The sequence below is a fragment of the Streptosporangium sp. NPDC050855 genome, assembly GCF_044456585.1.
GTDB classification, from domain to species: Bacteria; Actinomycetota; Actinomycetes; order Streptosporangiales; family Streptosporangiaceae; genus Streptosporangium; species Streptosporangium longisporum.
In genome coordinates this window covers 1-55,089 of the sequence record NZ_JBITFY010000023.1, presented here as the reverse complement: position 1 = coordinate 55,089, position 55,089 = coordinate 1, and the positions used below count along the sequence as shown (strand labels likewise).

Genomic DNA, 55,089 nt, shown 5'->3' with positions numbered 1-55,089 from the left:
CCGCGCGCCACGGCCCGTTCGACGATCTCGGCGAGACCGGCGTGTTCGGCGGCCAGGAAGGTGTCCTGGAACCGGGTGTCCAGTTCAGGGTCGGCGGCGAGCTCGCCTATCAGGGCCGGTGCCACGTGCCTGGCCGCCGGGGTGGCCATGCGGGCGTGAAACGTGCGGGCCAGTGCCAGCAGGTCCCCGTGCAGGGAGCCGGTGTCGGCCGGCGGTGGCGGCTGCTGCCCGTGCACGATGGCGGCGAACGCCATCTCGGCCTTGGAGGCGTAGCGGCGGTAGATCGCCGCCTTGCCCACTCCGGCGCGGGCCGCGACCCGGTCGACCGTCAGGGCCGGGTAGCCCGCCTCGTCGATCAGCTCCCGGGTGGTCTGCAGGATCTTGTGATCCACGCGACCGTCCCGGGGGCGTCCGCCCTGTTGCCTTCTCACTGCCATGCCTGCATGATACGGAACATCGGTACCGAAACCACGGTTCCGTAACTCGCCCGGACCTGGGTGCCGGCCGTCCCATCGCCGATGGAGCCGCACCGCACGGCCTCGCGACACGAACGGAGAACTCAGATGATCAAGTGGGCCGGTTGGATCCTCGCGTTCTGCGGAGCGGCGCACACGCTCGGCGCCCTGACGGTGGAGAAGGCCGCGCGCCACGCCGGGACGTGGTTCGGCGGGGGACTGTGGCACGAGGACCTGGCGCAGATGAGCCCGGCGGGCAGCGCGTACTGGCTGAGCGTGGACAGCTTCGGCCCGCCGCTCGTCGTGATCGGCCTGATCGTGGTGTGGCTGGACCGCCGCGGCATCACACCGCCGGCGTTCATCGCGTGGACGCTGGGGATCTGGACCGTGGTCGACGCCGTGGTCCAGCCGTTCACGCCCTGGCCGCTCGGCGTGCTCGCGATCGTCCTGCTGCTGGCCGGGGCCCGCCGCGCCGCCCGCCATGACGACCCCGCGCCCCAGGCCGGGCCTCCCCGGTGACGCCGGGCCGCGCCGGAGCCACACCCCCATCCTCACGATGAGACTCCCCGACGGTGCGCCGGCCTCTCGCGGGCCAGGGGAGCGGACGGTTCCCGGCTACGCGCCGACGTCCACGGTGAACGCCTCGAAGACCGCGTGCCCGGTGTCCCGCCCCATGGCGTACAGGCCGAGCACCGCCCCGACCCAGCGGCCCAGTGTGGCCTGGAAGGGGGAGCCGATCTCGCGCGGGCCCTCCCCGGTGTCGGCCAGGAACGTGACGAGCGCGCCGTCGCCGTCAGGTAGAAGTCCTCGCCCACCCGGATCACGTCGGGATCGGACCAGTCGGCGTTCAGCACGGGGTTGCGGTAGGTCGTCGTCCCCGCACCGTTCCGGCCGGTGTTCTCGCGGGCCGGTGCCGTACGGGGGCGGGGGCGGTCACGGCGGGGCTCCTCCGGGGGCGTCGCGGGCCGGCGGGAGCGGGGCGCTCCGAGGAGGCCGGTAGCTGGAAAGGGTGCGGCAGCGCGCCCGGAACGTCAACGGCCGGGGAACGCGCCCGAGCCAGCCACCAGGCAGAACGCCGCATCCCGGAAATTTTCGCGGTGGCGTTCTGGCCCCTCACCGGCGCGACGGAGGACAGTTGGACGATGACCGCCGAGGATCCGCCCGCGCGGCCGCCCAAGCTGGCGGTGATCGCCCGCGAGGCGGGGGTCTCGGTGGCGACCGTGTCCAAGGCGCTCAACGGCAGGCCCGGCGTCTCCGCGCGCACCCGGCGGCTGGTCGCCCTGGTGCTGGAGCGGCACGGCTGCGCTCCGCACCGGCCCCGGCCGGCCAGGGGCAGCGTGGTCGACGTCGTGCTCCAGGGGCCGGGCTCGGCCTACGCGCTGGCGGCCCTGCAGGGCATGGAGGACGCGGCCTGGCGAACGGGCGTGGACCTGGTCGTCTCCACCGTGCTCGGCCGCACCGGGAACGGCGGGCCGCCACCGGTCTGGCTGGACCGGGTCAGCATCCGCGACAGCGCGGGCGTGCTGCTGGTGCGCACCCTGCCGACCGGCACCCAGCGGGCCTGGCTGGCCGGCCACGGCATCCCCGTGGTGATCGTCGAACCACCCCGCACGCCGCCGCCCGGCCTGCCCGTGGTCACCTCGGCCGGCCTGGACGGTGCCCGGCCCGCCACCGAGCACCTCATCGGACTGGGACACGAGCGCATCGCCGTCGTGGCCGGCCGGCCCGGCGTCCCGTGCGCCGCCGAGCGGCTGACCGGATACCGCAGGGCCATGGCCGGGGCCGGGCTGCGGGCCGACCCCCCGCTGGGAGGTGCGCGGCCACTTCCGGATGGACGACGCCCTCGTGGCCACCAGGGCGATGCTCGCCGGGCCGGGCGAGCCGCCGACCGCGGTGTTCGCCTGCTCGGACGTCATAGCGCTCGGCGTGTACCGGGCGCTGGCCGAGCACGGGCTGCGCGTGCCGGACGAGGTCAGCGTGGTCGGCTTCGACGACTCGCTGGCGGCCGCGTACGCCACGCCGGGGCTGACGACCGTCCGCCGGTCCTGGCCCGAACCGGGCGAGGCCGCGCTGGACGCTCTGTTCTCCGGCCGTCCGGCGACCAGGACGGAGGTACCGACCGCCCTGGTCGTACGGTCGAGCACCGCTGCGGTGTGAGACGTCCGGCGGCGGTCCCGTGAGGAGAAGCGGTCAGAGCCGGAGGGCCTCCTCCTGGGCGGCGGTGAGATCGCTGGGCCACAGGCGGTACACGTTCAGGCGCGTCTCGTAGTACTTGTCGGTCTCCCCGGCCCACTGCATGCCGATGCGCCTGGCCACCCCGGCGCCGCGCTGGTTGTTCACCCGGACGACCGCGACGAGTTCGTGGGCGCCGATGGAGAACGCCCAGCCCGCCAGGGCGCGGCCGGCCTCGGTGGCGTAGCCGTTCCCCCAGGCGTCGGGGGCGAGCTGCCAGCCGATCTCGATGTCCTCCTCGTCCGGCGGCAGGTATCTGAGGGACAGGCCGCCGACGATGCGCTGGTCGGAGTTGCGGACGACCGCCCAGCGGCCCAGCGGGGGCGTCAGGGCCGGCCTGCTGCTCTCCCACGACTCCAGCGTGGCCCGCATCGCCTCCTCTCCCTCCAGCCGGTTCATCGCCGGAGAGAGCCAGCGGGTCACCTCGGGCTCCCCGTAGATGGCCAGGGCCTCGCCGGCGTCGGCGGGACTCCAGTCACGCACCGTGAGGCGGTCGGTGGTCAATAACGTCATGATCTTCCTCTCCCTGACGAGCAGGCCCGGCCGTACGGCATGAGAGAACATGGAGCAGAAGAAGGATCATTCCTTGCCTGAAATGTCCGATGTGTTGCCCTTGTGAGGGTACGCCTATCGAACCGTCGCCGACCAGGGCGGGGTCAGCCCTCCAGGGCGTACTGCATGACCCTCAGTTTCGCCTGGGCCTCGGCGAGTTCGGAGGCCGGGTCGGAGTCGCCCATGATCCCGCAGCCGGCGAACAACCGGGCACGGGCACCCTGGATCTGCGCGCAGCGCAGCGCGATCCCCCACTCACCGTCACCCCGGGCGTCGATCCAGCCGACCGGACCGGCGTACCCGGCGCGGTCCATGCCCTCCAGGTCGCGGATGACGTCCAGCGCCCGCCCGGTCGGGGTGCCGCCCACGGCGGCGGTCGGGTGCATGGCCTCCACCACGTCCAGCACCGAGGTCCCGGCCGGCAGCCGCCCGGTCACCGGGCTGGCCAGGTGCTGGACGTTCGCGAGCACCAGCAGCTCGGGCGCCTCGGGGATCTTCAGCTCGGCGCAGAGCGGGTCCAGCGCCTGGCGTACCGACGCCACCGCGCAGGCGTGCTCGTGGCGGTTCTTCTCCGAGGCGAACAGGGCCGCGCCGCGCGCCACGTCGTCGGCCTGGCCGCTGCCCCGGGCGATCGTGCCGGCCAGCACCAGCGACTCCAGCGTCTCCCCGGTCCGCCGGACCAGCAGCTCGGGGGTGGCGCCGACCAGCCCGGCGCAGGAGAACGTGTAGCACTCGGGGTAGCGGGCGGCCAGCCGGGCGAGCAGCAGGCGGACGTCGATCGCCCGCTCGGCGACCGCGTTCAGGTCCCGGGCCAGCACGGTCTTCTCCAGCAGGCCCGACCGGATCCGCCGGATCGCGCGGGCCACGGCGTGCTGCCACTCCGGCGCGGTCAGGCTGCCGTCGCCGTACCGGATCCTGCCCGGGTCGCGGAGCGGCGTGACGGCGTCGAGCCGCCGCTCGCCGACGGTGGTCAGCCAGGCGCGGCCGTCACGGCGGGCCAGGATCGTCTCGGGCACGACCAGGAGCGAGCCGTGGGCGTCCGGGTCGAAGGTGAACGAGCCGAAGGCGACCGGGCCCGAGCCGGGGGCCGTCACGTCGTCGTCGACGTGCGCCTCGCCGAAGATCTCCGCGAGGCGGTCGCGGGCCCAGTCGAAACGCCCGGGGCCGGGGGGCACGTCCAGGCGCACCGCCTCGCCCCACGCGACGAGTCCCTCTCCGCGCCTGACCCAGGCGTAGGGGGCGGCGTCGGGGAGCCGGGAGAAAAGGTCGCCGGGGTCCTCGACGGGGGTGGTTCTCACCACGAGAGGACGAATCGATCCGAGCGCTACACTCACCTCCGCCACTCTATGCGTAAAACTGAACGTGTTCGACTGTCGTTCACGCCCCAGCACACCCGCCACGACGTGTCAAGAAAACCAAGGCACTCGGTCAACGAAGCCTGCCGCTCCGACCTGCGGTGATACATCCGAAGCAGACGAGATCTCGCAGCGGGGGTGTCATGCTTCGCAGGACTGTGACGGCATTCACAGGGCTGGCCGCCCTCACGATCGCCCAGGCCGCCCCGGCCTGGGCCGCCCGGACGGCCCCGACGGCTCCCGCGGCCCAGGCGGCCCAGGCGGCCGGAGTGTCCGGGGTGGCCCGGACTGCCGAGCCCTGGCGGCCGAGGGTGATGGCCGCGCTCGGCGACTCCATCAGCGCCGGGTTCAACGCCTGCGGCTGGTACGTCCCCTGCGCCTCGCGCTCCTGGTCGACCGGGGATCACCCGAGCGTCCGGAGCCACCGCCTGAGGATGGGCGATCTCGGCCTCGCCCCGCGCACCGTGAACCTCGCCGTCCCCGGCTCCACCAGCGCGGGTCTCGCCGCCCAGGTGGCGCGGGCCGTCGAGCGCCGGGCCGACTACGTCACGATCCTGGTCGGCGCCCAGGACGCCTGCGTGTCCTCCGAGCGGCTGATGACCCCGGTGGACCTCTACGAGAGCCGCATCGCCCAGGCCCTGGCGACCTTCCAGGCCGGCCGGCCCGGCGGCCGGGTGTTCGTGGCGAGCGTCCCCGACGTCGGCCGGCTCTGGCGGATCGGCAAGGACAGCCCGGTGGCGCGCGGCTTCTGGGCGGTGGGCCGGATCTGCCCCACCATGCTGGCGCGCCCCACCTCGGCGTCGGAGGCCGACCGGGCGCGCCGCGAGCGCGTGCGCGCCCGCATCGCCGGGTACAACGCCGCGCTCGCCCGGGTCTGCGTGGCCTACGGCCCCGGCTGCCGCCACGACGGCGGCCAGGTGTTCGCGCAGCCGTTCACGCTCGGCCACGTCAGCAAGTGGGACTTCTTCCACCCGAACGCGGCCGGTCAGCGGCTGATCGCGGAGAAGACCTTCCGGATGATGCGCGACTGGCTCGCCGAACCGGTGGTGGAGCCCCTGCCCGCTCCCTGACCCTCGCCGTTCAGAGCCAGCCGTTGTGCCGGGCGGTACGGGCGGCCTCGATGCGGTTGCGGGTGCCGGTCTTGCCGATCGCGGCGGACAGGTAGTTGCGCACCGTGCTCTCCGACAGGTGCAGCCGGTCCGCGATGTCGGCGACCGTCGAGCCGTCGGCCGCCGCGGACAGCACGTCCCGCTCGCGCTCGGTCAGCGGGCTGGTGCCGGTGCTCAGCGCCGCGGCGGCCAGCGCGGGATCGATCACCTTCCCGCCCGCCAGGACCCGCCGGATCGCCGCGGCCAGCTCCTCCACGGGACCGTCCTTGACCAGGAACCCCGAGGCGCCCGCCTCCATCGCCCGGCGCAGGTACCCGGGCCTGCCGAAGGTCGTCAGGATCAGCACCCGGCACTCCGGCAGCCGGTCCCGCAGCTCGGCGGCGGCGTCCAGGCCGCTGATCCCGGGCATCTCGATGTCCAGCAGCGCCACGTCCGGCCGCGCGCCGAGCGCGGCCGCGACGACCTCGTCGCCCCTGCCGACGGTGGCGACCACCTCGATGTCGTCCTCCAGGTCCAGGAGCGTGGCCAGCGCGCCGCGCATCATGCCCTGGTCCTCGGCCAGCAACACTCTGATCATCGGAACGTCCTCCGGTACGGGAGCCGGCCGGTCATGGCAGCGTCACCTTCAGCAGGAAACCGCCCCCCGGCGCCGGGCCGGCCTCCAGCGTCCCGCCGAGCGCCGCGGCCCGCTCGGACAGGCCGCGCAGGCCGTTGCCGAAGACCCCCTCCCCGGCGCCCCGGCCGTCGTCGCGGATCTCCAGCACCGTGCCCCGCAGGGAGATCGAGCAGGTACGGGCGGAGCCGTGGCGGACGACGTTCGTCACGCCCTCGCGCACGGCCCAGCCCAGCAGCGCGTCGGCCTCCGGCGTGGGCGCGTCCCCGGTGACGGTCACCGTGGCGGTGACGCCCGCGTCGGCCAGGACCGTGCGCGCGCCGTCCAGCTCGGCGGCCAGACCGCGTCCCCGGTAGCCGGTGATCGCGGCCCGCACCTCGTGCAGCGCCTCCCGTCCGAGGGCCTCGATGTCGGCCGCCTGGGAGGCCGCCGCCTCGGCGTCACGGGAGGCCAGCCTCCGTACGACCTCCGCCTTGACCACCATCACCGAGAGCGTGTGCCCGAGCAGGTCGTGCAGGTCACGGGAGAAGCGCAACCGCTCCTCGGCCACCGCGACGCGGGCCAGTTCCTCGCGGGTGTCGTGCAGCTCGCCGATCACCGAGAACAGCCTCAGCACGATGCTGACCACCAGGCCGCCGGTGGTCGTCCCCCAGCTGACCAGCGAGATCTGCTCCGTGCTCGCCCCCGACCGCCACATCACCACGACCAGCGAGAGGGTCAGCACGACCAGCAGGACGTAGACCGGCCTGCCGCGCAGCACGACCCCGCAGGCGATCGTCATCAGCGGGGCGAGGAAGAACCAGTCGTGGGCGAGCCCGGCCAGCAGCAGGAAGGTCACCCCCAGCAGCCCGGCCAGCACCACGGCCGCCGCGCGCCGCCGGTCGGTGAAGGACAACCGGACGCACAGCACGTACAGGACGACGAAGGCCGCCAGGCCCAGCGCCGCCGGGAGCACCGGCCGCACGTCTCCCTCCACCACGTCGACGAGCGGGGGATAGGCGATCAGCAGCCAGGGGTAGAAGGCCAGCTGTCCCGGCCCTCCGCGTCCCGGCCCCTCGCGCTTCCTCACCGCAGGCCCTCCGCTCACCTGGAGACTCCTATCATGCGGTCCACATGGGGCGCCTGGCCCGGCGGCGGGTGTGCACCGCTCACGTGAGGCGCCCGGCCCGGCGGTAGGCGTACACGGCGAGGGCGCCGAAGGCGACCAGCCAGCCGGCGAGGATCAGCGCCGTGCCCGCGTCGGGCGCCTGTCCGAACGCCACCCGGCGCGGCAGGTCGGCGTAGCCGAAGCTCGGCGTCCACCCCGACAGGGTCCTCATCCAGCCGGGGAAGCCCTCGACCGGCATCCAGAGCCCCCCGACGACCGCCAGCCCCAGGTTGGCGGCGATGTTGAGCACGGTGGCGGTCTGCCCGCTGAACAGGTAGCCGAAGGACAGGGCGAGCAGGATGAAGGGCAGCGAGCCGACCCAGAGCAGCGGCACGATCGAGGCCCACTGCCAGGCCTGCAGGCGCACCCCGTTCAGCAGCGCTCCGGCCAGGGACACCCCGCAGATCGCGGGCAGCACCACGAGCATGCCGGTGATCGCCTTGCCCGTGACCACCCGCGCCGGGGTCAGCGGGGTGGTGCGCAGCAACCGCAACCAGCCCGCCGTACGGTCCTCGGCGATGCCGGTGCCGTTGTTGAAGGCCGAGCCGATCGCCCCGAAGGCGGCCATGCTGACCATCACGTACACGGCGGCCGAGACGCGGTCGGCGCCCGTGACGCCGAGGTTGGTGAACAGGAGGTACATCGCCACCGGCATCACGAAGCCCATGATCACGTACCCCGGGTCACGGAGGACCCTGACGACCTCCAGGCGTATGTAGGCGAGCATCAGGCGTCCACCTCCGTCAGCGCGATGAAGGCGTCCTCGAGCGCGGCGGGCGCCACCTCGATGTCCCGTACGGCTCCCATCCCGGCCAGTGCCATCACCGTGGCGTCGGCGTCGCGGGTACGCAGGTGCACGCGGCCGTCGCGGGCCCCCGCGGAGGTGACCCCGGGCAGGCGTTCCAGGTCTGCGGCCCGCCGGGTGCCGGCGGTGACGCTCACCGTGGTCAGCGAGACCAGGCGCTTGATCTCCCGGCTGGTGCCGTCGGCCGCGACCCGGCCCTTGTCGATCACGACCACCCGGTCGGCGTACTCGTCGGCCTCCTCCAGGTAGTGGGTGGAGAACAGCACGGTCCTGCCGCGCGCGGCGAAGGCGCGCATGCTCTCCCAGAACTCCCGCCTGGCGCGGACGTCCAGTGCCGCGGTCGGCTCGTCCAGCAGGATCAGCTCGGGGTCCCCGGCCAGCGCCAGCGCGAAGCGCAATCGCTGGGACTGGCCACCGGACAGCCGCTCCACCCGCCGGCCGGCCAGCTCCTCCAGCCCGGCGGCGGCCAGCACCTCCGGCACCGGGATCGGCGTCCGGTAGGTCGTGGAGACGAAACCGACCAGCTCGCGGACGGTGGTCCGGGGGACCAGGCCGCCCTCCTGGGGCATCGCCGCCAGCCGCCCGGCGCGGATCGCGGCCTCGGGCGTCCCCCCGAAGATCCGGACGCCGCCCGAGGTCGGGGCCAGCAACCCGAGCATCAGCCCGATGGCCGTGGACTTCCCCGCGCCGTTGCGCCCGAGCAGGGCCACGGTCTGCCCGACGGGGATGTCCAGGCTGAGTCCGTCCACGGCCCGTACCGTCCCGAAGTGCTTGGTCAGGTCACCGAGCGACACCGCGTCGCCCGTCGTGCTCGTCGTGCTCGTCGTCACTGTCGTGCTCGTCATGGGGGGAACGCTACGGAGGGACCGAAGACGCAGGTAGATCCATCGATCCGGACCCGGCCGGGACAAATGTCACCGTCCGCGGACGCGGTGCCCCCCGGACATCTCCGCCCCGGTCCTGTCCCGTCCCGTCCCGGACCGCGAGCGCGTTCCCGTTCCGTGGTGGCGTGTCCCGGGGACGGGCCCCCGCGTCTCGTGGGGACCCCCGGGGTCAGGCCGACAGCGCGGCGAGCGCGGCCGCGGTCTTCTCCGGCTCGGAGAACATCGGCCAGTGGCCGGTGGGCACCGCCGCGAAGCTCCACTCGGGCCCGGAGAGCGCCGCGAAGTACGGGTGACCGGAGGCGATCATGGCATGCACCTGCTCCAGCGGGAACGAGCACGTCACCAGCGTCTTGGGCAGCGCGTCCGCGCCTCCGCCGAGCCTCAGCGGGCGGGTCAGCGTCCCGTACGGCTGCGGGACCGCGCGGGAGGCGAACCACGCGCGCTCCGCCTCGCCCAGTCCCTCCAGGCTGACCCCGGCCCGCTCGTGCTCCTCCCAGGACGGGGGCGGGTAGCCCACGCCGCCGCCCTCCTCGGCGACCCTCCTCTCGACGAGCTCCCGCTCCTCGGGCTCCCTGATGTCCAGCTGGGTCATGCCGTCGGCCATCGGCCCGCTGTCGAGGTAGACGATCCGGGCGACGCGCTCGGGGATCCGGTCGGCCGCCCCGGTGACCGGTGCCCCGGCCCCGCTGTGGGCGACGAGGATCACCCCGGTCAGGTCCGCGAAGACGATCGTGTTGACGATGTCCTGGACGTGGGTCTCCAGGTCGACGCCGGGACCCGCCAGGTGGACCCGGTCGCCGACCCCGGTGAGCGTGACCGGGTGGACGTCGTGCCCGGCCTCGCGCAACGGCCGGGCGACCTTCTCCCAGGCCCATCCGCCGATCCAGAAGCCAGGAACCAGGACGTACGTGCTCATGTCTTTCTCCTTCGTTCGCCTGGTCTCACCGTAGGATCGAATCCGGACAGTACCGGTCCGGATATGTGAGGGATCTTGCCGTGACGGCCGCCCGGGTTCTCGCGCTGCTGGAGCTGTTGCAGGCCGCACCCGGCCTGACCGGCCCCGAACTCGCCGCCAGGCTGGAGGTGGACGAGCGCACGGTGCGCCGCTACGCGGTGCGGCTGTCGGACCTCGGGGTCCCGGTCCAGGCCGAGCGGGGCCGCTACGGCGGCTACCGGCTGCTGCCCGGCTACAAGCTGCCCCCGCTGATGCTCACCGACGACGAGGCCACCGCCGTGGTGCTGGGCCTGCTGGCCGGGCGGCGCACCGGGCTGGCGGTGGGGGAGGCGGCGACCGAGAGCGCACTGGCCAAGATCCAGCGCGTGCTCCCCGGCCCGCTGCGCGAGCGCGTCGACGCGGTGTCGCAGACGCTCGACCACACCGGACGCGCGGCGCCGAGGACACCCGCCCCGAGGGCCGCCCCGCTGCTCGCCCTCGCCGGTGCCGCCCGGCACCTGGTCACCGTACGGCTGGCCTACCGCTCCTGGCGCGGCGACGCCTCGACCCGCGAGCTCGACCCGTACGGCATCGTCTTCCACTCCGGCCGCTGGTACGTCGCGGGGTTCGACCACGCCAGCGGGGAGGTCAGGACCTTCCGGGTCGACCGGGTGGTGGACGTCACGCGCACCGGGCGCGCGTTCTCCGTCCCCGAGGGCTTCGACCCGGTCGCGCACGTGGTCGGGTCGCTGGCGGCGGTGCCGTACCGGCACGAGGTCAGGGTGGTGCTGGAGACCACCCTGGAGGAGGCCGCGGCGCGGATCCCCGCCACCACGGCGACCCTGAGCGAGACCCCCGGAGGGGTGCTGCTCGCCACCCGCGCCGAGCGGCTGGACGGGATGGCGCAGATGCTCGCCGGTCTCGGCGTGCCGTTCACCGTCCTCACCCCGGACGGGCTGCGCGACGAGGTCAGGTCCCTGGCCGCCCGCCTGCTGGCCTTCGCCGGCCGGGACCGGGTGGGGTGACCGGCGCCGGGGGACCGGGCCGGAGGAGCCTCAGCGGCCCGCGGCGAATGCGACCTTTCCGGTGGATCGTGATGCGGTGCGACCCACCGGTGTGAACCGGCCGGCGAGGAGCGGGAGAAGCCGCAGGTGCCTCTCCCGCCGACCGGACGGGCCGTCCCTGCGACGATGACCGCGCCGGTGTCGCCTACGCGACGTCGGGTCGTGTCATCAGCGGTGACCGCAGATGCAACCTCAGGTCGGGGCCGGTCAGCGGCACGGTGTTCCACGTCGCCACCGCCGTGCCCGCGCCGGCGTCGAGCTCCAGCCGGACCCGGTGCGGGGTGGTGATGACGTACAGCTCGGCGACGAACGTGTCGCCCCGCCAGGCGCCGGTCGCCACGACCGGACGCCCGAGCGGTGCGCTCTCGCGCCACGCGCCGTGGCCGACCTCGACCTCGACCCCGGACGGCGACCCGAAGCGCACCAGCCATCCCCCCTGCACCGGATCGACGACCACCGTGGTCCCGCCGGGCAGGGCCGAGTCCTCGGCGGAGGCGTCGAGGACGGCCTCGGCCGAACGCTCCGGGCCGGCCGATCCCGGCACCGGCGCGAACGACAACCGCCGCAGCCGATCGGCGAGCACCTCGTCGTCCCGGGGGCTCGCCGCCTGGTCCAGGCCGGGCAGCAGGCACTCCCACAGGGGGCCGAGGATCGACTCACCCTGCGTTATGGCGGCGGTCACGGCCACCACGAGTTCGTGCTCCGGGACGACCACGCACAGCTGGCCGAAGGCGCCGTCGCCACGGTAGCCGTGACGCGACATCCAGAACTGGTAGCCGTACCCGCAGAGCGTGTCGGGGTTCTCCGACCAGCCCTCGATCTGCCGGGTGTCGACGTGCCGTCCGGTCGCGAGCCGCACCCACTCGCGCGGGACGAGCCGCCGCTCGCCCCACCGGCCTTCGCGCAGCAGCAGCTCCCCGAAGGCGGCCACGGCCTCGGTCGTCAGGTGCAGCCCGTGAAATCCGAAGGAGGCACCGCCGGCCACCCGGTCCCACTCGGCGTGCTCGATGCCCATCGGCCCGAACAGGCGCTCCTGCAGCAGTTCGGGCAGGACGTGTCCGGTGACGCGTTCCACCATCCGGGCCAGCACGAACGTGGTCGCGTTGTCGTAGGCGTGCCGCGTTCCCTCGGGGTCGGGAAACGGCACGCGCAGGAAACCCTTCACCAGGTCGCCCGGCTCCAGCCGCCAGGCCTCGTCCAGGCTGTCGTCGCGATGTCCGGTCGTCATCGACAGCAGGTGGTGGACGTTCAGCCGCCGCGCCCGCGGTGAGATGTCGGCCGGGACGTGCTCGGGCAGCACGTCCACCACCCGATCCTCCAGCGAGAGCACCCCGTCGGTGATCGCGAGCCCGGTGGCGATCGCGGTGAAGGACTTGGTCAGCGAGTACAACAGGTGCGGGCGTCCGGCCGAGTACGGCGCCCACCAGCCCTCGGCGACGACGTGACCGCGGCGCACGATCATGATGGAGTGACACTCGGCCGACTGTGCCTCGATCCGGTCCAGCAGCGCGGAGATCGAACGAGACGACACCCCCGAGGCGGCCGGCGTCGAGCGCGGCAGCAGGGCACGCTGGGAAGACATCCGCCCACCGTAACGAAGCCGCCGCGTCCGTTCGATCGATTTACGAGGCACACCCCCTGAAGGAAGAAGCGCGAGCAGGCGATGAACGCACATCCGAACGAAGACGATGATGTGATCATGATCACCGTAAGGCGGCCGACCGAGGAGGAGATGGAGTCGTACCGGTTCGACGATGAGCTGGCCCTGTCCGGTGTACGGGTGGAGGACGCGGATTTCTCGTCCCGGAAAATCGACAACGTCTCCATCGGCAATGGCAGCACCCTCGTGCGCTGCACCTTCCGGGATGCCCGGATAGCAGGCGGATGTCTCGGTACCGGTGTGCGGGTGAGCACCTACGTCGAATGCGACTTCGACGGCTCCTCCATTCGGAACGTGCAGTCCGGGCGAGCCAGGTTCGTTTCCTGCTCCTTCCGGGATGTGGAGATCAAGGACTCCTTCTTCCTCGAGACGGCCTTCGTGGAATGCGTCTTCAGCGGGACCGTCGAGGACTCCGTCTTCGACGCCGACACATGGTCCCGGGAGAGGAAGTGGTTCCGCAGGAAGAAGGAGCCTGAGGTGCACGAGTACAGGGGGAACGACTTCTCCGGGGTCCGGTTCAGGAACGTGGCCTTCCGGGGCGGCGTGGATCTTCGCCTGCAGACGTTCCCCGAGAACGGGGAGCACTTCGTCGTGAGGGATGCCCTCGGGGTCCTGGACGAGGCCGAGGCCGAGGTTCGATCCTGGCCGCAGGGAGAGCACCGCTCGAACGCCGAGGTCCTGCTCCTCACTCTGCGCGAGACCGCGGAACGCAGGCAGAAGGACCTGTTCGTCGAGAGGAGCCGGGTGACGAACGGGCTTCCGAAGGATCTCGCGGATCGAATCGAGCGGATCCTGAGACGACACTGATCGTTGCGGGCCGCGAGGCACCCGGCCACCTCGGACGGTCAGGGGTCACTCCGGGGGCACGGGTCAGCCGCAGTTGCCGAAGGTCCTGCGGCCGCCGGTCGCCTCGGTGAAGTCCCGGCGGGTGTCGCGGATGCTGCCCCAGTACGAGACGCACCTGCGGCCGGCCTTCAGCTTCACGGGCCCGGCGTAGTACTTGAACCTGCCCGTGTCGGTCTTGGGCCTGCCGCCCTGCACCGTCAGCGTGGCGGTGGTGTGGGTGGCGGTACGCCGGAAGGCGGTCTTGATGGTGACCACGCAGTTGTAGCCGGTGCGGCGGTTGTACAGGAGGTGCACGTACCCGAAGGTGTCGCTCCCGGCCCTGACGGGACGGACGCCGTCCTTCACCCGCTTGAACCCCGCCCCGCAGACACGCTCGGGCGTGTGGACAGCCGAGGTCGCGTACGCCGCGTACGCCGGGTCGGCCGCGAGAACCCCTGCGGCCAGGGCGGTCACGGCGACGGCCTTCACAGCGGACCGGATCAACTGTCTCCCCTTCGACGAGTGGGGCGCGACGCACGCCCCTGCGAACGAACCCATCGATTCTGGCCCATCCCTCTCCTTCCAGGCAACGAGTCCGGAATAAGGCCGGACCGAAAACCTCGCGGGGACGGGGCGGCTCGTGTTCCGGTCCGGCGCCCGCGGGTCCGGGAGCCTGATGACGGGTGGACCGTGCCGGACATGACGATCCCGCCCGTCCCCGCGGGCCCTGGAGCCTGACGCGCCTTCGGTCCCGCGGGCGGGGCGATGCTCAGGGGGTGAGGACGAGGCGGCCGCGGAGGCCGCCGTCGGCGAGCCGGTGGTGGGCCGCGGAGACCCGGTCGAGGGGCATGGTCCCGGCGACGCGCAGGGTGAGCGCGCCCGCCTCCACCAGGGCGACGAGGTCCGACAGGCGCGCCCCGTCGGCGCGGATCCAGTGGTTGAACACCCGGATGCCGCGCAGCGGCGCCGGTGCCCCTCCCGCGACCAGCGCGGCGAACGTCCCGCCGGAGCGGACCGCGTCCAGCGCGGCCGCCCCGACCACGGCGGCGTCCAGTGCCGCGTCCACGCCGCCAGGGACGAGGGCGCGCACCGCCTCGCCCAGCCGTGCCGTACGCGGCACGAACAGCCCGGCTCCGAGCTCGCGCACCAGCGGCTCGTCGCCGGCCCCGGCGACCGCGACCACCCGGATCCCGCGTGCCGCGGCCAGCTGGACCGCGAAGCCGCCGACGGCACCGGCCGCACCGGTCACCAGCAGTGTCCGCCCGGGCTCCAGGCCGAGGCCGTCGAGCGCCTGGAGGGCGGTGAGCCCGTTCAGGGGCAGGGTCGCGGCCTGTACGGGGGTCACGCCCGCCGGGGCGGCCGTGACCGCGTCCGCGTCCAGCACGACCTGTTCGGCCTGGGCGCCCAGCGGCACGTCCAGCCGGTCGGACAGGCCGATCACCCGTGCCCCGCGCTCGATCCCGGTGACCCCCGGGCCCGTCTCCTCGACGACGCCTGCCACGTCCCAGCCGATGCCGATCACGTCCCGTACCGGGAGCAGGCCCGCCTCGGTGAGCGCGCCGGAGCGGGTGGCCAGGTCGACGGGGTTGACCGTCGCGGCCTCGACCCGGATGCGCACCTGCCCCTCTCCGGCGACCGGCACCGGCACCTCCGCGATCCGCAGGACCTCGGGCCCGCCGAAGGCGCGGACGACGACTGCACGCATGTGTTCTCCCCGTTGTTCCGAAAGGCCATCTGTTCCGAAGGCCATCTGTTCCGAAAGGCCGTCATGGACGTGGGGACAACCGTATGGAGAGCTACTCTCTATCAGGAAGTACGCACTCCGAGGTGCGTACCGAACCCACAGGAGCGTCATGACCACCCGTACCGCCGCGCGACGGCGCGAGGAGGCGCGTGTCGCCTACGACGCCTACCTCGCGGCCTGCCCGGCCCGCCGGCTTCTCGATCGCATCAGCGACAAGTGGGTGAGCCTGCTCCTCAACGCGCTCGCCGACGGCCCGCGGCGCTACAGCGACCTGTCCCGCACCGTCGCCGGTGTCAGCCAGAAGATGCTCACCCAGACCCTGCGCGGCCTGGAACGCGACGGGCTGGTGTCCCGCTCGGTCACCCCGTCGGTCCCGGTACGGGTCGACTACGCCCTCACCCCGCTGGGCGTCAGCCTGCTCCCGGTGATGCGGGCCATCAAGGACTGGGCCGAGACGCACATCGAGCAGGTCACCGCCGCCCGCGACGCCTACGACGGGCGCACGTCACCGCAGGAGCATCACCGGGATCTCCCCGGCGGTGGCCCGGTGACGGCGGGCGCCCACGGGACCGCACCCTCAGGGGCGCCCTGAGAACACGGCGTCCTGAGCACGAGGGCCGGCCGGTGGACGCCGGCCGGAGCGCCGGGCCCCGCGCGCGCACGACGACGAGCGGGTCACGGCATGCGTCCCCCGGTCTGGCGGGGCGGCAGGCGCGGCACCGCCAGCCGGGGCCTGGCCGCCGGGTTGGGCGTGTGCGGCGGCTGCAGGACCAGGCGCTCCAGGGCCACGTCGATGGCCCGCTCCAGCTGGGTGTCCACCCCGGCCGCGTAGTCCTGCGGGGTGATGTCCACCTCGATGTCGGGGTCGGTGCCGTAGTTCTCCACCCGCCAGCCCACGTCGTCGAAGGCGAAGGAGAACTCGGGCTGGGTGGTGATCGTCCCGTCGGCCAGCCGGTGCCGGGGCCAGATGCCGATCACCCCGCCCCAGGTGCGCTTGCCGATCAGCGGTCCCAGGCCCAGCAGCTTGAAGGTGTGGCTGAAGATGTCACCGTCGGAGCCCGCCCACTCGTTGGTGATCGCCACCATCGGGCCGCGCGGCGACTCGTCGGGGTAGGGGTCGGGCACCCCCCAGCGGGGGAAGTCGTACCCCAGGCGGCGCCGGGCCAGCTTCTCCAGCAGCAGCGCCGAGACGTGACCGCCCCCGTTGAAGCGGACGTCCACCACCAGGGCCTCGCGGTCGTACTCGACCAGGAAACCGCGGTGGAACTCGGCGTACCCCTCCGGGCCCATGTCCGGGATGTGCAGGTAGCCGATCCGGCCGCCCCCGCGCTCGTGGCAGCGGGCCCGGTTGGCCTCCACCCAGTCGCGGTAGCGGCCCGGCTGCTCGTCGCCGATCGCCCTGACGGTCACGGTCCACCTGTCGTCCCCGCGCCCCAGGGTGAGCTGCACCTCCTGGTCGGCCTGGTTGACCAGCAGCTCGTCCGGGCACACGTCCCGGCCCACCCGCTGGCCGTTGACGGCCAGCACCGCGTCACCGGGCCGTACGTCCACGCCGAGACGGTTGAGCGGCGAGGTCGTCTCGGGATCCCACCGGTCGCCGCCGACGATCCCGGCGATCCGGTGCGCCCCGTCCTCGAAGGCCCAGTCGACGCCGAGCTTGCCCTGCCGGTAGTGCGGCCGGGGCCGGTAGGCGCCGCCGCTCTCGTAGGCGTGCGAGGTGCCCAGCTCGCCCAGCAGCTCCCACAGCAGGTCGGAGAACTCCCCCCGGGTGGTGACCCGGTCCACCAGCGGCAGGTACCGCAGGTAGACCCCGTCCCAGTCGAGCCCGGCCATGTCCTCGGTCCAGAAGTTCTCCCGCTGCAGCCGCCAGGCCTCCCGGAACATCTGCCGCCACTCCGCCTCGGGCCGGATGGAGACCTTCACCCGCGACAGGTCCACCCACCCGCTGGTACGGCCCGGCGTGTCGTCGTCCTCCGGCTCCTGCCCGGCCCTGATCATCCGCAGCCGCGCGCCGGACCGGTAGAGCAGCGTGTCGCCGTCGCGGCCCAGCCGGAACTCCGACACGTCCCCGACCAGGGTCTCCTGCTTCTGCTTGGCGAAGTCGTAGACGTGCAGGGTGCCGTCGGAGGAGTCGGCGTAGTCGTCGCCGACGCTCCCCTCGACCGGGAAGGTCAGGTAGACCGCCTTGCCCTCGATCGCGGCGACGCCCTCGTAGCGGCCCTCGGGCACGGGGAAGACGACGACCCGGTCCTCGATGCCGTCGAGGTCGATGACCACCTCGGGCACCCCGTCGTCGCCGTCGTCGTCACCGTCCCCGTGCTCCCCGTGCTCCCCGTTCTCGTGACCGGTGCCGCCGGTGCCGGCGTCGTCGTCGTCGTCCCTGAGCGGCCGGGGCGCGGGGACGAAGGGGGAGGGCACGTCGGCCCGGAGCGCGATCGCGTACGGGCGCGAGCCCAGCGGGAAGCCGAGGTCGAACTGCAGCTCGTCGTAGACGGGGTTGAAGACGCGCCGGCCGATGAAGTACAGGTAGTCGCCACCGGGGTCGAAGGCCGGACGGCCGTCCCAGAGCAGCGGCCGGGTGGCGGGGAACGTCTCGCCCGTCTCGGCCCGGCACAGTTTCACCGCGGTGGTCTGCGCGGTGTCCTGGCAGGCGTACGCCAGCCAGCGGCCGTCGGGGGACCAGGCCAGGTCCTCGATCGCGCCGAACCTGCTGGAGTCCACCACCCGGGCGCGAGCCCGGCCGTCCCCGTCCCGGCCGGTGCCCCTCGCGGAGCCGGCACGGCGGCCGGTCGCCGGCGCCCTGCCGGTAGCGCCGGTAGCACGGTCACGGCCGTCACGGCCGTCGCGGCCGTCCGTCCCGCCGGTCCCGTCCGGTGCGAGGTCCACCAGGATCAGCTCGTTGCGGTGGTTGGCCACCGCCAGGACGTCCGCCGTGGGGGAGACCTCCAGGGCGACGGCGCGGCCGGTGTCGAGGTGGTCGAGCCGGACGGGGTCGGCGCACCCGTCGGCGGACAGGATCACCAGCACCTCACGGTCGCCCTCGTCGCTGGCCGCCGCCACCAGCCGCTCCCCGTCGCCGAGCCAGTTCAGCAACCGGTAGCGGACCCCGTACAGCGACCCGTGCTGGCGCACCGGCCCCTCCCAGGCGGCGAAGGAGAACGCCTTGCCGCGGGTGACGACGGCCAGGCCGCTGCCGTCGGGGCTGAGCGTGGCGCCGTCCAGGAAGTCCTCGGCCGGGGCGAACCGGCGGTTGCGCTGGGTACGGGAACTGCGCAGCCGCACCTCGATCGGGCGCGACTCCCCGTCCTCCACCAGGTACAGCTCGGCCCCGGCGTGGTAGACCAGCCTGCGGCCGTCGCCGGAGAGGTTGCGGGCGTAGTAGTCGGCGTGGTCGGAGTGCCTGCGCAGGTCACCGCCCTCGGCGTCGCAGGAGTAGACGTTGCCGACGCCCTCGTGGTCGGAGATGAAGTACACCCGGTCCCCGGCCCAGCAGGGCGAGGCCAGGTTGCCGGGCAGCGAGGTGAGCCGCCGGAACCGCCCGCCACCGGTCTCGATCCACAGGTCGCCCACGGTGCCGCCGCGGTAGCGCTTCCACCGGGCAGGGTCGGCGGTGTTGCGGCCGAGCACGATCCGCGGGCCGTAGGAGATGGTGTTGGCCGGGCCGTAGGGCAGGCGCTCGGGCATCCCGTCCGGTTCCACCCGGTGCAGCCACCTGCGGCCGTCGAAGGGCTGCCCCTGGTCGCTGGCGTAGACGATGCCGCCGGTCGGGTCCCAGCCGGTGACGGTGGAGCGGGCCCCGTGGTAGGTCACCCGCCGGGCGGCGCCACCGTCGGCGGGCATCACGTAGACCTCCTCCGGCCCCTCCTCGCGGCCGACGAAGGCGAGGCGGTCGCCGCCGGGGGAGAAGCGGGGATAGCCCGCCTCGGCCACCCCGGCGGTCAGCCGGAAGGCCCGCCCGCCCTCGGCGGTGACCATCCACAGGTCGTCCTCTGCGGCGAAGACGACCACGTCACCGAAGATCGTCGGAAAGCGAAGGTAGGCGGGCATCGTGTCACTCCATGATCGGGCGACGGGAGGTCACCTCGGTCGCCCGATCATGATTTCACGCCCCCGGAGGCTGGACGGCCCGTCCCTGAAGGTGGGCCGGTCCCGTCTCCGGCATCCTGGTGTCGGACCCGCCCGACTGCTTCTTGGCCTGCTTGGCCGACCGCGACGCCTTCATGGCCGCCTTCTTGCTCTTTCCGGAGACCTTCGCGGCCTTGCCGGAGTCCTTGGAATCCCTGCTGTCCGTCATCGTTTCCCCCGTGATGCTCGACGGATGATGCCCATGACCAGGCATACAGAGCCTTAGATACCCCTTCCGGACATCGGCCACCCGCGACCCGCCGGTCGCCGGTCGCCGGTCCGCCGTCGGGTCCGCCGTCGGGTCCGCGGCCGGTGCGCCGTCCGTGACCGTCGTGCGGGACCGCCGTCCGGGGCCGCCGGCCGGGGCCGCCGGCCGGGGTCGCCGGAAATCCGGTTGCCGTCGTACGCGGACATGTCCCAGCATGAAGGCATGTTCCGGCACGCCATTCTCGCGACGCCCGCCACCGCGGGCGCGTCCGGGCGTGCCCTGACTCCCGCCGCCAGGCGGCTCGACGGCGCGGAGCGCCGACCCTTTCCCGTTCGTCCCAGGTGACCCGGCGGGGAGGGGTCGGCCGAGCACGGGTCGCCGTCACGGACGAGCGTCGGGAAAGACAACGATCATGGCCAAGCAGGCCTACGTGCGGACCAAGCCGCACCTGAACATCGGCACGATGGGACACGTCGACCACGGCAAGACCACGCTGACCGCCGCGATCACCAAGGTGCTCAGCGAGCGGGGCGGGGCGGCCTACGTCCCGTTCGACCGCATCGACCGGGCCCCCGAGGAGGCGGCCCGGGGCATCACCATCAACATCTCGCACGTCGAGTACGAGACGGCCACGCGCCACTACGCGCACGTGGACATGCCCGGCCACGCCGACTACGTGAAGAACATGATCACGGGGGCGGCGCAGCTCGACGGGGCGATCCTGGTGGTCTCCGCGCTGGACGGGATCATGCCCCAGACCCGCGAGCACGTGCTGCTCGCGCGCCGGGTCGGCGTCGAGCACGTCGTGGTCGCGCTCAACAAGGCCGACGGGGCCGACCCGGAGCTGGCCGACCTCGTCGAGCTGGAACTGCGCGACCTGCTCGACGAGCACGGCTACCCGGACGTGCCCGTGGTCCGGGTCTCCGGGCTGCGGGCGCTGGCGGGCGACCCGGAGTGGACGGCCTCGATCGAGGCGCTGCTCCAGGCGGTCGACGACCACGTCCCGGTGCCGGTCCGCTACACCGACGCCCCGTTCCTGCTGCCGGTGGAGAACGTGCTCACCGTCACCGGCCGCGGCACGGTCGTCACCGGGGCGATCGAGCGCGGCACCGTCGGGGTCGGCGACACCGTGCAGGCCGTCGGGCTCGGCGAGGGGTTCACCGCGGTCGTCACCGGGGTCGAGACCTTCGGCAAGACCATGGAGCGGGGCGAGGCCGGGGACAACGCGGCGCTGCTGCTGCGCGGGATCCGCCGCGAGCAGGTCCGGCGCGGCCAGGTGCTGGCCGCGCCGGGCAGCCAGAGCGCCCACCGGCTCTTCACCGCCACCGTCCGCCTGCTGACGGCCGCGGAGGGCGGGCGGAGCACCGCCGTCACGACCGGGTACCGCCCGCAGTTCTACCTGCGGACGACCGACGTGCCGGGCCGGATGGACCTGGGCGGCACGGGCCCGGCGCTGCCCGGCGAGACGGTGCAGGTCACGGTCGAGCTGGGCGGGCCGGTGGCGCTGGAGGCCGGGCTGGGCTTCGCGATCCGCGAGGGCGGCAGGACCGTCGGCGCGGGCACGGTGACGGCCCCGCTCGACTGAACGGCCGTCCTCCCCGGCGCCGGGTCGCCTCCCCGGCGCCGTGCCGTCTCCGCGGTGCCGTGCCGTCTCCCCGTGCCGGGTCGTACCGGCTCGGGGGGACGGCACGGTTCACGACGGCACGGTTCACGACGGCGGCGAGGGGAGGCGGGCGGGCCCGTCCGGATCTACCGGCCCGTTGGAATGTCGAGATCGTACCGAAGGCTGGGAATCGCCCGAACCACGGTCACGAGACCCTTCCGGCTCCCGGAGCGGGCATGATCCCGTGTTCTGATCGCCTCCAGGAAAAGAAGGGGTAAATCAAGGCCCTCGGAACGGATAACGATCTTCACGATTGGGCAGAACGTCCGCACACGGCTTGCGTTCCGGGGAGGTGCCGCATGGCCTGGTCGCAAGACGAAGAGCGCATGCTGCTGCAGATCGAGCGCTACCTCGTCGATGAGGATCCGCGGCTCGCGGCTCGCCTGGAGTCGTTCAACGAGCGCGTCCAGCGCAACGAGCGCGGCGGACGCAGGCGTGCCCCCAGGAAGCGGCGCGGACGCCCGTCGGCGCGCCTGCGCCGGTCCACCGTCATCATCATGTTCAGCTGGCTGCTGATCGCCACCCTGATCGCCACGCTTCTGATCATGGTCCTGCGTCACGAGGCCGCCGCGGCCCTTCCGTTCTGACCGCCCTCTCCCGCCCCGGCGGGACCGGAGCACGGCGGGACCGGAGCACGACGGACACCGCGTACGACAGGGCCCTCGGCTCAGCCCAGGGCACGCAGGAAGTCGGCCGCCACCGGAGCGGCGACCGCGCCACCGCCCGACCCCTCCTCCACGATCACCGCGAAGGCCAGGTCCCCGCGGAAGCCGATGAACCAGGCGTGGGTCTTCAGATCGTCCTGGGGCCCGTACTCGGCGGTCCCGGTCTTGCCGCGGGTGCCCCGGGGCAGGCCCGCGTCCTCGGCGGTGCCCTTGGTGACCACGGCGGACATCATGCGGTGCATGTCGGGCAGCACCCCCTCGGGGAGCGCCCGCGGCTCCACCGGCTGCTTCAGCGAGGGCACCAGGGTCGGCGGGCGCCAGGTGCCGTCGGCCAGCGCGGCGGCGACCGAGGCCATCAGCAGCGGGCTGGCCGTGATGCGGCCCTGCCCGAAGGACTCGGCGGCCAGCTCCGCGTCGCTCTCGGCCCTGGGGAAGCTGCCCTTGGCGGCGGGGACGCCGATGTCGAGCGGCGTGTTGAAGCCGAACAGCTCCGCGGTGTCCACCAGCCTGTCGGCGTCCAGCCGTTCCTTGGTCAGGGGGGCGAAGGTGGTGTTGCAGGAGTGGGCGAAGGCGTCCGACAGCGACACCGAGCCGTAGGCGGCGTGGTTGGAGTTGCGGATCGGCAGCCCGCCGACCTTGACGTCCTTGGGACAGGTGACCCGGTCGCCGGGCTTCATCCCCTCGCCCAGCAGCGCCACCGCGGTGACCGCCTTGAAGGTCGAGCCGGGAGGGTAGTTGCCGTCCAGCGCCCGGTTGAAGCCGCCCACGTTGTTCACCACCGCGAGGATCTCACCCGACGAGGGCCTGATCGCGACCAGCGACGTGGTCTTCTTCAGGTCGCGGACCGCCTCGACCGCGGCCCGCTGGACCCGCATGTCCAGGCTGGTCGCCAGCGCCTCGCCCGCCTCGCCGTCGATCTCGCCCACGGTCTTGACGGTCTTGCCGTCCGCGCCGACCAGCTCGATCCCGGTGTCCGGGGTGCCGGCCAGGCGCTTCTGGAACCTCTGCTGCAGCCCGCTCGCGCCGACCGCGTCGCCCACCCGGTACGGAGCCCCCAGCTTGGCGACGTGCTTGGCCGTGGCCTTCTCCAGGTACCCGGCGAGCTGCTGCACCGAGCCGCCCACGTCGGCGCCGTCGATGCGGTCGCCGTCCGCGGAGGTGATCGCGGCCCGCTCCGGCCACTTCGTCCTCAGCGCGAAGGCGGTCGTCCCGGTCAGGTCGGGATGGACCGCGCGCGGCGACCACTTCACCCGCCAGTGCCGGTCGACGACCGCCAGGTCCACGGCGCCGGAGTAGCTCCACTCGCCGACGTCCTTGAGCTTCAGCGTGGCGGTGTACGCGGCCTGGCCGACGCCGTCCCCGGTCTCGCGCACCCCGTCCAGCCGCACCACGGTGCCCTGCACGCCGAGCGCCTTGCGCATTTTCTCGTACGTCGTGTCGAACGCCGGGTCCGGCGTCCCCAGCTGGGCGCGCATGCCCGCCAGGTCGCCCTTCTGCCAGGCCCGGACGAAGAGCTCCGCGGTCTCCTGGGGGGTGCCCCTGGTGTGCAGGTACCACCATGCGCCGCCCCCCGCGGCCCCCGCCACCAGCACGACGGCCGCCGACGTGATCGCGATCGTTCTGCCCCGCGCCACCTGATCCCCCCGTTCGTCGCGCTTCGGTTCTCCGAAGGGGGCAGCCTAGCGTGACGGTGTGACATCCGCCGTTAGATGATCATTTGCCCTGTGCGCGACTCGGTGCGTAACTCGGCACGTACTCCTGGCCGGAGAGCTCCTGGATCGCCGCCATGATCTCGTCCGTGACGGCGCGCCGGTCGCGCGCGCTCCGCTCGGAGCCGCTGAAGGTCATCGGCTTGCCGATGCGGACGTTCACCCTGCCGAGCCTGGGCCTCGTGGCGCCGATGGGCAGCACCTTGTCCGTGCCCTCCATGGCCACCGGGATCACCGGCGCGCCGGTGGCCAGGGCCAGCCAGGAGACGCCGACCTTGCCCCGGTAGAGGCGGCCGTCGGGGGAGCGGGTGCCCTCCGGGTAGATGCCGAACAGCTCGCCCTTGCCGAGCACCGCCGCCGCCGCGTCCAGCATGTCCTGGGCCGAGGTGGGGCTCTGCCGGTCGATGCTGATCTGACCGGTGGCGCGCATCCACAGGGCGGTGACGGGGTTGCCGGTGAAGTACTCGGCCTTGGCGACGAAGCGCACCTGACGCTTGAGCACCAGCGGCAGGAAGGTCGAGTCGAGGACCGAGAGGTGGTTGGAGGCCATGATGGCCGGGCCCGTGACGGGAACGTGCTCGTGCCCGGTGACCGTGGTCGGCCAGAGCAGGTGCAGGACCGGAGCGCTGACGGTCTTGGTCAGGCGATAGAGCACAGGCTCTCCTCATGGGACGGGTTCACAACCCTAAGCGGTGGTCCCGCGGGGGACGGTTGTGCGTACCCGCACAAGCGGAGCTCCCGGCTTTGTGGCCATCCTCCAACGCCCAGGCCCTTACCTGGGCGAGCAGGGCGAAACCTCCCGTCGGCCGGAACCCCCTGGGAGCCGGCTGGAACCCCGCGGCCCCCACCCGGGCACCAAAGAAATCCCGTAGGCCCTCCAGGGGCGTCCAGGAGCCCCTCAGGGGCCGGAGAACGGCCTCGGGACGGCCCGGAGCGAGCCGGGCAAGAGCGGTCGGGGGCCCGAGGGAGGGAGCCGGGAAAAAGAAACGCCCCGCGAGCCTGTACGAGCGCTCGCGGGGCGTGACGTTTAGTGCCGATGTGGCGGTCGCCTCCTCGGCGAGAGGCACAACACGGCTCCAGCCGAACGGTATTCCGTGAAGGCGGTAATTTGCGGCCCGGGGGACACAAACCACATCGGCACGCTTACTCTAACCGACCCTCACCGCCGGTTATTCCGCTTCGGGGTCATCGGCGTGTCCAGTGCGGCTGCGCGACCCCGGCCACCCGCAGGTCACGGCCCTTGAGGGCCACCTCCGCGAACTGCCAGAGAATCGCTCCGGTGGGCGCGTGGATCACGATCGAGGGCCCCAGGGGCATCTGCAGCAGGCTCCGTCCCTCCTCGTCGATCCGCCAGCGGGGCACCCCCGGGGCCAGGAACCGCTCCAGCGGCACCCGGTGCACCGAGGCCACCTCGTACGGATCCCCGCGGGGCCGCTGCCGCCCCCCGAAGGCGACCACCGGAGTGATCACGAACCCCGAGTCGGTGACGAAGTCGTCCAGCACCCCGGCCACCTCCACCCCCCGTACCGAGACCTCCTCCTCCAGCTCCCGCTCGGCCGCCGCCAGGGCGTCCTCACCGTCGTCGAGTCGCCCGCCGGGCAGCGCCCACTGCCCGGCGTTGCGGCCGTGCGCGGAGCGCCTGATCACGATCGTGTACGGCCGCCCCGCCCCGTCCTGGAGCACGCAGACGGTGACCGCGGCGTGCCGCAGCCCCTCGGTCAGCGGCAGGGCGCTCCGCCGCCGGAACGCCGACAGGTTGGCGGCGATGCGCGGACGGAGCTCGTCGTAGCCGGGAAGAGCCATGGGCGCCACGATGACACACCTTGACACACCTTCCCGGGCCGGGCCGGGCCGATCGGGGCGGGCGCCGGGACGGGGGCCGGGACGGGACGCTCAGCCCGTGGACTCGCGGACGACCAGCTCGGGCTGGAACATGATCTGCCGATGGGCGTGCCCGGCGGGGTCGGCGCACTCGTCCAGCAGCAGCTCGGTGGCGATCTGCCCCAGCCGGTAGGTGGGCTGCCGGATCGAGCTGAGCGAGACCGCCGAGGCGGCGGCGAAGTCGATGTCGTCGTAGCCGATCAGGGCCACGTCGCCGGGCACGTCCACCCCCGCCTGGAGCAGGCCGCGCAGCACGCCGAGGGCGAGCATGTCGTTGGCACAGAAGATCGCCTCCGGTGGCCGGCCCTCGCGGAGCAGCGCCGCCGCCACCTCCTGCCCCGCCCGCGCGGTCATCGCGGCGGCCCGTACCGTGCGCAGGGCGGACCGCGGGTCCAGGCCCGCGTCGGTCAGGGCCAGCCGGGCACCCCGTTCCCGGTCCCGGCACTGGCGGACGTCCGGCGGGCCGGTGACGTGGCAGATCCGCCGCGCGCCGCGGCCGAGCAGGTGCCCGGCGGCCAGCCGTCCCCCGGCCACGTCGTCGACGCTCACCGAACACTGGCCGGGCCGGTGGGCGGGATGGTCGAGGAGCACCACGCCGATGCCGTGCTCGCGCAGCCCGTCGAGCCCGCGGGTGTCCCCGCCGGAGGGGGTGATCAGCACCCCGCGTACCCGGTGCTCGGCGAACACCCGCAGGGTGCGCTCCTCCTTGGCGGCACCGCCCGCCGAGTTGCCCAGGATCACCGCGTAGCCGAGCGCGCCGGCGGCGTCCTCGGCCCCGGCCGCCACGTCGGTGAAGAACGGGTTCCCGATGTCCATCACCGACAGGCCGATGGTCCTGCTGTGCCCGGCGCGCAGCGTCGAGGCCGAGCCGTGGCGGACGAAACCGAGCTCGCGGATCGCGCGGGTGACGCGTTCCCGGGTCGGCGCCGCCACCCGCTCGGGCCGGTTCAGCACGTTCGAGACCGTGCCCGGAGAGACCCCCGCGGCCAGGGCGACCTGCTTGATGCCGACGTCGCCCACCCGTCCTCCCGGCTCCGGCAGATATTAAAACGTGTCATCCCGTCGGGCGAGACCCTACCCAATCGTGCTCGCGGGCCCCTGACCTGCCCTGCCCGCGCTACCGGCGTCACCCCTCGGAAACGAGCACGTCACCCCCATTGACAGCCCTCGGCGTACGGGATTAGCGTCCGCTCATTACTCTAAAACGTTTTTAACGCGGAGGAGGTGGGTGCGGTGGCCGCACCGGGCGAGGGGGAGGCCGCCCCCGGACCGCCTTCCGCGGAGCCGTCCCCCGGACCACCTGCCATGTCCTCCCCGGCGGTTCCCCCGGTGCTGGCGCTGGCCGGGGTGAGCAAGGCGTTCGGCGCCGTACGGGCGCTGCACGAGGTCTCGCTCGACCTGTGCGCCGGTGAGGTGCACGCGCTGGCCGGGGAGAACGGTGCCGGGAAGTCGACGCTGGTCAAGATCCTGGCGGGGGTGCACCGCCCGGACGGCGGGCAGGTCCTGCTGGACGGCGAGCCGGTGGAGTTCTCCGGCCCGGCCGACGCCCAGCGGGCGGGCGTGGCGGTGATCTACCAGGAGCCCACGATGTTCCCGGACCTGTCGGTCGCCGAGAACATCTTCATCGGCCGCCACCCCAGGGGCAGGTTCGGCCGGATCGACCGGGCGGCCATGCGCGCCCGGTCCGCGGAGCTGTTCGCCCGGCTCGGCGTGGCCCTGGGCCCCGAGCAGCCGGCCCGCGGCCTGTCCATCGCCGACCAGCAGCTCGTGGAGATCGCCAAGGCCCTGTCGCGGGACGCGCGGGTGCTCGTCATGGACGAGCCGACCGCGGCGCTGTCCGGCAACGAGGTGGCTCGGCTGTTCGGCGTGGTCGAGGCGCTGCGCGAGCAGGGATGCGCGGTGCTGTTCATCTCGCACCGGCTGGACGAGATCTTCGAGCTCTGCGGGCGGGTCACCACGCTGCGCGACGGCACCTGGATCGCGAGTGAGCCGGTCGCCGGGCTGACCCACGACGAGCTGGTCCGCCGGATGGTCGGCCGCGACCTCGGCACCCTCTATCCCAAGCAGGAGGCCCGGGTCGGCGAGGTGGCGCTGAGGGTCGACAGGCTCACCCGTGAGGGCGTGTTCACCGACGTCTCCTTCGAGGTGCGGCGGGGCGAGATCGTCGCCCTGGCCGGGCTGATCGGGGCGGGCCGGAGCGAGGTCGCCCGCGCGATCTTCGGGGTGGACCGCCGGGACGTCGGGACCGTCGAGGTGAACGGCAGGAGGCTGCCCGCCGCGTCCCCGACCGCCGCGATGTCCGCCGGTCTGGCCCTGGTCCCCGAGGACCGGCGCCGGCAGGGCCTGGTGATGGGCCACTCCATCGAGCGCAACATCGGGATCACCGGCCTGAAGCGCCTGCGCCGGGGCCCGCTGGTCTCCCGCGCCGCCGAGCGCGACCGGGCCCGCGACTGGGCGATCAGGCTCCACCTCGGGTTCGGCCGGCTGTCGGACGCGGTCGACGTGCTCTCCGGCGGCAACCAGCAGAAGGTCGTGCTGGGCAAGTGGCTCGCCACCGACCCCGAGGTTCTCATCGTCGACGAGCCCACCCGGGGCATCGACGTGGGCACCAAGGCCGAGGTGCACCGCCTGCTGTCCCGGCTCGCCTCCGAGGGGCTCGCCGTCCTGATGATCTCCTCCGACCTGCCCGAGGTGCTCGGCATGGCCGACCGGGTCCTGGTCATGCAGGAGGGACGGCTCGTCGCCGAGATCCCGCGGGAGCGGGCCACGGAGGAGAACGTCATGTCGGCGGCGACCGGGAGGGCCTCGTGAACGACCGCGGCGGGGACGTACGGCCGACGGGGACGACCTCGTGAACCGCGACGGGCCGCAGGCGCGGCCGGCCGGGGAGCACGCCGCGGACGACGGCGGGCCCGCGGGGAAGGACCTCGCGAACCGCGCCGACCGGGACGCGCCACCGGCGGGGGAGGACGGATGAGCGCCGTCACCGCGCAGCGGAGCGCCCGCGGCCTGGTCGACCTGGTGCTCCGGGCCCGGGAGCTGAGCATCGTGGCGGCGCTGGCCGTCCTGGTGGCGGTGACCGCGAGCACCAACGCCGGCTTCCTGTCCGGGCAGGGCCTGACGGACATCTTCCTCAACGCCTCGATCCTGGTGCTGCTCGCCGTCGGCCAGTCCGTCGTCGTCATCACCCGCAACATCGACCTGTCGGTCGGCTCGGTCGTCGGCCTGGTGGCCTTCACCGTCGGTGACCTGCTCTCCGCCGGTCACGGCGGGGGCGTCACCTTCGCGGTGGTCGCGGGCGTGGCGATCGGCGCGCTCTGCGGCCTGGTCAACGGCCTGCTGGTCAGCTTCGGCCGCGTACCGGCCCTGGTGGTGACCCTGGGCACGCTGTACGTGATCCAGGGCGTCTGCCACTACGTCGCCCACGGGCGGCAGATCAACGCCGTCGACCTGCCGCGCTCGCTGCTCTCGCTGGGCAACGGCTCGGTGCTCGGGGTCCCGTACCTGCCGGTGATCGCCGTGGCGGTGATGCTGGCCGTCGGCCACCACCTGCGCTCCTACGCCTCGGGACGTGACCTCTACGCCATCGGCTCCAGCCCCGAGGCCGCGAGCCTGGCGGGGGTGCCGGTGCGGCGACGGGTGATGGGGGCCTACCTGTTCAGCGGCGCGCTGGCGGGACTGGCCGGGGTGCTCTGGCTGTCGCGGTTCGGCACGGTGGTCGCCGACGCCGCGGGCGGCTGGGAGCTTCAGGTGGTCGGCGCCGTCGTGGTCGGCGGGGTGGCGATCACCGGCGGGGCCGGCACCGTGTACGGCGCGGCGCTCGGCGCGCTGCTGCTCACCACCATCACCGGCGCGCTGGTCGTGCTCAAGGTCAACCCGTTCTGGCAGCAGGCGATCACCGGGGCGCTGCTGCTCCTGGCGATCAGCGTCGACCGGCTGCTCGCGCTGCGCGTCGCGCGGGTTCTGCGGAGGAGGAACGCCCGGCATGGCTCCTGAGGTGAGCACCGCACGCTCCGGTCCCGACGGTCCCGACGGTCCCGACGGTCCCGGGGACTCCCGGGACGCCGGGGACTCCCGGGACGCCGGGGACTCCCGGGACACCCGGGACGGCGCCGGCCGGCTCTCCACCGCGCGGGCGGACCGCGGCCCGTCCGGGCGCCTGCTGCGCTGGGACGTGTTCGTCGGGCTGTTGCTGGTGCTCGTCCTCCTGGCGGGCTCGGCCGGGTCGCCCGGTTTCGCGAGCGCTGGCAACCTGTCGTTCGCGCTGGGCGACCTGGGGGAGATCGCGCTGATCGCGCTCGCCATGACCATGCTGGTGGTGGCCGCGGAGGTGGACCTCTCGGTGGCCTCGGTGCTGGGCCTGTCCAGCGCCCTGCTGGGAGCCCTCTGGGACGCCGGCTGGGCGATCGAGACGATCATCCCGCTGGTGGTCGTCGTCGGGGCGGTCTGCGGGCTGGTCAACGGCCTGCTGGTGACGCGGCTCGGGCTGCCCTCGCTGGCCGTCACCATCGGCACGCTGGCGCTCTACCGGGGCCTGGCGTACGTGGTGCTGGGGGACCGGGCCGTCGCCGAGTTCCCGCGGGGCTACACGGAACTCGTGGTGGGCGACGTGCCCGGCACGCCGATCCCGTACCCGGTGGCGCTGTTCGTCCTGCTGGCCGCCGTGACCGGCGTGGTGCTGCACGCGACGGGTTTCGGCCGCTCGCTGTTCGCGATCGGCGCCCAGGAGGAGGCCGCGCGGTTCGCCGGGATCCGGGTCAAGCGGATCAAGCTGATCCTGTTCGTGGTCTCGGGCACCGTCGCCGCCTTCGCCGGGGTGATCTTCACCCTGCGGTACGGCAGCGCCCGGGCCGACAACGGGGCCGGGCTGGAGCTGGCGGTGATCGCCGCGGTACTGCTCGGGGGCGTCGACTTCGACGGGGGCAGGGGGACCCTCGGCGGGGTGATCGCCGGGGTGCTGCTCATCGGCCTCCTCCGTAACCTGCTCATGCTCAACGACGTGGCGACCGAGATCCAGTCGATCGTCACCGGCCTGCTGCTGATCGTCTCGGTGATCACCCCTCGTCTCCTGGCGGTGTTCGCCCGGCGCAGGCGGGCGCCCGCACCACCCGCCCCCTTGTGAGGGCCCGAGGGCCTCGGCAGGGCCCGAGGGCCTCGGCGGCCTGACGCCCGGGTGCAGGCTCAGGAGCGGCCGCTCAGGGCCCTCGCGCCCGGCGTGTCCTCCCGGGGAGCCGCGGACGGGGCCGGGGCCGGGGACACCGCGGGCTGCGCCCCCCGGCCCTCCGTCGACATGGACGTCGACGTCGACGCCGCCGTCCGCGCCGCGGCCTCCGTCGTCACCTGCGAAAGGGGCTGCGCCTGTGGTACGGGCTGCGCGTGCGGGACGGGCTGCGCGGGCGAACCGGGCCACGTGTCCGGGACGGGCTGCTCCTGTGAGACGAGGGCGGGGGCGGCGGAGGTGCCGGGGCCGACGCGGACGGCCGACTCCGGGGTGCGCTCGCGCACGTCCTCGCTGCGGATCGCCATCACGGCGGGCGGGCTGCCCAGGTCGCCGTACCGGGCGGTGACGGCGGCGGTGATGGCCCGGCCCGCGTCGGCCACCGTCTCCCTGGCCGAGCCCGGAGGGTGGGCGGCCGACAGGTGACCCAGCAGCGCCGCGAACCGCAGCTCCTCGGTCGCCACGACGGCGAGCCCGTCGTCGGACGGCGGCAGCGGCCGATCCAGCCAGAACACCCCGCCGCGCAGCAGCGCGGGGTAGGTCACCTCGCCCCGCTGCAGCGTGCGCACCGAATCGACCAGCAACTCCCCGAACTCCGTCAGGTCGGTGTCGGGCGGCAGATCGGTAGTGACCAGCAGCGAAACCCTGAGCGCGTCCACCATGAGCGGCTATCCCTCCTCGAGATGGCTCATGGTAAAGGTCGCCACCGACAGTTACGGCGTACCCGGCGGACCATGGTGAGATCCGGGGCCGATCCGGAACCGGCCCGGGGTCGTTCCCGGAGGCGGGACGGGACCGATCCGGGCCGGGACACGGGCGTGCGGCGGCGCTCAGAGCGGCTTGGGAGCGGGCAGGGTGATCCTGTCGACCGCCTCGCGGCGGCGGCGTTCGGGGCGCCGGTCGTAACGGGCCGTGGTCGCGGGGGAGGAGTGGCCGACGAGGGCCTGCGCGGTCGCCAGGTCCACCCCGGCGTCGAGCAGCTCGCCGATGAAGGTCCGCCGGAAGTCGTGCGGGGTACGGGCCGCGGCCCCGGCCTGGGCCAGGCGCCTGGCCAGGATGTCGGCCACGGCCTGCCCGGTCATCGGCGCGGGACCGCCGTCCCGGGTCCGCAGCCGGCCGAGCCTGCTGATCGGGCAGAACAGGGCGCCCGCGGGACGGCCCCGTACGGCCAGCCAGCGTTCCATCCTGGCCACGGCCTCGGTGGTGAGGTAGACCAGCCGCTCCTTGTCGCGCTTGCCGCGTACCCGCAGCGACCGCGACCCCGGGTCGTAGTCGCCCAGCGCGAGCCCGGCGATCTCGGCGCGACGGCAGCCGGTGGAGTACAGCGCCGCCAGCAGGGCCGCGTCCCGGGCCCCGGCCGGGGAGTCGTCCCGGTCGCACGCGGCGAGCGCGGCTCCCACCACCTCCGGCGGGACGTGCTGGCCGGTGGGCAGCCGGGTGTGCTCGACGGTCGGCAGGTCGGCCGCGCGCTGGTACTCCTCGGCGGTCATCAGGCCCAGCCGCCAGGCCTCGCGCAGCACCCTGCGCAGCGCGACCAGGTGCTTGTTGACGTACGAGGGGGACCAGCCGCGCTCGGTCATCAGGGCGCGCAGGCGCACGGTGTGCTCGTAGCGCAGCAGGTGCCAGGGCCGTCCCGCGCCGGAGGAGACCTCTCCGCCGGAGACGAGGGCCGCGAGCCTGTCGAGGCAGCCGCGCATGGTGCGGCGGGACTCCACGCTGGTCAGCGAGTCCAGGTACACCCGGTAGGGGTCACGGGCGGGTTCGAGGACGGGGCTCGGCGAGGCGGGGACGGCTGGCACGCTCACCGGGCCGACCCTACCGCGCCCGGTGAATCTACATCGTAAAGGGGGTGGCATGTGAAAGGACGGGCCACCGAGGGGTTCTCCGAGGCGGGGCGGCCGGGCAGGATCGCATCATGACGAACGGAGAAGTGACGGCGGTCAGCCGCAGCGCCACCCACACCTTCGGCAAGGCCGTCGAGCCCGCGATCCGGCTGCTGGCGGGGCTGGGCGTGGAGGGGGACGCGCACCTGGGGGTCACGGTGAAGCACCGCTTCCGCGTGGCGCAGGACCCCACCCGGCCCAACCTCCGCCAGGTCCACCTGATCCCCGCCGAGCTCCACGACGAGCTGCGGCGGGAGGGGTTCTCCGTGGGTGCCGGAGAGCTGGGGGAGAACATCACCACCCGGGGCGTCGACCTGCTGGAGCTGCCGGCCGGGACGCTGCTGAGGCTGGGGGAGGAGGCCGTGGTGGAGGTGACCGGCCTGCGCACCCCGTGCAGGCAGATCGAGCGTTTCCGGACGGGCATGCTCAAGCGGATGACGGCGCGGACCGCCGAGGGCGCCCGGGTCGGCTGGGCCGGGGTGATGGGCGTGGTGACATCGGGGGGCGAGGTGCGTCCCGGTGACCGGATCGAGGTGGAGCCGCCGCCTCCCCCGCACCGCCGGTTGAAGGGGGTCTGACGCCGTTCCCGCCGGGCTCCGTTCTCGTGCGCCCCCGGACCTCGGACGGGCCGGGCGTGGACCGAGGTGGGCCGGGTGGGCCGGGGACGGCGGAACGCCATGTCGGAGGCGGTGAGTCTGTGGTTGGCTGTCCGTAATGGACAACTCATCGCGGGCCTCCGCCTACCTACGGGCATATCACGACCAGCTCCGTGGACGGCCGATGCCGGGTCGCACCGCCGAGCGATTCGGGCCGCTGCTGCGGACCGTGTCGACCGGCCACGGCCAGGGTCTGCTGTCCTACCGAGACCTGGGCGGGCTCGACGGTGCCGAGCTGGACGGGGTCATCGCCCGCCAGCGGGACTTCTTCACCCGGGTGGGCCGGGAGGTGGAGTGGCAGTACCACGCCTACGACCTGCCCGCCGACCTGCCCGAACGGCTCGAAGCCGCGGGGTTCGAGCCGCTGGAGCGCGAGACGCTGTTCGTCGGGCAGGCCGCCGAGCCGGCCGGCGCCCACCCCCCGCCCGCCGGGGTACGGCTGCGGGAGGCGACCGGGCGCGAGGACCTGGAGCGCATCCGCGAGCTGGAGGAGACGGTCTGGAACGCCGACCACGGCTGGTTGCCCGGCATGCTGGAGCGCGAGATCGCCGGTCCCGGGGACCCCTGCACGGTGGTGGTCGCCGAGGCGGACGGGCGGGTGGTGTGCGCGGCGTGGGTGCGGTTCCACGAGGGCACGGACTTCGTCTCGCTGTGGGGCGGCTCGACCCTCAAGGAGTGGCGGGGCCGGGGCGTCTACCGGGCGATGGTGTCGTACCGGGCGGGCCTGGCGGTCGCGCGGGGTTTCCGCTTCGTGCGGGTGGACGCCTCCGGCGCCAGCGGCCCGATCCTGTCCAGGCTGGGCCTGGAGGCGATCACCACGATGACACCGTACGTGTGGGTGCCACCGACCCTCTGAGGCCCGCCTCCGCGATCCCCGTACCCTGCCCGCCGCCCTGCCCGCCGCCCTGCCCGCCGACCTGCCCGTGCGGGGCGCGGGTGCGCGGCCACGAGCGCGACCGGGACGCGGCGCGGCAGACGGCACGACGGCGTCACACGACGGCGTCACACGACGGCGTCAGAGGACATGTGAGGACACGCGATGAAAGGAGAGGAATGCCCGAGGTACTCGGCCGGCGCGCGCTGAACAGGGCCACGCTGGAGAGACAGCTGCTGTCGGCCCGCGCCGAGCTGTCCGCGCTGGAGGCGGTGGAGCACCTGTACGGCATGCAGGCACAGGCCCCCGACCCTCCCTACATCGGGCTGTGGAGCAGGCTGGCGGGGTTCGTCCCCGACGACCTCGCCCGGCTGATCAACGATCGCCTGGTGGTGCGGCTGGTGCTGATGCGCTCCACCATCCACCTGGTCACCGCCGACGACTGCCTGGTCCTGCGGCCGCTGATGCGGCCGGTGCTGGAGCGGGCCCTGCGCGGCAGGGTCCCGGCCGGGGTGGACCTGGACGAGGTGACCGCGACCGGTCGGAAGCTGGTGGAGGAGCGCCCGCTGACCTTCCGCGAGCTGGGGGAGCTGCTGCGGGAGCGGTGGCCGCAGGTTCCCGCCGCGGATCTGGTCGCCGTGGTGCGCAACACGCTGGCGCTGGTCCAGGTCCCGCCCCGGGGGATCTGGGGGGTGGGCGGGCAGGCCGCCCACACCACCGCCGAGGCATGGCTGGGCCGGCCCCTGGCGGAGCGGCCCGGCGCCGAGGAGGCGATCCGCCGCTACCTCGCCGCCTACGGACCCGCCACGGTGATGGACCTCCAGCAGTGGTCGGGCCTGACCCGGCTGGGAGAGGTCGTCCGCGAGATGGACCTGCGGGTCTTCGCGGCCGAGGACGGCGCGAAGCTGTTCGACCTGCCCGAGGCGGAGCGTCCCGACCCGGACACCCCGGTCCCGGTCCGCTACCTGTCGGAGTTCGACAACATGCTGATCTCGTTCGACCGGCGGACCAGGACCCGCATCTGCGACGAGGAGTACCGGGGGCGGATCTTCACGATCAACGGCATCGTCAAGGCGACGGTGCTCGTCGACGGTTTCGTGCGGGGCATCTGGAAGGTGACGCGCGGGCGGCGGGAGGCGACGCTGGAGGTGGAGCTGTTCGCCCCGGTGAGCGAGCGGGAACGGGCGGACCTGGAGGCGGAGGGGGCACGCCTGCTCGACGTCCTCGCCCCGGCGTCGCCCTCCCGCGAGGTGCGCCTGCACGACGCCTGACCGGTCCTCGGGGCCGCGAGAACGGGGTCGTCGCTCTTCTCTTCCCCGTGCCGGTGCACGGGGGCCGGTAAGGGACGGGGACGGAGTCCGGCCGGTCCCGTCCCGCCTCCGGCGCGGGCCCCGATCCCGGTCTCAGCTCCGGTCCGGGGCCCGGTCCCGCCGGTCGATGAGGTCCAGCAGCTCGGGGACGGGCATGCTCCCCGGCGCCCGGCGTTCGCGGGCGAACGCGTTCGCCACCCGCTGGAGGGTCTCGTTGACCGGTGCCGCCGTCCCGTGCAGCCGCGCCAGCAGGGTGATCTCCCCGTTGAGGTGGTCGGCCTCGATCGACCCCGTGCCCCGGGCCAGGCTCTGCCACGACGATCCGCCGCCCCGTTCGGTGCCCTCGACCTCGAGCAGCCGGATCCTGTCGCCCCGCACGCGCTTCTCCTCCTCCTCGCCGGTGTAGGCGATCCCGGCCGCGTCGAGCACCGCCCTGCCCTCCGCCACCGTGCGCCGGTACAGGCCGAGCAGGTCGTCCCCGTCGACCGGGCCGCAGACCGCCTCCAGGGAGTTGGCCAGGTTGGCCAGGAGCTTGGCGTACTTCCAGCGCATGACGTCGGGGACGACCGGCGCGAGGAACGCCGACGTCTCCAGGTCCGCCGAGATCCGCTCCGCGGTCCGGTCGGTTCCCGAGGGGTAGCGGCCGACGTGCAGGATCCCGGTCAGCGGCGACCCGAAGGCCGCGACCTTTCCCGGCTCCAGGTGCGTGGCCGGCAGCCAGACGCACATCCCGTACACGTGCCGGAACCGCCGCAGGGCCAGCCGCTCGTTCTCCACCGCGTTCTGCGCGCAGACCAGCGGGAGCTCCTCGCAGGCGGTGCCGCCACCGGCCACCGGCCGACCGGCCCAGCTCTCCAGCACGCCGGTGGTGTCCTGGGTCTTCACCGCCATGACGAGGACGTCACCGGGACGCAGTTCGAGGGCCTCCGGCCGGTCGACGGCCGGGATCGGCAGTGTGAGGGAGCCGTCGGGGACCGTGAGCCGCAGCCCGCCGTCGCGCAGGGCCGCGTGGTGGGCACCGCGTGCCACCAGCACGACCTCGTGCCCGGCGGCGAAGAGCCGCCCGCCGATCGCACCGCCGACGGCCCCCGCTCCGATGATGATGTATCGCATCGGCCGACCCTCGCACAGCCGGTGCCGCGGATCCAACCGGGCCCCCCGGGGGACGTCCGCGTCCTCGGGTGTCGTCCCCGGGCCGTCACGCCGGTCGTTCGGCGCGGGCGTCCGAGGCCGGTGTCCCGTGGGCCGGGCGGTCTCACCCGTGCCGTTCCCGGCCTCGTCATGGACATGCCGGAAGACCTCCGCTCTCAGTCCTGTCGTGGACGTGCCGGAAGATCTCCGTTCCCGGCCTCGTCATGGACGTGCCGGAAGAGATCCGCGAAACGTCAGCTCATGTCCCACAGCAGGCGGTAGTAGGCGATGCGCTCCGGGTCCGGGGCGATCCCGTACGCGTCGTACACGACGCCGTCGTACCCGGGGCCGTAGTTCCACTCCGTGCTCCATGCCGCGACCGCGAGGTCGGCCCACCGGTCGGCCACCCCGAGCGAACCGAGGTCGACGTGCGCGGCGAACGTGCCGTCGTCGTGCAGCAGCGTGTTGGGGACGCAGGCGTCACCGTGGCAGACGACCGGGCCGTCGATCGCGGGCGGCCGGCCGAGGCGCTCCCGTGCCTCGGCCGGGCCGAGGTGCCGGTGCTCGGGCGACAGGCCGGCCGCGCCCTCGCCGCCGGCGATGCGCCGGTCGGCGCGTGCGAGCCGCCGCTCGACGCTCCAGTCGTACGGGCACCCCTGCGCGGGCAGCGTGTCGTGGAGCAGGCGCAGCCCCCGGCCGATCGCCGCGGCCGCGGCCGCCGGGGCGGCGAGCCACCGCGGGTCCACCGCCGGGCGGCCGGGGACCGCTTCGGTGACCAGCCACGTGCCGTCCGCGTCCCGGCCGTGCTCGATGACGGGCGGGACGGTCACCCAGCGCCGCGCCCAGGTCAGGCGCTCGGCCTCGGCGGCGAGGTCGATCTCCGGGGTGCCGGTGGCGACCCATTTGGCGTACCTGGTGCGGCCGTGCCCGTCGTCGAGGCGGAACGTCAGCCCGCCGAGCTCGTTGCGCCACACCGGGGTGACGGTGTCGTCGCCGGCGAGCGCGAGGACGGCGGCGGGGACGGTCACGGGGCCGGTCGGGATCTCGGGGATGACGGGGAGGGCGGGATCGCTCACGCGTACATGATCCCCCCGGTGGGCCGGACGGGCGACAGGTTTCCCCGCCACGGGGGACGGCCTCCCCGTGGCGGGGCGCCGGTCCTCGCCGCGAAGGACCGCCGACCGATTTCAGGCCCCGCGCGACCCGGCCGTCGCCCGGTCGCGCCAGGCACCCCGGGCGGCGGCCTCGGCGGCGTACGCCCGGAAGCTCTTCGGGGCGCGCCCGGTCACCCGGCGCACCACCTCGCCGGGCTCGGCGTCGCCCAGGTTCCGCAGCGCGGCGTACGCCTCGATCTCGCCCAGCACCTCGGCAGGGGAACGGCCGATCGCCTCCTGCGCGTCCAGATACGCCTCCCGCGTTCCCAGGAAGCGCACCGGGTGCCCGGCGGCCCGGCCGACGATCGCCGTCGCCTCGGCGAACGACAGGGCGGCGGGACCGGTCAGCTCGTACCTCCGCCCGGCGTGGCCGGTCACGGTCAGGGCCTTCACCGCGACCGCGGCGACGTCGTCCGCGTCGACGAACGCCTGGCGCAGGTCACCCACCGGGAGCGCGAGCTCACCGGCCATGACGTCCTGGCGGAAGAGGCCCTCGTCGAAGTTCTGGGCGAACCAGGTCGGCCGCAGGATGGTCCAGGCCGTGCCGCAGGCGCGCACCGTCCGCTCGGCGGCCATCAGGCGCTCGTCGCCCATCGCCTCGATCGCCGCGGCGGACAGCAGCACGATGCGCCTGACGCCCCGCTCCACCGCCTGCGCGACGAAGGCCGGGTCGACCGCCACCCCGCTGGGCGCCATGAGGTACATCTTCGACACACCGTCCAGGACGGGCCCCCAGGTCTCCGGCAGGGTCCAGTCGAAGCGCACCCCACCTTCACGGGAGGCGGCGCGCACCGGATGCCCGGCGGCGCGCAGCAGGGCCGCCACCCGGCGGCCGGTGGAGCCGGTGGCCCCCAGAACGAGGACGGGTCGCTCAGTCATGCCCGCCACCCAACCAGTCGCCACCGACAAAAACCCGGCTCGTCACGCCGATCCGCCAGTCACGCCGATCCGCCAGTCACACCGGCCCGGCCGTCACATCGTCAGGCCGTCACATCGTCAGGCCGTCACATCGTCAGGCCGTCCCGCCGGAAGCGGTCCCTGCCCGATGATCCGCTCGCCGAGCCTGGCGAACAGCTGCGCGCGTACCTGGGGCGGCAGGGCGCAGCCGTGCGCGACGAGCGTGTCCAGCGCGGGCAGGTCCAGCAGAACGGTCCAGTCCCGGACGTCCTCGCAGTAGGAGACGTCCAGGTGGCGCAGGTCCTTCAGCGACTGCAACGGTGCCAGCGACCGCACCGGGGTGTTCCTGATCGACAGGTGCTCCAGGGTGCGCAGGCCCCCGATGCCGTCCAGGCCGGTCAGCGGTGTCTGCTCCAGGTCCAGCCGGGTCAGCGCGGTGAGGGCCGAGATGTCCTCGGGGACGCGGTGCAGGCGGCTGCCGGACAGGTCCAGCTCGGTCACCGCGGCGGGCGCGGCCAGGGCGGAGAGCAGCAGCGCCGGGGGCGGGAACACCACAGGCCGGGGCTGGGCGAGCACCGGTGAGCGTCCCACCGCCGCCTCCTGCAGGACGCGCCACCTGTCCACCGGGGTGCCCGGTACGCCGAGGCGGACGTAGCCCGAGGGCAGCCACGGCGCCAGCCGCTCGGCCACCACGTCGGCCCGGTCCCCGGCGCCGACGACCCCGGCCCGGAGCTTGCCGTAGTGCGCGTAGGCGTGCTCGGAGGGGACGAACAGGTCCGCCATGATGTCCCCGCCGGTGACCAGGACGCCGTCGCTGCCCGTGCAGAAGACGACCTCCGCCGAGAGGGTGCCCAGCACCAGGTGGTCCGCGGCGCTGTGGATCGCGCGGGCCCGCACGTCACCGGCCACCGCGAGGTAGCTCTCGGAGGCGTCGCCGTCGTCGAGCAGTCCCTCCACCGACAGGTGGCCGATCACGATGAGCGGTGCCTTGAGGTCGAGCCATCCGGGGACGTGGGTGTCGCCGAACCAGACGGTGGCCCGGTGCACGGTCCAGCCGGCCTCGGTCCGCTCCGCGCCGTCGGGGAAGGCCGGGGGCGTCAGGTCGGGGAACGCCAGCTCCCACGCCTGGGCGAACAGCAGGCCGTAGACGGGGGGCATGATGTGCTGCGGCCACTCCCGGACCTGAGCCGGGCGCCGTAACCAGGATCCGATGGAGTGCAGTTCCCGCGCGATGTCGCCGAAGTAGCCGAGCGCCTCCGCGCCCGCCCCTGCCTGTTTCTGGAGCACCGCCAGCGCGTCACCGAGACGCTCCGACGCCCCGAAGAAATGCTCTTCCGTCAGATCCATTCACATACCGTACTCATCGCGGCGAATCCACAGGACCGATCGGCCGACGCCCCGGACGGCGGGCGTGTCGGGAGGTACAGGAGGCGACCGTTCCGCGACGGAGGGCGAAGTGGATCTTCACGGGCGCCTCGGGTACCGTGCCCGGGGTTCCGGAGCACTCCGGCGCGGCCCCTCGGGCACGACCGTCACGACGGCCAAACACCGCCGCGACAGCGAAGGAAGGACAGACATGGAGGCCGGACATCACCGGACCCTGCGGTTGCTCGTCACCGGAGGCGGGACCGGTGGTCACACCTATCCCGCGCTGACCACCGTCACGGCCCTGCGGGACCACGCCGCCGCGCGCGGCCTGGACCTGGACGTGCTCTGGGTCGGTACGGCGACCGGCCTGGAGGCCCGTGTCGCGGCCGAGCACGGCATCGCGTTCCGGGCCATCAAGGCGGGCAAGCTCAGGCGCTCGCCCAACCCGCGCGAGCTGCTCACCAACCTGGCGGACATGTTCCGCATCCCGGTGGGCGTGTTCCAGGCCTTCGGCATCGCCGCCCGCTACCGCCCCGACGTGGTGCTGTCGACCGGCGGGTACGTCTGCGTGCCGCTGGGGGTGGCCTCGCGGGTGCTGGGCCGCCCGCTGGTGATGCACGAGCAGATCACCTCCCTGGGCCTGGCCAACCGCATCCTGTCGCGCTTCGCCCGGCGGATCGCGCTGACCCACCCCTCCTCGATCGAGCACCTGCCCGCCGGGGTGCGCGACCGGGCCGTCGTCACCGGCAACCCGGTCCGCCCCCAGCTGCTGCGCGGCAACGTCGACGCGGCGCGGCGTCACTTCGGGCTCACGCCCGACCTGCCGGTGGTGTACGTGACCGGCGGCGCCCAGGGGAGCCGGCAGATCAACACCATGATCGAGAAGATCCTGCCCGACCTGCTCGGCCGGGCGCAGGTGCTCCACCAGTGCGGACCCGGCTGGATCGACCAGCTCACCCGTACCGCGGACGCCCTGCCCGGGTGGCTGCGCGAGCGCTACCGCCCGGTGCCCTACGTCGGCGCGGAGCTGGCCGACGTGTTCGCGGTCGCCGACGTCGTGGTCTCGCGCAGCGGCGCGGGGACGGTGGCCGAGCTGACCGCGGTGGGCAAGGCGTCCGTCCTCGTCCCGCTGGTGCCCTCGGCCGCCGACGAGCAGCGCCAGAACGCCCGCTACCTGGCCGAGGCGGGCGCTGCCCGGGCCCTGCTGGAGAACGGTCCCACGGCCGAGCACCTGATGGCCGAGCTCGACGCGCTGCTGAGGGACCCGCGGGCCCGTGCCGCCATGGCCGGCGCCGCCGGTTCCCTCGGCCGCGTCGACGCGGCCGACACGCTGGCGCGGGTGCTCCTGGAGGAGGCGGGGGCCGGCGCCGGGGTCCGGTGAGGCGCCGGTGACGTCCCGGTCCGCGCGCGGACGTCCCCGCGCCCGGCCGACGCGGGGACGTGCCCCGCCGGGGAGACCTGGGGTGCTCTGACCCGCCCTATCCCGTGAACGAAGATTTACCGAACATGCCCCGGCTGCGCCGTGGCTCCCGGTGTGCACGCTGAGTAATCTGGCGACCGCGCCACGTGCGACGCGGTGACGCCGGGAACGTGGTACGGCGGGCACCCGTCCCGTGATCCTTCATGGAGGGTCACGGGCGGGAGCGCGCGGCCCCGCCCGGTCGCGATCGGCGGCCGGGTGGCCGGGTGAGGCCGGGAGGGCGTGCCTCTCGCCGTGCCCTCCCGTCACGGAATCTCATGCGGACCGCCCCGGAGAGGCAGGCTGAGCTGACTATGACCCGGCAGGAGAGACCCTCGCCCGAGGGGACCGGCGAGACCCACGACCGCTTCGCCGGCGCCCACGACAACGGGCCCGACGCGCTGGACGCGCCCGACGTGACCGGGGTGTGGGCCGGCACGTCGGGTTCCTGGGCCGAGACGGCCGACTCCCGTGACGACGCGTCCGACGTGTGGGCCGAGACGGTCGGTTCCCGCGACGACGTGACCGGGGTGTGGGCCGAGACGTCCGACGTCCGCGACGACATGCCGGGCGTGACGGGCGTGTGGTCCGGTACGTCCGGCGCCCATGACAGCGTGTCCGGCTTCTGGGCGGACACGTCCGGGTCCTGGGCCGGTGCCACGAGCCCTCGGACGGGGGAGCCGGACGTCCCGGCCGACCCGTTCGGCGGGAACCTGCACGCCGGTTACTGGACCGACGAGTACGACGAGGCGTCCGCGGGCGAGGCGACGGACCGTCTCACCGACCTGGTGGCCGAGCGGCTGGAGGTCCTTCCCGGGGACCATGTCCTGGACGTGGGCTCGGGGACTGGCAGGCCCGCGGTACGCATCGCCACGGCCCGCGACGTGCAGGTCACCGGGGTCACGCTCAGCGAGTACCAGGTGCGGCTCTCGCGGTCGCGTCCGGAGGCGGGCGAGGGCGTGGGCCAGGCCGACTTCCAGCTCGCCGACGCGATGTGGCTGCCCTTCGAGGACGACTCCTTCGACGCGGCGTACGCCATCGAGTCGCTGGCCCACCTGGAGAACCCGTCGGCGGCCCTGGACGAGATCGCCAGGGTGCTGCGGCCGGGAGGGCGGTTCGTGGTGGGGGAGTGGTACCTGCTGGAGCCGCTCCCGGGTGAGGAGATCGAACGCTTCGCGCGGAGCTTCGGCGTCCGGTTCCTGCCCACGGCCGACGACCTCTACCGGCGGATGGACCAGGCCGGACTGAAGATCGAGATTTTTCATGACATATGGGCGAACATCAGCCGGTCGTTCGGCCAGGTGGAGGAGGTCCTCCCCATGGCGGCCACCGGCCCGGCCGGTGAGGCCGCCGAGCGCCCGACCGCCCGCAGAGAGATGTACCGGCGTTTCGGCCAGATCCCGCAGATCAGCTACGCCCTGTTCACGGCCGTCCGCCACTGAGGGCGCCGGACCGCCGGTCCCGGGCCGCCCGGGACCGGGGCCGGTCGCGCCCGCAGGGCTCCATCGGGCTCCGCAGGGCGGTCCGGCCGGCTCGTGGACCGGCCGGGCCGACGGCCGAGGACCCGTCCTCGGCGTCCTCCGGAAGAGCGCGGGTCCCTCCCGGAGACCGGACGCTCTTCACGCGGACGCCGCGGTCAGATCTCCTCGGAGGGCTTGGTCGGGTCGAGCTGGCGGGGTTGTTCCTCCACCTTGGGGTGGTGCAGGTCGAAGGCGGGACGCTCGGAGCGGATGCGGGGGATCGAGGTGAAGTTGTGCCGTGGTGGCGGGCAGGAGGTGGCCCACTCCAGCGAGTTGCCGTACCCCCAGGGGTCGTCGACGGTCACCCGCTCGCCGTGCCGGGCGGTGTACCACAGGTTGTAGATGAACGGCAGGGTCGAGGCGCCCAGCAGCAGCGCGCCGGCCGAGGAGACCATGTTCAGGCCGGTGAAGCCGTCCAGGGGGCTGTAGTCGGCGTAGCGGCGCGGCATGCCGAGGGAGCCCAGCAGGTGCTGGACCAGGAAGGTGGCGTGGAAGCCGACGAACAGCGTCCAGAAGTGCCACTTGCCGAGCTTCTCGTTGAGCATCTTGCCGGTCATCTTGGGCCACCAGAAGTAGAAGCCCGCGAACATGGCGAACACCACGGTGCCGAAGACCACGTAGTGGAAGTGGGCGACCACGAAGTAGGAGTCGTGCACGTGGAAGTCCAGCGGCGGGGAGGCCAGGATGACGCCGGTCAGGCCGCCGAGCAGGAAGGTGACCAGGAAGCCGATGGCGAACAGCATGGGGGTGTGCAGCGCGATGTGGCCGCGCCACATGGTGCCGATCCAGTTGAAGAACTTCACCCCCGTCGGGACGGCGATGAGGAAGGACATGAAGGAGAAGAAGGGCAGCAGGACCTGGCCGGTGGGGAACATGTGGTGGGCCCAGACGGTCATCGACAGGCCGGTGATGGTGATGGTGGCGCCGACCAGGCCGATGTAGCCGAAGATGGGCTTGCGGCTGAAGACCGGGATGACCTCGGTGATGATGCCGAAGAACGGCAGCGCGATGACGTAGACCTCGGGGTGGCCGAAGAACCAGAACAGGTGCTGCCACAGCAGGGGTCCACCGGACGCGGGGTCGAAGATGTGCGCGCCGTACCTGCGGTCGGCCTCGAGGGCGAGGAGCGCTGCGGCCAGCACGGGGAAGGCCATCAGCACCAGCACGCCGGTCAGCAGCGTGTTCCAGGTGAAGATCGGCATCCGGAACATCGTCATGCCGGGGGCCCGCATGCAGATGATCGTGGTGATGAAGTTGACCGAACCCAGGATCGTGCCCAGACCGGACATCACCAGGCCCATGATCCACAGGTCCCCGCCGTACTGCGGGGAGAAGGTGGCGGTCGACAGCGGCGGGTAGCCGGTCCAGCCGAAGTCGGCCGCGCCGCCGTTGGTGAAGAATCCCGAGACCGCGATGAGCCCGCCGAACAGGAACAGCCAGAAGCTGACCATGTTGAGCCGGGGGAAGGCGACGTCGGGGGCGCCGATCTGCAGGGGCATGATGACGTTGGCGAACCCGGCGAACAGCGGGGTGGCGAACAGCAGCAGCATCAGCGTGCCGTGCATGGTGAACAGCTGGTTGTACTGCTCCTGGCTGACCAGCTGGATCCCGGGCTGGGCGAGCTCGGCCCGGATGATCAGGGCCATCACCCCGCCGATCACGAAGAAGCCGAACGAGCTGATCAGGTACATGTACCCGATCACCTTGTGGTCGGTGCTGGAGAGCCATCTGGCGAGGATCGAGCCCGGCGCGCTGTTGCGCGGCGCCAGTGGGGAGGTCGCCGGTTCGCCGGCGGACCGCTCCTGGATGGTGGTCATGAACTGATCTCTCCCTGGGCCGGGCAGGAGGTCGTGGAACCGCTCGTGCCCGACACCCGGTCGGAGGGGGGAAGCGGCACGGCGGGAAGGGGGAGCCGCCGTGCCGACGCACCGGATGCGGGGCGCGTGACGGCGGCGAGGATCTCCACGGGCTTTCAGGCCCCGAAGAACTGCGGGACGTGCATCATCCGGCTCACGTACCCGTGTCGATCCGCCCAAACAGACACGAGGTCGGTAATTTTTTGGTCACGGCGCCCGTGGAGAGGGCCACGGAGATCGACGAGCCGTCCTTTCGCCGGGTACGGCAGGTGGATCGAGGTGTCCTGACGGCCGGGCACGACGGCCGTGACCGGGCCGCGCTCTGGAACGTGCCTCCGGAGGGGGGGGAAGGGCCTGCCCGTTCGAACCGGCAGGTTTGAGATGCGACGCCCGGGTACGGGAGCGGCTCGGCAGGAGAGCGGCACGCGCCTCTCTGACGACGTACTCGAAAGGGATCGTGAATTGAGATCGTGTCCAGGCGCCGGCGGTCACGTCGCCGTGGCGCGCGGTGAGGCCCGCCTCGCCGCCGTCATCGGCCCCGGTGACCTCCCCGTCGCGGCCACGGGACGGCGTGCCTCTCGACCGGCCGGGCCCGGCGTGATCCTCGTGGACTCCATAGAGGTCATGACCGCCCCCCATACGCGCCCGCTTCCCGGACTGCGGTCCGGGCCGGGACGCCGCCACGCCGTACCCAAGGAGAGATCATGAACGCCACCACACGTAACAAGACCCGCCTCCAGACGGCCGCGATGGCCGTCGGAGTGGTTTTCCTGCTGGTGGGAGTACTGGGATTCATTCCGGGGATAACCACCAACTACGACAGCATGGAGTTCGCCGGGCACGAGTCCGAGGCCATGCTCCTGGGCATCTTCCAGGTGTCCATCCTGCACAACATCGTCCACCTGCTCTTTGGCATCGCCGGTATCGTCCTCTCCCGCACCTGGGGAGGCGCCCGTAACTACCTCATCGGCGGTGGCGTCGTCTACCTGCTGCTGTGGGTGTACGGCATGCTCGTCGGTCACGACAGCGACGCCAACTTCGTGCCGCTCAACAGCGCCGACAACTGGCTGCACCTGCTCCTGGGCATCGGCATGATCGCCCTGGGCGTGCTGCTCTCCCGCCGTAACACCGTCTCCCACCACTAGGAGACGAACCCCCGGCCCGGTCGGGGGCACGGCGGTGATGGGGGACGTTCCCGGACGGGAGCGTCCCCCGCCCCGTCCGGGGGCGAAGGCCCGCCCGGCCGCCGGGTCTCCCGCGCGGAGACCGGGCGTCCTCACACGAAGGGAATCTGACATGACCTCGGTCATCAAGAGCGTGGCCGCGGCGTCGGCGGGTCTGGCGGCCGCTGCGATCGGCCGGCGCCTGCTGTCCCGCAGGGCCACGCCGAACCCCGCCGAGTGGTACGCGCTCACCATCGAGTGCTCCCCGGAGGTCCTCACCGGGCCCGACCGCCCCGGAGAACTGGCGAGGCTGGTCGAGGAGCACGACGTGCGCTTCAGCGAGGCCCCGGGCGGCCGCGGGACCGAGGTGGCGGTTCGCACCTCGGAAGGCGCCCCCAGGGAACGGCTGCGCGCGGTCAAGCAGCTCATCGAGACCGGAGAGGTGCTCCGCGTCGAGGGCCAGACGGAAGGCCGCAGGACCCTGGCCGGGCGGACCGTGCTGCCGGGGGCCAAGCGGCTGATGAGGAGGGGGATCCGATGAAGGCCGTGTGCTGGACCGGTATCAACGAGGTGTCGGTGGAGGACGTCCCGGAGCCGGGGCTGCTCAACCGCCGCGACGCCATCGTCAAGATCATCGCAAGCGCCACCTGCGGCTCCGACCTGCACCTGATCGACGGGTACGTGCCGACCATGATGGCGGGCGACATCCTCGGCCACGAGTTCCTCGGCGAGATCGTCGAGGTCGGGCCGGACGTGCGCGACCGCCGGGTCGGCGAGCGCGTCGTGGTCTGCTCCATCATCGGCTGCGGCGGCTGCCACTACTGCCGCCAGGAGATGTACTCGCTGTGTGACAACAGCAATCCCAACCCCGGCTTCCTGGAGACGCTGATCGGTCACGCGACCGCGGGCATCTTCGCCTACTCCCACGCCCTCGGCGGGTACGCCGGCAGCCACGCCGAGTACGTGCGGGTGCCGTTCGTGGACGTCAACGCCTTCCCGGTGCCGGAGGGGGTGAGCGACTCCAACGCGGTGTTCGCCTCCGACGCCGTTCCCACCGGCTGGATGGGCGCCGACATCGGAGGCGTCGGCCCCGGTGACGTGGTCGCGGTGTGGGGGTGCGGCGGGGTGGGCCAGATGGCCATGCTCGCCGCCAAGCTGATGGGCGCCGAGCGGGTCATCGGCATCGACCGCTTCCCCGAGCGCCTGGCCATGACCGAGAAGCGGATCGGCGCCGAGACGATCGACTACGAGAAGACCGACCTGCTCGGCACGCTCAAGGAGATGACCGGCGGACGCGGCCCGGACGTGTGCATCGAGGCGGTCGGCATGGAGGGCCACGGCACCGGCGCGCAGTACGCCTTCGACCGGACCAAGCAGGCCCTGCAGCTGCAGACCGACCGCGGCCTGCCGCTGCGCCAGGCCGTCCACGCCTGCCGCAAGGGCGGGACGGTCTCGGTGATGGGCGTCTACCTCGGGTTCGTCGACAAGTTCCCCATGGGCGCGGTGATGAACAAGGGCCTCACCCTGCGCAGCGGCCAGCAGCACGGCCAGCGGTACATCCCGATGCTGCTCGACCGGATGGCCAAGGGCGAGATCGACGCGAGTCACCTGGAGACGCATCCGATGGGCCTCGACGGCGGTCCCCGCGGGTACGAGATGTTCAAGCGCAAGGAGGACGGCTGCGTGCGGGCCGTCTTCTACCCGGACCGGTAGGACGTGCAAGGGCCGGTCCGCCGCCGAGGGGGACCGGCCCTTCGCCGTGCACGGGGGTCCGGCACCCGCCGTCCCTCCCATGGCCCCGCCGTCCCGCGGTCCCCGCAGTCCTGCGGCCCCATCGGGCGAGAACGACCGGCCCGCCGGACGAGGAAACGGCCCGTCCCTCCCACGTTCAGGAGGGGCGGGCCGTTCGCCGTGCGCGGACGTTCAGCCCGTCTTGCCCATGGCCTGGCGGATCACGTCGCGGGCCCGATCCATCATCGCGACCGGGGTCCCCACCAGCAGGTTCTTGGTCGCCGACTCCACCCCGGCGTGCGGGTGGGTCGGCGCGATCGCCTCGGCCGCCTTCACCCCGACGGCCATGGCCCGGCGCTCGGCCTCGCTGGTCTGGGCGCGCAGCTGGGTGAACTCGTAGCGCTCCTCGCTGCGGGCGTGGGCCATGACCGCGGCCCGGAGCACCGCGAGGTTCGTCAGGAACTCCGGGTCGTCGGCACCGGCCTTGTCCATCGTCATGAGCAGCTGCTTGGCCTCGTTCTCCTCGGCCAGGCGGTCGTCCACCACCGCGTCACCGCCCTCGATCTTGCGGCGGGCGTAGGGGTGGACGATCTCCTCTTCGGCGGTCTCGTGCACCGCCAGCAGCCGCACCAGGCGCTGGAACGCCTCTGGCCTGTCCTCGGCGGAGGCCGTCTCGACCTCGTCGAACAGGTCCCGGATCAGCGAGTGCTGGGCGAGCAGCAGCTCCACCACGTCTTTCTCGTCCATCAGTTCAGGTGCCGTCTGACGGTCGGTCATCTGCTCCCTCTCCTTCGAGTACGGTCTGGCCGGTCCCGCGGGGCACGGAGACCCGTGCCGGAAGGAGACCGGATGTGATCGTGCCGTCCCGCACGGGGCGCCGTACGCGGGAGTCTCAGCCCTGCCCGCTCTCCTCCTTGCCGTAGCCGAGGGTCTCGGCCACGTCCGCGATGTTGGTGAAGGTCCGATCGGGCAGGGACCGCAGGGTGCCGAGCACCGTGTCGGGCGCGCCCTGCTCCTGGGCACGGCCGATCAGGGTGTCACGGTCGGTGGGGAAGACCCCGGCGCCGCTGACCCAGCGGGCCAGCTCGCTGCGGGCCTCCACACCGGCCGGGTCGATGCCGTGCGGGGTGCCCGGCTCGTGACCGGGGGCGTGCGATATCGGTGCCATGTCGCTCTCCTTCGATGTGATCACGGAGCCTTCCGCGCTTCAGCCGGGAAACGCTCAAGGCGGGTGTACAAGCTCAGCTTTTTTGTTTTCCTGTCATGTGTCCGGTGATTCCGTCCCGGTGGTCCTCGTTCCGGCGGACGGAATCTCCCCGTCGTGCGAACAGCCCCTTACCCTCTTCACGATGAGCAAACATCGCTGTCAGCGGCGGTCCCTGCGGGCTCATCCGGACGTGTCCTCGTCCCCGGAGGCGAGGTCCACCTTCTCCAGCGGGGTCACCGCGGGCCCCTGCAGGACGGCGCCGTCCACGCCGAAGCGCGAGCCGTGGCACGGGCACTCCCAGGAGCGTTCGGCCTCGTTGAAGCCCACCACGCAGCCCATGTGGGTGCAGATGGCGGACACCGCGTGCAGGGTCCCGGTCTCGTCACGGTAGACGGCGCAGCGCTTGCCGCCGTTCTTGACCACGGTCCCCTCTCCGGGGAGCAGATCGATCGCGTCCTGGGCGCCGGTGCCGGCGGTGGACAGGCGGTCGCCGACGAAGTGCTTGGCGACGGTGGCCTGTAGTTTGAGCGCGGGCCCGGCCTCGCGTACCGGGCGCAGCCGCCGCGGGTCGTACAACCCCGCCCACGGTGACCCGCCGCCGGTGATCAGCGTGCTCAGCAGCAGCCCCGACATGACGCCGTTGCTCATGCCCCAGCCGCCGAACCCGGTGGCGACGTAGGCGTGCTTGGCGCCGGGGTGCAGCGGGCCGACGAAGGGCACGCCGTCGGTGGTGTCGTTGTCCTGGGCCGCCCACCAGTGCGTGGGGCGAGCCCCGGGGAACCGTTCGACGGTCCACGAGCGCAGCCGTTCCAGCCGGTCGCCGACGTTGCCGGACCCGGGAAGGAACGACTCGCCGGTGACGATCAGCAGGCGCTGCCCGTCCTCGTACGGGGCGGTGCGGACCGAGCGCGTGCTCTGCTCGGTGGTGATGAACATGCCGCCGGGGTCCTGATCGGCCGGGATCGCGGCGGCGACGACCAGCTCGCGGTGCGGCTCCATCCGGGCGAACAGCAGGGAACGGTCGAAGATCGGATAGTGGGTGGCCACCACCACGTCCGTCGCCGTGACGGTCAGCCCCTCGGACGTGGTGAGGCGGCAGGGCGAGCCCTCCTTCAGGCCCACCACGCGCGTCCCCTCGAAGACGAGCGCGCCCATCCCGGTCATGGCCTCCGCCAGCGCGAGCAGGTAGGCGCGCGGATGGAACTGGGCCTGATCCTCCACCCGCACCGCGCCGGCGATCGGGAAGGGCAGCGAGCTCTCGGTCACGAACGAGGCCGGCAGCCCGGCCTGCTCGGCGGCCTCGGCCTCCGCCTTGAGCTTGCCGACCCCGTCGGCCGACTCGACGTAGGTGAGCGAGGGCACCCGTTCGATGTCGCAGTCGACGCCGAGCTCGGTGGCGGTGGCGATGAGGTGCGCGATCGCCTCCCGCTGCGAACGGGCGTAGAGGGCCGCGGCCTCCGGCCCGGCCGAGGAGGCGAGGTCGGCGTAGATCAGGGTGTGCAGGGCCGACAGCTTGGCGGTGGTGTTGCCGGTGACCCCGGCCGCGATCCGGCCGGCCTCCAGGACGGCCACCGACCGGCCGGCCCGGGCGAGTTCCCAGGCCGTGCTCAGGCCGGCGATCCCTCCGCCGACCACGGCGACGTCCACCTGCAGGTCACGATCGAGGGCCGGACAGGGCACTCCGGGCGCTGATTCCATCCAATAGGACTGCATGGTCATACCCGGGTGCGTGCCCTGACGGGCAGGGCGCAAACGACGCGCCGCCCGGCCCGCGCGGCACCTTCTCGCACGTCAGGGGTCGTCCGGGACGGGGCGGGCTCAGTAGGCGATGCCGACCGTCCGTCTGACGGTGGCCGGGTCGTCCAGCACGGCGAGCATCGCGTGGGCCAGGTCGGCGCGGGCGATCGTGCGGCCGGCGCGGACGCCGGAGCCCACCGCCAGCCGGTACCTCCCGGTCACCGGCCCGTTCAGCAGACGGGGCGGCCGCAGGACCGTCCAGTCGGTGTCGCTCTCGGCGATCGCCCGCTCCATCGCCCTGAGGTCGTCGTAGACCGGGCTCAGGACGGCCCGCACCAGGGGGGTGAGGATCCGGCGGTCGAGGAAGGGCTCACCCGGAGGTGAGGTGCCGAGGGGGGCCGCGCTCACCACGACGAGGCGGCGCACCCCGCACCCGGCCATGGCGGCCAGGATCCCGCGGGTGACCGGGGCGGCCACGCCGGCCTTGGCCTGCCCGCGGCTGCGCGCGCCCAGGCCGGAGAGCACGGCGTCCCGTCCCTCGATCGCCGGGCGGAGCGACCGCGGGTCGGTGACGTCGGCCGTGACGACCCGCGCGCCGGCGAGGTCGCCCGGCAGCCGGGCGGGGTCGCGCACCACCGCCGTCACCTCGTGACCGGCCTCCAGTGCCTGCCGGACCACCTCCTGGCCGGTGCCCCCCGTGGCTCCGCAGACGGTCAGCTTCATTGCGCCTCCATGTGGTTGGTGAGTGCTCACTAACCATTAGGGTGGGTGAACACTCACCATTCGTCAACCCGGGGGAGCACCCAGCATGAAGCCGACCCGGGTCCGCATCCTGGACGCCGCCGAGCACCTGATGCGGACCATCGGCCTGGCCCGTACGACCACCAAGGAGATCGCCCGCGCCGCGGGGTGTTCGGAGGCCGCCCTCTACAAGCACTTCGAGAGCAAGGAGGAGCTGTTCGTGCTCGTCCTGCAGGAGCGCCTGCCCCCGTTCGGCCCGCTCGTGGCCGATCTGGAGAGCGGTGGCATGGACGGCCGCGACGTCGAGGAGACGCTGGTGGAGGTCGCCCGGCACGCCGTGGCGTTCTACGCGTCGAGCTTCCCGATCGCCGCCTCCCTGTTCTCCGACCCGGTCCTGCTGCGCCGGCACGGGGACGAGATGGCCAGGCTCGGCAACGGCCCGCACCGGCCGCTCGACGCGCTCACCGCCTACCTGCGCGAGCAGCGCGCGGCCGGGCGGCTGCGCTCCGACGCCGACCCGGCCGCGGCGGCGGCGCTGTTCCTCGGGGCCTGCTTCCAGCGCGCGTTCCTGCACTCCTTCGCCGCGGGCCGCCCGCCCCTGGGCCCGGCCGCCCTGCCGGTCGACGAGTTCGCCGCCGGGCTCGCCCGGACGCTCCTGGACGGCCTGCGCTGACCGGCTCGCTGGACGGCTCGCGGTGACCGGTCCCGCGCCGATCCGGGCAGGATCGATCGGCGCGGGACCGGCCGGCCCGTGATCGCCGACCCGTGTCCGACGGAACGTCTCCGCGGGCGCCGGACCCTCTCCGTGTCCGACGGAACGTCTCCGCGGGCGCGGGCGGTGGTGCGGCGTGATCGCCCGGGGGCGGGGGCCGCGTGCCGGTGACGGGAGGGCGCGGGGCTGGGTGGGGGACGCCCTCCGCCGGTGACGTCGCGCCCGCCCGGGAAGGCCGCGCGCGTGGAAGGGCATGCGTACGTGAGGATTTCACGGCCGGGTCGCGGCTCCGATTGTTAGCGCTACCAGCAGGCGCGTCAAGGGGCCCGTACATCACGATTCAGAAAGAACTCCGGCTGAAGGGGGTGATTCCGCCCTCCTGGCAAAACCCCAGAAAAGGTGACTTCGCCGGTATTGACATGGTCGGTGTTATCGCAAACACTCTGGTAACCCCAGCGAAACATGACGAGGACCCCCATGACACCCAGTGCCGACAACGGCAAGGCGAGGACCAGACCGGCGGTGCTGGACGATGTCGCCGAGCTGGCCGGGGTCTCCGCCATGACGGTGTCCCGGGCGCTGAACGCTCCCGACAGGGTGCGCCCCGAGACCCGGGCGCGTGTCATGGCGGCGGTGAACGAGCTCGGCTACCGGCCCAACCCGGCGGCGCGCCAGCTCGTCACGGGCCGCTCGGGAGTCCTCGGTGTGGTCAGCTTCGACACCACCCTGTACGGGCCCGCCTCCACGCTCTACGCGATCGAGCAGGCGGCCCGGCAGAACGACTACGTGGTCAACATCGCCAGCCTCGGCACCCTGAACCGAAGGTCGATCGGGGAGGGGGTGGAGCGGCTGCACGCGCAGTCGGTCGACGGCATCGTCGTCCTGGCCCCGCACGAGTCGGCCGCCGACGGCCTGCGCCACCTCTCGTCAGGCCTGCCGCTGGTCGCGGTGGACGCCGGGGACGACATCCCCGTCCCCGTGGTCATGGTCGACCAGCGCGGCGGCGCCGTACGGGCCACCCGGCACCTGCTGAGCCTCGGGCACGAGACCGTCTGGCACCTGTCCGGCCCTCCCGACTGGATCGACGCCAGGGGACGGGTCGAGGGGTGGCGGTCGGTGCTGGAGGCCGAGGGACGGCCGGTGCCCGAGGTGGCGGCCGGTGACTGGAGCGCGCACTCCGGCTACCGGCTCGGCAGGCGCCTGGCCGAGGACCCCTCGGTCACGGCCGTGTTCGCGGCCAACGACCAGATGACCCTGGGGGTGCTGCGGGCCCTGCGCGAGGCGGGCCGGCGCGTCCCCGAGGACGTCAGCGTGGTCGGCTTCGACGACGTGCCCGAGGCCGCCTACTTCTGGCCGCCGCTGACGACGGTCAGGCAGGACTTCGGAGAGGTCGGACGGCACGCCTTCCGGCTGCTGATCGACCGCATCCAGGGCGCCGAGGAAGGAGGCCCGCGCATCGTGGAACCCGAACTGGTGGTCAGGGAGAGCAGCGGCCCCGCCCCTCACTGACGCTCCCGTACCGCCCGATCGGCCTCCGTTCCCTCCGTGCCGATCCGTCCCCCTTCCTCGCCGGTCCCGGACAGCGTCCGGGAGGCGACCTCCTCTTCGAGCTCTTCGAGAAAACTCCTCACCTCACTATCAGGAGAAGGTTCATGTTCAAGAAACTGCCCGCGGTACTGGCCGCGGGACTCATGGCCGTCGTGCTCACCGCCTGCGGTTCGGGCGGCGGGGACGCCGGCACCACCGGCGCGACCGCCCAGGGCGGCGGGTCCGACAAGATCACGCTCGGCTTCTCGCAGGTCGGCGCGGAGAGCGGCTGGCGTACCGCCAACACCAAGTCCGTCCAGGAGGCGGCCGCGGCGGCGGGCATCGACCTGAAGTTCTCCGACGCCCAGCAGAAGCAGGAGAACCAGATCAAGGCCATCCGCTCGTTCATCCAGCAGAAGGTCGACGTGATCGCCTTCTCGCCGGTGGTCGAGTCGGGCTGGGACACCGTCCTGAAGGAGGTCAAGGACGCCAACATCCCGGTCATCCTGACCGACAGGGCGGTCGACTCCAGCGACACCTCGCTCTACAAGACCTTCATCGGCTCCGACTTCGTCGTCGAGGGCAAGAAGTCCGGCGAGTGGCTGGTCAAGGAGTACGAGGGCAAGTCCGACCCGGTCAACATCGTCGAGCTCCAGGGCACCACGGGCTCGGCCCCCGCGAACGACCGCAAGAAGGGCTTCGGCGAGGCCATCGCGGCCGACCCCAAGTTCAAGATCATCGCTTCGCAGACCGGTGACTTCACCCGCGCCAAGGGCAAGGAGGTCATGGAGGCCTTCCTCAAGGCGCACAAGGACATCGACGTGCTGTTCGCGCACAACGACGACATGGGCCTGGGCGCCATCGAGGCGATCGAGGGCGCGGGGCTCAAGCCGGGCACCGACATCAAGATCATCACGATCGACGCGGTCAAGGACGGCATGCAGGCCCTGGCCGACGGGAAGATCAACTTCATCGCGGAGTGCAGCCCCCTCCTCGGCCCGCAACTGATGGACCTGGTCAAGAAGGCCGTCAAGGGCGAGCAGATCCCGCAGCGGGTGCTCACCGAGGAGACCACCTTCACGCCCGAGCAGGCCAAGGCGGTCCTGGCCGACCGTAAGTACTGATCGAGGGCGTACGACCGGACGGCGCCCGCACCGAGCGGGCGCGCGTACCGGACGACCGATGACCGCGGGGGGGGGGGGGGGGGGGGGGGGGGGGGGGGGGGGGGGGCGGGCCCCCGGGGGGGGGGGGGGGGGGGGGGGCCGGCGCGGGGGGCGGCGCGGGGGGGGCGCCCCCCCCCCCCCCCCCCCCCCCG

General features: G+C 73.1%; 51 protein-coding genes and 2 pseudogenes (1 of these 53 only partly in view). 24 read left to right on the top strand and 29 right to left on the bottom strand.

Translation table 11 applies throughout. The features are described from left to right. On the bottom strand, positions 1 to 392 hold the 5' portion of the coding sequence (locus tag ACIBCT_RS34220; protein WP_399195823.1) for a TetR/AcrR family transcriptional regulator. 229 nt of this gene lie to the left of the window's left edge; only the first 392 of its 621 coding nucleotides appear in the window; it begins with the start codon at positions 390 to 392; its stop codon lies off the left edge, out of view. A gap of 171 nt (positions 393 to 563) precedes the next feature. On the opposite strand from ACIBCT_RS34220, the gene ACIBCT_RS34215 reads away from it, so the two are divergent. After that, positions 564 to 974 carry a DUF6463 family protein gene (locus ACIBCT_RS34215; RefSeq protein WP_399195821.1) on the top strand — a complete coding sequence of 137 codons (411 nt, stop codon included), beginning with the start codon at positions 564 to 566 and terminating at the stop codon, positions 972 to 974. A 623-nt stretch (positions 975 to 1,597) separates the two neighbouring features. Beyond that, positions 1,598 to 1,750 (top strand): annotated as a pseudogene (locus ACIBCT_RS34210) (LacI family DNA-binding transcriptional regulator); the annotation flags it as partial. Between the two features lie 77 nt (positions 1,751 to 1,827). Here the strand turns inward: ACIBCT_RS34210 and ACIBCT_RS34205 are convergent. Beyond that, positions 1,828 to 2,127, bottom strand: coding sequence for a hypothetical protein (locus ACIBCT_RS34205; RefSeq protein WP_399195819.1), 300 nt, complete (start codon positions 2,125 to 2,127; stop codon positions 1,828 to 1,830). Here ACIBCT_RS34205 and ACIBCT_RS34200 point away from each other — a divergent pair. Together ACIBCT_RS34200 and ACIBCT_RS34195 are read left to right on the top strand one after the other, a co-directional pair. Next, positions 2,087 to 2,185: pseudogene (locus ACIBCT_RS34200) on the top strand (hypothetical protein); the annotation flags it as partial. The gene ACIBCT_RS34205 and the pseudogene ACIBCT_RS34200 sit on opposite strands and share 41 nt — an antisense overlap. A gap of 82 nt (positions 2,186 to 2,267) precedes the next feature. Further along, positions 2,268 to 2,612, top strand: coding sequence for a substrate-binding domain-containing protein (locus ACIBCT_RS34195; RefSeq protein ID WP_399195817.1), 345 nt, complete (start codon positions 2,268 to 2,270; stop codon positions 2,610 to 2,612). Between the two features lie 33 nt (positions 2,613 to 2,645). On the opposite strand, the gene ACIBCT_RS34190 is transcribed toward ACIBCT_RS34195, so the two are convergent. Then, a complete protein-coding gene (locus tag ACIBCT_RS34190) occupies positions 2,646 to 3,200 on the bottom strand; it encodes a GNAT family N-acetyltransferase (RefSeq protein WP_399195815.1) in 555 nt (184 codons plus the stop codon). A 143-nt stretch (positions 3,201 to 3,343) separates the two neighbouring features. Next, positions 3,344 to 4,573: an isochorismate synthase MenF gene (locus ACIBCT_RS34185; RefSeq protein WP_399195813.1), complete on the bottom strand. Its 1,230-nt coding sequence runs from the start codon at positions 4,571 to 4,573 to the stop codon at positions 3,344 to 3,346. Positions 4,574 to 4,752: 179 nt separating this feature from the next. On the opposite strand from ACIBCT_RS34185, the gene ACIBCT_RS34180 reads away from it, so the two are divergent. Then, complete coding sequence (locus ACIBCT_RS34180) at positions 4,753 to 5,664, top strand: GDSL-type esterase/lipase family protein (RefSeq protein ID WP_399195811.1); 912 nt, start codon at positions 4,753 to 4,755, stop codon at positions 5,662 to 5,664. A gap of 10 nt (positions 5,665 to 5,674) precedes the next feature. Here the strand turns inward: ACIBCT_RS34180 and ACIBCT_RS34175 are convergent, their stop codons facing one another. The 5 genes from ACIBCT_RS34175 to ACIBCT_RS34155 form a co-directional block, all read right to left on the bottom strand. Continuing rightward, positions 5,675 to 6,280 carry a response regulator transcription factor gene (locus tag ACIBCT_RS34175; RefSeq protein WP_399195809.1) on the bottom strand — a complete coding sequence of 202 codons (606 nt, stop codon included), beginning with the start codon at positions 6,278 to 6,280 and terminating at the stop codon, positions 5,675 to 5,677. Between the two features lie 31 nt (positions 6,281 to 6,311). After that, positions 6,312 to 7,385 carry a sensor histidine kinase gene (locus ACIBCT_RS34170; protein ID WP_399195807.1) on the bottom strand — a complete coding sequence of 358 codons (1,074 nt, stop codon included), beginning with the start codon at positions 7,383 to 7,385 and terminating at the stop codon, positions 6,312 to 6,314. Between the two features lie 79 nt (positions 7,386 to 7,464). After that, a complete protein-coding gene (locus ACIBCT_RS34165) occupies positions 7,465 to 8,190 on the bottom strand; it encodes an ABC transporter permease (RefSeq protein WP_399195805.1) in 726 nt (241 codons plus the stop codon). Further along, positions 8,190 to 9,113 (bottom strand): ABC transporter ATP-binding protein, encoded by a 924-nt coding sequence (locus ACIBCT_RS34160; RefSeq protein ID WP_399195803.1) that lies wholly within the window; start codon positions 9,111 to 9,113, stop codon positions 8,190 to 8,192. The genes ACIBCT_RS34165 and ACIBCT_RS34160 overlap by 1 nt, the downstream gene beginning before the upstream one ends. 208 nt (positions 9,114 to 9,321) lie before the next feature. After that, a complete protein-coding gene (locus ACIBCT_RS34155; protein ID WP_399195801.1) occupies positions 9,322 to 10,068 on the bottom strand; it encodes an alpha/beta fold hydrolase in 747 nt (248 codons plus the stop codon). Positions 10,069 to 10,148: 80 nt separating this feature from the next. On the opposite strand from ACIBCT_RS34155, the gene ACIBCT_RS34150 reads away from it, so the two are divergent. Further along, a complete protein-coding gene (locus ACIBCT_RS34150) occupies positions 10,149 to 11,111 on the top strand; it encodes a helix-turn-helix transcriptional regulator (protein ID WP_399195799.1) in 963 nt (320 codons plus the stop codon). Positions 11,112 to 11,295: 184 nt separating this feature from the next. Here the strand turns inward: ACIBCT_RS34150 and ACIBCT_RS34145 are convergent, their stop codons facing one another. Then, positions 11,296 to 12,732 (bottom strand): serine hydrolase domain-containing protein, encoded by a 1,437-nt coding sequence (locus ACIBCT_RS34145; protein WP_399195797.1) that lies wholly within the window; start codon positions 12,730 to 12,732, stop codon positions 11,296 to 11,298. Between the two features lie 81 nt (positions 12,733 to 12,813). Between ACIBCT_RS34145 and ACIBCT_RS34140 the strand changes: the two genes are divergently transcribed. Beyond that, on the top strand, positions 12,814 to 13,617 hold the full coding sequence (locus ACIBCT_RS34140; protein ID WP_399195795.1) for a hypothetical protein: 804 nt from the start codon (positions 12,814 to 12,816) through the stop codon (positions 13,615 to 13,617). Between the two features lie 63 nt (positions 13,618 to 13,680). On the opposite strand, the gene ACIBCT_RS34135 is transcribed toward ACIBCT_RS34140, so the two are convergent. Both ACIBCT_RS34135 and ACIBCT_RS34130 read right to left on the bottom strand, forming a co-directional pair. Further along, positions 13,681 to 14,139, bottom strand: coding sequence for a hypothetical protein (locus ACIBCT_RS34135; protein WP_399195793.1), 459 nt, complete (start codon positions 14,137 to 14,139; stop codon positions 13,681 to 13,683). A gap of 265 nt (positions 14,140 to 14,404) precedes the next feature. Further along, on the bottom strand, positions 14,405 to 15,340 hold the full coding sequence (locus ACIBCT_RS34130) for an NADP-dependent oxidoreductase (protein ID WP_399195791.1): 936 nt from the start codon (positions 15,338 to 15,340) through the stop codon (positions 14,405 to 14,407). Positions 15,341 to 15,488: 148 nt separating this feature from the next. Here ACIBCT_RS34130 and ACIBCT_RS34125 point away from each other — a divergent pair, with 148 nt between their 5' ends. Then, complete coding sequence (locus ACIBCT_RS34125; protein WP_399195789.1) at positions 15,489 to 15,971, top strand: winged helix-turn-helix transcriptional regulator; 483 nt, start codon at positions 15,489 to 15,491, stop codon at positions 15,969 to 15,971. A gap of 83 nt (positions 15,972 to 16,054) precedes the next feature. Here the strand turns inward: ACIBCT_RS34125 and ACIBCT_RS34120 are convergent, their stop codons facing one another. Next, a complete protein-coding gene (locus ACIBCT_RS34120; protein WP_399195787.1) occupies positions 16,055 to 19,426 on the bottom strand; it encodes a PDZ domain-containing protein in 3,372 nt (1,123 codons plus the stop codon). Between the two features lie 55 nt (positions 19,427 to 19,481). Beyond that, the gene (locus ACIBCT_RS34115; RefSeq protein WP_399195785.1) at positions 19,482 to 19,673 is read right to left on the bottom strand and encodes a hypothetical protein; all 192 of its coding nucleotides are present in this window, start codon (positions 19,671 to 19,673) and stop codon (positions 19,482 to 19,484) included. Between the two features lie 451 nt (positions 19,674 to 20,124). On the opposite strand from ACIBCT_RS34115, the gene tuf reads away from it, so the two are divergent. Continuing rightward, positions 20,125 to 21,297, top strand: a complete 1,173-nt coding sequence (gene tuf / locus ACIBCT_RS34110; RefSeq protein WP_399195782.1) for an elongation factor Tu — start codon at positions 20,125 to 20,127, stop codon at positions 21,295 to 21,297. 377 nt (positions 21,298 to 21,674) lie between these two features. Beyond that, positions 21,675 to 21,962 carry a DUF3040 domain-containing protein gene (locus ACIBCT_RS34105; protein ID WP_399195780.1) on the top strand — a complete coding sequence of 96 codons (288 nt, stop codon included), beginning with the start codon at positions 21,675 to 21,677 and terminating at the stop codon, positions 21,960 to 21,962. Between the two features lie 80 nt (positions 21,963 to 22,042). On the opposite strand, the gene ACIBCT_RS34100 is transcribed toward ACIBCT_RS34105, so the two are convergent. The 4 genes from ACIBCT_RS34100 to ACIBCT_RS34085 all read right to left on the bottom strand — a co-directional run bounded on the left by ACIBCT_RS34100 (position 22,043) and on the right by ACIBCT_RS34085 (position 26,650). After that, complete coding sequence (locus ACIBCT_RS34100; protein WP_399195778.1) at positions 22,043 to 23,674, bottom strand: penicillin-binding transpeptidase domain-containing protein; 1,632 nt, start codon at positions 23,672 to 23,674, stop codon at positions 22,043 to 22,045. A 79-nt stretch (positions 23,675 to 23,753) separates the two neighbouring features. Continuing rightward, positions 23,754 to 24,404, bottom strand: a complete 651-nt coding sequence (locus ACIBCT_RS34095) for a lysophospholipid acyltransferase family protein (protein ID WP_399195776.1) — start codon at positions 24,402 to 24,404, stop codon at positions 23,754 to 23,756. Between the two features lie 530 nt (positions 24,405 to 24,934). Next, entirely contained in the window at positions 24,935 to 25,552 is a 618-nt protein-coding gene (locus ACIBCT_RS34090) for an NUDIX domain-containing protein (RefSeq protein ID WP_344897800.1), read from the bottom strand. 90 nt (positions 25,553 to 25,642) lie between these two features. Next, the gene (locus ACIBCT_RS34085) at positions 25,643 to 26,650 is read right to left on the bottom strand and encodes a LacI family DNA-binding transcriptional regulator (protein WP_399195775.1); all 1,008 of its coding nucleotides are present in this window, start codon (positions 26,648 to 26,650) and stop codon (positions 25,643 to 25,645) included. 285 nt (positions 26,651 to 26,935) lie between these two features. On the opposite strand from ACIBCT_RS34085, the gene ACIBCT_RS34080 reads away from it, so the two are divergent. From ACIBCT_RS34080 to ACIBCT_RS34070, 3 genes are all read left to right on the top strand, one after another. Continuing rightward, positions 26,936 to 28,441 (top strand): sugar ABC transporter ATP-binding protein, encoded by a 1,506-nt coding sequence (locus ACIBCT_RS34080; RefSeq protein WP_399195772.1) that lies wholly within the window; start codon positions 26,936 to 26,938, stop codon positions 28,439 to 28,441. Positions 28,442 to 28,603: 162 nt separating this feature from the next. Next, positions 28,604 to 29,626 (top strand): ABC transporter permease, encoded by a 1,023-nt coding sequence (locus tag ACIBCT_RS34075; protein ID WP_399195770.1) that lies wholly within the window; start codon positions 28,604 to 28,606, stop codon positions 29,624 to 29,626. Further along, positions 29,616 to 30,752, top strand: coding sequence for an ABC transporter permease (locus ACIBCT_RS34070; protein ID WP_399195768.1), 1,137 nt, complete (start codon positions 29,616 to 29,618; stop codon positions 30,750 to 30,752). Before ACIBCT_RS34075 ends, ACIBCT_RS34070 begins: the two co-directional genes overlap by 11 nt. Before the next feature lie 59 nt (positions 30,753 to 30,811). Here the strand turns inward: ACIBCT_RS34070 and ACIBCT_RS34065 are convergent, their stop codons facing one another. Together ACIBCT_RS34065 and ACIBCT_RS34060 are read right to left on the bottom strand one after the other, a co-directional pair. Beyond that, on the bottom strand, positions 30,812 to 31,510 hold the full coding sequence (locus tag ACIBCT_RS34065) for a hypothetical protein (RefSeq protein ID WP_399195766.1): 699 nt from the start codon (positions 31,508 to 31,510) through the stop codon (positions 30,812 to 30,814). A 168-nt stretch (positions 31,511 to 31,678) separates the two neighbouring features. After that, positions 31,679 to 32,653 carry a tyrosine-type recombinase/integrase gene (locus ACIBCT_RS34060; protein ID WP_399195764.1) on the bottom strand — a complete coding sequence of 325 codons (975 nt, stop codon included), beginning with the start codon at positions 32,651 to 32,653 and terminating at the stop codon, positions 31,679 to 31,681. A gap of 110 nt (positions 32,654 to 32,763) precedes the next feature. Here ACIBCT_RS34060 and ACIBCT_RS34055 point away from each other — a divergent pair, with 110 nt between their 5' ends. The 3 genes from ACIBCT_RS34055 (at position 32,764) to ACIBCT_RS34045 (ending at position 35,532) form a co-directional block, all read left to right on the top strand. Beyond that, complete coding sequence (locus ACIBCT_RS34055; RefSeq protein WP_399195762.1) at positions 32,764 to 33,309, top strand: MOSC domain-containing protein; 546 nt, start codon at positions 32,764 to 32,766, stop codon at positions 33,307 to 33,309. Positions 33,310 to 33,511: 202 nt separating this feature from the next. Then, positions 33,512 to 34,243, top strand: a complete 732-nt coding sequence (locus ACIBCT_RS34050; protein WP_399195760.1) for a GNAT family N-acetyltransferase — start codon at positions 33,512 to 33,514, stop codon at positions 34,241 to 34,243. 197 nt (positions 34,244 to 34,440) lie between these two features. Beyond that, positions 34,441 to 35,532 carry a winged helix DNA-binding domain-containing protein gene (locus ACIBCT_RS34045; protein ID WP_399195758.1) on the top strand — a complete coding sequence of 364 codons (1,092 nt, stop codon included), beginning with the start codon at positions 34,441 to 34,443 and terminating at the stop codon, positions 35,530 to 35,532. A gap of 132 nt (positions 35,533 to 35,664) precedes the next feature. On the opposite strand, the gene ACIBCT_RS34040 is transcribed toward ACIBCT_RS34045, so the two are convergent. The 4 genes from ACIBCT_RS34040 to ACIBCT_RS34025 all read right to left on the bottom strand — a co-directional run bounded on the left by ACIBCT_RS34040 (position 35,665) and on the right by ACIBCT_RS34025 (position 40,100). Beyond that, complete coding sequence (locus ACIBCT_RS34040; RefSeq protein ID WP_399195756.1) at positions 35,665 to 36,684, bottom strand: ketopantoate reductase family protein; 1,020 nt, start codon at positions 36,682 to 36,684, stop codon at positions 35,665 to 35,667. 272 nt (positions 36,685 to 36,956) lie between these two features. Continuing rightward, positions 36,957 to 37,778 carry an aminoglycoside 3'-phosphotransferase gene (locus ACIBCT_RS34035; protein ID WP_399195754.1) on the bottom strand — a complete coding sequence of 274 codons (822 nt, stop codon included), beginning with the start codon at positions 37,776 to 37,778 and terminating at the stop codon, positions 36,957 to 36,959. Positions 37,779 to 37,889: 111 nt separating this feature from the next. Next, positions 37,890 to 38,735: an NmrA family transcriptional regulator gene (locus ACIBCT_RS34030; protein WP_399195752.1), complete on the bottom strand. Its 846-nt coding sequence runs from the start codon at positions 38,733 to 38,735 to the stop codon at positions 37,890 to 37,892. Between the two features lie 117 nt (positions 38,736 to 38,852). Beyond that, positions 38,853 to 40,100, bottom strand: a complete 1,248-nt coding sequence (locus ACIBCT_RS34025) for a leucine-rich repeat domain-containing protein (protein WP_399195750.1) — start codon at positions 40,098 to 40,100, stop codon at positions 38,853 to 38,855. 229 nt (positions 40,101 to 40,329) lie between these two features. On the opposite strand from ACIBCT_RS34025, the gene ACIBCT_RS34020 reads away from it, so the two are divergent. Then, positions 40,330 to 41,502 carry a UDP-N-acetylglucosamine--N-acetylmuramyl-(pentapeptide) pyrophosphoryl-undecaprenol N-acetylglucosamine transferase gene (locus ACIBCT_RS34020; RefSeq protein ID WP_344896949.1) on the top strand — a complete coding sequence of 391 codons (1,173 nt, stop codon included), beginning with the start codon at positions 40,330 to 40,332 and terminating at the stop codon, positions 41,500 to 41,502. Between the two features lie 392 nt (positions 41,503 to 41,894). Further along, the gene (locus tag ACIBCT_RS34015) at positions 41,895 to 43,022 is read left to right on the top strand and encodes a class I SAM-dependent methyltransferase (protein WP_399195748.1); all 1,128 of its coding nucleotides are present in this window, start codon (positions 41,895 to 41,897) and stop codon (positions 43,020 to 43,022) included. A gap of 194 nt (positions 43,023 to 43,216) precedes the next feature. Here the strand turns inward: ACIBCT_RS34015 and ctaD are convergent, their stop codons facing one another. Continuing rightward, the gene (gene ctaD / locus ACIBCT_RS34010; RefSeq protein WP_399195746.1) at positions 43,217 to 44,917 is read right to left on the bottom strand and encodes a cytochrome c oxidase subunit I; all 1,701 of its coding nucleotides are present in this window, start codon (positions 44,915 to 44,917) and stop codon (positions 43,217 to 43,219) included. Positions 44,918 to 45,660: 743 nt separating this feature from the next. On the opposite strand from ctaD, the gene ACIBCT_RS34005 reads away from it, so the two are divergent. The 3 genes from ACIBCT_RS34005 (at position 45,661) to ACIBCT_RS33995 (ending at position 47,832) form a co-directional block, all read left to right on the top strand. Then, the gene (locus ACIBCT_RS34005) at positions 45,661 to 46,101 is read left to right on the top strand and encodes a DUF4383 domain-containing protein (protein ID WP_399195744.1); all 441 of its coding nucleotides are present in this window, start codon (positions 45,661 to 45,663) and stop codon (positions 46,099 to 46,101) included. Positions 46,102 to 46,252: 151 nt separating this feature from the next. Further along, positions 46,253 to 46,660, top strand: a complete 408-nt coding sequence (locus tag ACIBCT_RS34000) for a hypothetical protein (protein ID WP_399195742.1) — start codon at positions 46,253 to 46,255, stop codon at positions 46,658 to 46,660. Then, positions 46,657 to 47,832, top strand: a complete 1,176-nt coding sequence (locus ACIBCT_RS33995; protein ID WP_399195740.1) for a zinc-dependent alcohol dehydrogenase — start codon at positions 46,657 to 46,659, stop codon at positions 47,830 to 47,832. The genes ACIBCT_RS34000 and ACIBCT_RS33995 overlap by 4 nt, the downstream gene beginning before the upstream one ends. A 210-nt stretch (positions 47,833 to 48,042) precedes the next feature. Here the strand turns inward: ACIBCT_RS33995 and ACIBCT_RS33990 are convergent, their stop codons facing one another. From ACIBCT_RS33990 to ACIBCT_RS33975, 4 genes are all read right to left on the bottom strand, one after another. Further along, a complete protein-coding gene (locus ACIBCT_RS33990) occupies positions 48,043 to 48,627 on the bottom strand; it encodes a hemerythrin domain-containing protein (RefSeq protein ID WP_399195738.1) in 585 nt (194 codons plus the stop codon). Between the two features lie 115 nt (positions 48,628 to 48,742). Beyond that, a complete protein-coding gene (locus tag ACIBCT_RS33985) occupies positions 48,743 to 49,018 on the bottom strand; it encodes a DUF2795 domain-containing protein (protein ID WP_399195736.1) in 276 nt (91 codons plus the stop codon). 219 nt (positions 49,019 to 49,237) lie between these two features. Continuing rightward, entirely contained in the window at positions 49,238 to 50,755 is a 1,518-nt protein-coding gene (locus ACIBCT_RS33980) for an FAD-dependent oxidoreductase (protein ID WP_399195734.1), read from the bottom strand. A gap of 120 nt (positions 50,756 to 50,875) precedes the next feature. Then, positions 50,876 to 51,517 carry an NAD(P)-dependent oxidoreductase gene (locus tag ACIBCT_RS33975; protein WP_399195733.1) on the bottom strand — a complete coding sequence of 214 codons (642 nt, stop codon included), beginning with the start codon at positions 51,515 to 51,517 and terminating at the stop codon, positions 50,876 to 50,878. A gap of 85 nt (positions 51,518 to 51,602) precedes the next feature. On the opposite strand from ACIBCT_RS33975, the gene ACIBCT_RS33970 reads away from it, so the two are divergent. The 3 genes from ACIBCT_RS33970 (at position 51,603) to ACIBCT_RS33960 (ending at position 54,898) form a co-directional block, all read left to right on the top strand. Continuing rightward, entirely contained in the window at positions 51,603 to 52,208 is a 606-nt protein-coding gene (locus ACIBCT_RS33970) for a TetR/AcrR family transcriptional regulator (protein ID WP_399195731.1), read from the top strand. Positions 52,209 to 52,724: 516 nt separating this feature from the next. After that, the gene (locus ACIBCT_RS33965) at positions 52,725 to 53,756 is read left to right on the top strand and encodes a LacI family DNA-binding transcriptional regulator (RefSeq protein ID WP_399195729.1); all 1,032 of its coding nucleotides are present in this window, start codon (positions 52,725 to 52,727) and stop codon (positions 53,754 to 53,756) included. 143 nt (positions 53,757 to 53,899) lie between these two features. Further along, on the top strand, positions 53,900 to 54,898 hold the full coding sequence (locus tag ACIBCT_RS33960) for an ABC transporter substrate-binding protein (protein WP_399195727.1): 999 nt from the start codon (positions 53,900 to 53,902) through the stop codon (positions 54,896 to 54,898). The last annotated feature ends 191 nt before the right edge of the window (positions 54,899 to 55,089 follow it).

Bases quoted from the DNA above. Each gene is read 5' to 3' on its own strand.
- ACIBCT_RS34125 (WP_399195789.1), top strand. From the start codon at position 15,489: ATGACCACCCGTACCGCCGCGCGACGGCGCGAGGAGGCGCGTGTCGCC.
- ACIBCT_RS34090 (WP_344897800.1), bottom strand. From the start codon at position 25,552: ATGGCTCTTCCCGGCTACGACGAGCTCCGTCCGCGCATCGCCGCCAAC.
- ACIBCT_RS34055 (WP_399195762.1), top strand. From the start codon at position 32,764: ATGACGAACGGAGAAGTGACGGCGGTCAGCCGCAGCGCCACCCACACC.
- ACIBCT_RS34140 (WP_399195795.1), top strand. From the start codon at position 12,814: ATGAACGCACATCCGAACGAAGACGATGATGTGATCATGATCACCGTA.
- ACIBCT_RS34115 (WP_399195785.1), bottom strand. From the start codon at position 19,673: ATGACGGACAGCAGGGATTCCAAGGACTCCGGCAAGGCCGCGAAGGTC.
- ACIBCT_RS34030 (WP_399195752.1), bottom strand. From the start codon at position 38,735: ATGACTGAGCGACCCGTCCTCGTTCTGGGGGCCACCGGCTCCACCGGC.
- ACIBCT_RS33990 (WP_399195738.1), bottom strand. From the start codon at position 48,627: ATGACCGACCGTCAGACGGCACCTGAACTGATGGACGAGAAAGACGTG.
- ACIBCT_RS33995 (WP_399195740.1), top strand. From the start codon at position 46,657: ATGAAGGCCGTGTGCTGGACCGGTATCAACGAGGTGTCGGTGGAGGAC.
- ACIBCT_RS34175 (WP_399195809.1), bottom strand. From the start codon at position 6,280: ATGATCAGAGTGTTGCTGGCCGAGGACCAGGGCATGATGCGCGGCGCG.
- ACIBCT_RS34190 (WP_399195815.1), bottom strand. From the start codon at position 3,200: ATGACGTTATTGACCACCGACCGCCTCACGGTGCGTGACTGGAGTCCC.
- ACIBCT_RS34050 (WP_399195760.1), top strand. From the start codon at position 33,512: ATGCCGGGTCGCACCGCCGAGCGATTCGGGCCGCTGCTGCGGACCGTG.
- tuf (WP_399195782.1), top strand. From the start codon at position 20,125: ATGGCCAAGCAGGCCTACGTGCGGACCAAGCCGCACCTGAACATCGGC.
- ACIBCT_RS34000 (WP_399195742.1), top strand. From the start codon at position 46,253: ATGACCTCGGTCATCAAGAGCGTGGCCGCGGCGTCGGCGGGTCTGGCG.
- ACIBCT_RS34005 (WP_399195744.1), top strand. From the start codon at position 45,661: ATGAACGCCACCACACGTAACAAGACCCGCCTCCAGACGGCCGCGATG.
- ACIBCT_RS33970 (WP_399195731.1), top strand. From the start codon at position 51,603: ATGAAGCCGACCCGGGTCCGCATCCTGGACGCCGCCGAGCACCTGATG.
- ACIBCT_RS34130 (WP_399195791.1), bottom strand. From the start codon at position 15,340: ATGCGTGCAGTCGTCGTCCGCGCCTTCGGCGGGCCCGAGGTCCTGCGG.
- ACIBCT_RS34015 (WP_399195748.1), top strand. From the start codon at position 41,895: ATGACCCGGCAGGAGAGACCCTCGCCCGAGGGGACCGGCGAGACCCAC.
- ACIBCT_RS33980 (WP_399195734.1), bottom strand. From the start codon at position 50,755: ATGGAATCAGCGCCCGGAGTGCCCTGTCCGGCCCTCGATCGTGACCTG.
- ACIBCT_RS34075 (WP_399195770.1), top strand. From the start codon at position 28,604: ATGAGCGCCGTCACCGCGCAGCGGAGCGCCCGCGGCCTGGTCGACCTG.
- ACIBCT_RS34155 (WP_399195801.1), bottom strand. From the start codon at position 10,068: ATGAGCACGTACGTCCTGGTTCCTGGCTTCTGGATCGGCGGATGGGCC.
- ACIBCT_RS34145 (WP_399195797.1), bottom strand. From the start codon at position 12,732: ATGTCTTCCCAGCGTGCCCTGCTGCCGCGCTCGACGCCGGCCGCCTCG.
- ACIBCT_RS34070 (WP_399195768.1), top strand. From the start codon at position 29,616: ATGGCTCCTGAGGTGAGCACCGCACGCTCCGGTCCCGACGGTCCCGAC.
- ACIBCT_RS34045 (WP_399195758.1), top strand. From the start codon at position 34,441: ATGCCCGAGGTACTCGGCCGGCGCGCGCTGAACAGGGCCACGCTGGAG.
- ACIBCT_RS34160 (WP_399195803.1), bottom strand. From the start codon at position 9,113: ATGACGAGCACGACAGTGACGACGAGCACGACGAGCACGACGGGCGAC.
- ACIBCT_RS34105 (WP_399195780.1), top strand. From the start codon at position 21,675: ATGGCCTGGTCGCAAGACGAAGAGCGCATGCTGCTGCAGATCGAGCGC.
- ACIBCT_RS34025 (WP_399195750.1), bottom strand. From the start codon at position 40,100: ATGGATCTGACGGAAGAGCATTTCTTCGGGGCGTCGGAGCGTCTCGGT.
- ACIBCT_RS34020 (WP_344896949.1), top strand. From the start codon at position 40,330: ATGGAGGCCGGACATCACCGGACCCTGCGGTTGCTCGTCACCGGAGGC.
- ACIBCT_RS34215 (WP_399195821.1), top strand. From the start codon at position 564: ATGATCAAGTGGGCCGGTTGGATCCTCGCGTTCTGCGGAGCGGCGCAC.
- ACIBCT_RS34065 (WP_399195766.1), bottom strand. From the start codon at position 31,510: ATGGTGGACGCGCTCAGGGTTTCGCTGCTGGTCACTACCGATCTGCCG.
- ACIBCT_RS33965 (WP_399195729.1), top strand. From the start codon at position 52,725: ATGACACCCAGTGCCGACAACGGCAAGGCGAGGACCAGACCGGCGGTG.
- ACIBCT_RS33975 (WP_399195733.1), bottom strand. From the start codon at position 51,517: ATGAAGCTGACCGTCTGCGGAGCCACGGGGGGCACCGGCCAGGAGGTG.
- ctaD (WP_399195746.1), bottom strand. From the start codon at position 44,917: ATGACCACCATCCAGGAGCGGTCCGCCGGCGAACCGGCGACCTCCCCA.
- ACIBCT_RS34165 (WP_399195805.1), bottom strand. From the start codon at position 8,190: ATGCTCGCCTACATACGCCTGGAGGTCGTCAGGGTCCTCCGTGACCCG.
- ACIBCT_RS34040 (WP_399195756.1), bottom strand. From the start codon at position 36,684: ATGCGATACATCATCATCGGAGCGGGGGCCGTCGGCGGTGCGATCGGC.
- ACIBCT_RS33960 (WP_399195727.1), top strand. From the start codon at position 53,900: ATGTTCAAGAAACTGCCCGCGGTACTGGCCGCGGGACTCATGGCCGTC.
- ACIBCT_RS34120 (WP_399195787.1), bottom strand. From the start codon at position 19,426: ATGCCCGCCTACCTTCGCTTTCCGACGATCTTCGGTGACGTGGTCGTC.
- ACIBCT_RS33985 (WP_399195736.1), bottom strand. From the start codon at position 49,018: ATGGCACCGATATCGCACGCCCCCGGTCACGAGCCGGGCACCCCGCAC.
- ACIBCT_RS34080 (WP_399195772.1), top strand. From the start codon at position 26,936: ATGTCCTCCCCGGCGGTTCCCCCGGTGCTGGCGCTGGCCGGGGTGAGC.